General features: G+C 51.3%; 51 protein-coding genes and 2 pseudogenes (1 of these 53 running past the window's edge). 5 read left to right on the top strand and 48 right to left on the bottom strand.

The window, feature by feature from the left end:
- The coding region (locus tag OOJ59_RS24345) for a hypothetical protein (protein ID WP_231877188.1) at nt 1-90 on the top strand (90 nt) is incomplete at its 5' end.
- Nucleotides 91-389: 299 nt separating this feature from the next.
- On the opposite strand, the gene trbC is transcribed toward OOJ59_RS24345, so the two are convergent.
- On the bottom strand, nt 390-2690 hold the full coding sequence (gene trbC, locus OOJ59_RS24350; RefSeq protein ID WP_069325145.1) for an F-type conjugative transfer protein TrbC: 2301 nt from the start codon (nt 2688-2690) through the stop codon (nt 390-392).
- 108 nt (nt 2691-2798) lie between these two features.
- Here trbC and OOJ59_RS24355 point away from each other — a divergent pair, with 108 nt between their 5' ends.
- Nucleotides 2799-3929, top strand: coding sequence for an RNA-guided endonuclease InsQ/TnpB family protein (locus tag OOJ59_RS24355; RefSeq protein ID WP_145996428.1), 1131 nt, complete (start codon nt 2799-2801; stop codon nt 3927-3929).
- Between the two features lie 55 nt (nt 3930-3984).
- On the opposite strand, the gene OOJ59_RS24360 is transcribed toward OOJ59_RS24355, so the two are convergent.
- The 25 genes and pseudogenes from OOJ59_RS24360 to OOJ59_RS24480 all read right to left on the bottom strand — a co-directional run bounded on the left by OOJ59_RS24360 (nt 3985) and on the right by OOJ59_RS24480 (nt 32511).
- The gene (locus tag OOJ59_RS24360; RefSeq protein ID WP_099530116.1) at nt 3985-5184 is read right to left on the bottom strand and encodes a thioredoxin fold domain-containing protein; all 1200 of its coding nucleotides are present in this window, start codon (nt 5182-5184) and stop codon (nt 3985-3987) included.
- A gap of 52 nt (nt 5185-5236) precedes the next feature.
- Nucleotides 5237-6445, bottom strand: a complete 1209-nt coding sequence (locus OOJ59_RS24365; RefSeq protein ID WP_048227648.1) for a secretion/conjugation apparatus DotM-related subunit — start codon at nt 6443-6445, stop codon at nt 5237-5239.
- 302 nt (nt 6446-6747) lie between these two features.
- On the bottom strand, nt 6748-7380 hold the full coding sequence (excA, locus tag OOJ59_RS24370; RefSeq protein WP_087879562.1) for a plasmid IncI1-type surface exclusion protein ExcA: 633 nt from the start codon (nt 7378-7380) through the stop codon (nt 6748-6750).
- 61 nt (nt 7381-7441) lie between these two features.
- Entirely contained in the window at nt 7442-9601 is a 2160-nt protein-coding gene (locus OOJ59_RS24375) for a DotA/TraY family protein (RefSeq protein ID WP_099530113.1), read from the bottom strand.
- Between the two features lie 56 nt (nt 9602-9657).
- Nucleotides 9658-10200: a conjugal transfer protein TraX gene (traX, locus tag OOJ59_RS24380; RefSeq protein WP_145996427.1), complete on the bottom strand. Its 543-nt coding sequence runs from the start codon at nt 10198-10200 to the stop codon at nt 9658-9660.
- On the bottom strand, nt 10197-11399 hold the full coding sequence (gene traW, locus OOJ59_RS24385; protein WP_099530111.1) for a conjugal transfer protein TraW: 1203 nt from the start codon (nt 11397-11399) through the stop codon (nt 10197-10199). Before traW ends, traX begins: the two co-directional genes overlap by 4 nt.
- A 12-nt stretch (nt 11400-11411) precedes the next feature.
- Nucleotides 11412-11984 (bottom strand): conjugal transfer protein TraV, encoded by a 573-nt coding sequence (locus tag OOJ59_RS24390; RefSeq protein WP_161556285.1) that lies wholly within the window; start codon nt 11982-11984, stop codon nt 11412-11414.
- Nucleotides 11981-15034 carry a conjugal transfer protein gene (locus tag OOJ59_RS24395; protein WP_048227643.1) on the bottom strand — a complete coding sequence of 1018 codons (3054 nt, stop codon included), beginning with the start codon at nt 15032-15034 and terminating at the stop codon, nt 11981-11983. Before OOJ59_RS24395 ends, OOJ59_RS24390 begins: the two co-directional genes overlap by 4 nt.
- 71 nt (nt 15035-15105) lie before the next feature.
- Nucleotides 15106-15837, bottom strand: coding sequence for a hypothetical protein (locus tag OOJ59_RS24400; RefSeq protein WP_069325142.1), 732 nt, complete (start codon nt 15835-15837; stop codon nt 15106-15108).
- Nucleotides 15838-16020: 183 nt separating this feature from the next.
- Nucleotides 16021-16425 carry a DUF6750 family protein gene (locus tag OOJ59_RS24405; RefSeq protein ID WP_048227642.1) on the bottom strand — a complete coding sequence of 135 codons (405 nt, stop codon included), beginning with the start codon at nt 16423-16425 and terminating at the stop codon, nt 16021-16023.
- 34 nt (nt 16426-16459) lie between these two features.
- A complete protein-coding gene (traQ, locus tag OOJ59_RS24410; protein ID WP_048227641.1) occupies nt 16460-16984 on the bottom strand; it encodes a conjugal transfer protein TraQ in 525 nt (174 codons plus the stop codon).
- Nucleotides 16984-17757 carry a conjugal transfer protein TraP gene (gene traP, locus OOJ59_RS24415; RefSeq protein ID WP_129719564.1) on the bottom strand — a complete coding sequence of 258 codons (774 nt, stop codon included), beginning with the start codon at nt 17755-17757 and terminating at the stop codon, nt 16984-16986. The genes traQ and traP overlap by 1 nt, the downstream gene beginning before the upstream one ends.
- Nucleotides 17738-19054 carry a conjugal transfer protein TraO gene (gene traO / locus OOJ59_RS24420; RefSeq protein WP_099530109.1) on the bottom strand — a complete coding sequence of 439 codons (1317 nt, stop codon included), beginning with the start codon at nt 19052-19054 and terminating at the stop codon, nt 17738-17740. The genes traP and traO overlap by 20 nt, the downstream gene beginning before the upstream one ends.
- Nucleotides 19054-20037: a DotH/IcmK family type IV secretion protein gene (locus tag OOJ59_RS24425; protein ID WP_048227638.1), complete on the bottom strand. Its 984-nt coding sequence runs from the start codon at nt 20035-20037 to the stop codon at nt 19054-19056. Before OOJ59_RS24425 ends, traO begins: the two co-directional genes overlap by 1 nt.
- A 10-nt stretch (nt 20038-20047) precedes the next feature.
- Nucleotides 20048-20749 carry a DotI/IcmL/TraM family protein gene (locus tag OOJ59_RS24430; protein ID WP_048227637.1) on the bottom strand — a complete coding sequence of 234 codons (702 nt, stop codon included), beginning with the start codon at nt 20747-20749 and terminating at the stop codon, nt 20048-20050.
- A gap of 5 nt (nt 20750-20754) precedes the next feature.
- Nucleotides 20755-21105 carry a hypothetical protein gene (locus tag OOJ59_RS24435; RefSeq protein WP_048227636.1) on the bottom strand — a complete coding sequence of 117 codons (351 nt, stop codon included), beginning with the start codon at nt 21103-21105 and terminating at the stop codon, nt 20755-20757.
- Between the two features lie 1301 nt (nt 21106-22406).
- Nucleotides 22407-25622: pseudogene (locus tag OOJ59_RS24440) on the bottom strand (LPD7 domain-containing protein); the annotation flags it as partial.
- 71 nt (nt 25623-25693) lie between these two features.
- A complete protein-coding gene (locus OOJ59_RS24445; protein WP_048227635.1) occupies nt 25694-25981 on the bottom strand; it encodes a hypothetical protein in 288 nt (95 codons plus the stop codon).
- Nucleotides 25978-27138, bottom strand: a complete 1161-nt coding sequence (traJ, locus tag OOJ59_RS24450) for a plasmid transfer ATPase TraJ (protein ID WP_048227634.1) — start codon at nt 27136-27138, stop codon at nt 25978-25980. Before traJ ends, OOJ59_RS24445 begins: the two co-directional genes overlap by 4 nt.
- Nucleotides 27139-27149: 11 nt before the next feature.
- Nucleotides 27150-27956, bottom strand: coding sequence for a type IV secretory system conjugative DNA transfer family protein (locus OOJ59_RS24455; RefSeq protein ID WP_048227633.1), 807 nt, complete (start codon nt 27954-27956; stop codon nt 27150-27152).
- Nucleotides 27953-28426, bottom strand: coding sequence for a DotD/TraH family lipoprotein (locus tag OOJ59_RS24460; RefSeq protein ID WP_048227632.1), 474 nt, complete (start codon nt 28424-28426; stop codon nt 27953-27955). The genes OOJ59_RS24455 and OOJ59_RS24460 overlap by 4 nt, the downstream gene beginning before the upstream one ends.
- 132 nt (nt 28427-28558) lie before the next feature.
- A complete protein-coding gene (locus OOJ59_RS24465; protein ID WP_099530103.1) occupies nt 28559-29767 on the bottom strand; it encodes a conjugal transfer protein TraF in 1209 nt (402 codons plus the stop codon).
- 102 nt (nt 29768-29869) lie between these two features.
- A complete protein-coding gene (locus tag OOJ59_RS24470) occupies nt 29870-30706 on the bottom strand; it encodes a hypothetical protein (RefSeq protein WP_048227630.1) in 837 nt (278 codons plus the stop codon).
- A 145-nt stretch (nt 30707-30851) separates the two neighbouring features.
- Nucleotides 30852-31328: a hypothetical protein gene (locus OOJ59_RS24475; protein ID WP_145996426.1), complete on the bottom strand. Its 477-nt coding sequence runs from the start codon at nt 31326-31328 to the stop codon at nt 30852-30854.
- Nucleotides 31329-31347: 19 nt separating this feature from the next.
- A complete protein-coding gene (locus tag OOJ59_RS24480) occupies nt 31348-32511 on the bottom strand; it encodes a site-specific integrase (RefSeq protein WP_370450876.1) in 1164 nt (387 codons plus the stop codon).
- Between the two features lie 275 nt (nt 32512-32786).
- On the opposite strand from OOJ59_RS24480, the pseudogene OOJ59_RS24485 reads away from it, so the two are divergent.
- Nucleotides 32787-33173, top strand: a pseudogene (locus tag OOJ59_RS24485) (phage tail protein); the annotation flags it as partial.
- A gap of 925 nt (nt 33174-34098) precedes the next feature.
- Here the strand turns inward: OOJ59_RS24485 and OOJ59_RS24490 are convergent.
- The 16 genes from OOJ59_RS24490 to OOJ59_RS28295 all read right to left on the bottom strand — a co-directional run bounded on the left by OOJ59_RS24490 (nt 34099) and on the right by OOJ59_RS28295 (nt 48622).
- On the bottom strand, nt 34099-34605 hold the full coding sequence (locus OOJ59_RS24490) for a sugar O-acetyltransferase (protein WP_077223963.1): 507 nt from the start codon (nt 34603-34605) through the stop codon (nt 34099-34101).
- 54 nt (nt 34606-34659) lie between these two features.
- The gene (pilV, locus tag OOJ59_RS24495; RefSeq protein ID WP_376741063.1) at nt 34660-35961 is read right to left on the bottom strand and encodes a shufflon system plasmid conjugative transfer pilus tip adhesin PilV; all 1302 of its coding nucleotides are present in this window, start codon (nt 35959-35961) and stop codon (nt 34660-34662) included.
- On the bottom strand, nt 35943-36617 hold the full coding sequence (locus tag OOJ59_RS24500) for a prepilin peptidase (protein ID WP_053389052.1): 675 nt from the start codon (nt 36615-36617) through the stop codon (nt 35943-35945). Before OOJ59_RS24500 ends, pilV begins: the two co-directional genes overlap by 19 nt.
- On the bottom strand, nt 36602-37084 hold the full coding sequence (locus OOJ59_RS24505) for a lytic transglycosylase domain-containing protein (protein ID WP_069325157.1): 483 nt from the start codon (nt 37082-37084) through the stop codon (nt 36602-36604). The genes OOJ59_RS24500 and OOJ59_RS24505 overlap by 16 nt, the downstream gene beginning before the upstream one ends.
- Nucleotides 37085-37168: 84 nt before the next feature.
- On the bottom strand, nt 37169-37783 hold the full coding sequence (locus tag OOJ59_RS24510; protein ID WP_052463753.1) for a type 4 pilus major pilin: 615 nt from the start codon (nt 37781-37783) through the stop codon (nt 37169-37171).
- A gap of 13 nt (nt 37784-37796) precedes the next feature.
- Nucleotides 37797-38891, bottom strand: a complete 1095-nt coding sequence (locus tag OOJ59_RS24515; protein WP_040231337.1) for a type II secretion system F family protein — start codon at nt 38889-38891, stop codon at nt 37797-37799.
- Nucleotides 38884-40443, bottom strand: a complete 1560-nt coding sequence (locus tag OOJ59_RS24520) for a GspE/PulE family protein (protein ID WP_048227627.1) — start codon at nt 40441-40443, stop codon at nt 38884-38886. Before OOJ59_RS24520 ends, OOJ59_RS24515 begins: the two co-directional genes overlap by 8 nt.
- A 2-nt stretch (nt 40444-40445) precedes the next feature.
- Complete coding sequence (gene pilP / locus OOJ59_RS24525; RefSeq protein ID WP_053069306.1) at nt 40446-40946, bottom strand: type IV pilus biogenesis protein PilP; 501 nt, start codon at nt 40944-40946, stop codon at nt 40446-40448.
- Nucleotides 40930-42234 (bottom strand): type 4b pilus protein PilO2, encoded by a 1305-nt coding sequence (gene pilO2, locus OOJ59_RS24530; protein ID WP_048227626.1) that lies wholly within the window; start codon nt 42232-42234, stop codon nt 40930-40932. Before pilO2 ends, pilP begins: the two co-directional genes overlap by 17 nt.
- Before the next feature lies 1 nt (nt 42235).
- Nucleotides 42236-43912 carry a PilN family type IVB pilus formation outer membrane protein gene (gene pilN / locus OOJ59_RS24535; RefSeq protein WP_048227625.1) on the bottom strand — a complete coding sequence of 559 codons (1677 nt, stop codon included), beginning with the start codon at nt 43910-43912 and terminating at the stop codon, nt 42236-42238.
- A gap of 14 nt (nt 43913-43926) precedes the next feature.
- Nucleotides 43927-44367, bottom strand: coding sequence for a type IV pilus biogenesis protein PilM (gene pilM, locus OOJ59_RS24540; protein WP_234113460.1), 441 nt, complete (start codon nt 44365-44367; stop codon nt 43927-43929).
- Entirely contained in the window at nt 44364-45488 is a 1125-nt protein-coding gene (locus tag OOJ59_RS24545) for a TcpQ domain-containing protein (RefSeq protein WP_053069305.1), read from the bottom strand. The genes pilM and OOJ59_RS24545 overlap by 4 nt, the downstream gene beginning before the upstream one ends.
- A 22-nt stretch (nt 45489-45510) precedes the next feature.
- Nucleotides 45511-46191 (bottom strand): hypothetical protein, encoded by a 681-nt coding sequence (locus OOJ59_RS24550; protein WP_048227624.1) that lies wholly within the window; start codon nt 46189-46191, stop codon nt 45511-45513.
- A gap of 239 nt (nt 46192-46430) precedes the next feature.
- A complete protein-coding gene (locus OOJ59_RS24555; protein WP_048227623.1) occupies nt 46431-46940 on the bottom strand; it encodes a transcription termination/antitermination NusG family protein in 510 nt (169 codons plus the stop codon).
- A 283-nt stretch (nt 46941-47223) separates the two neighbouring features.
- Nucleotides 47224-47484 carry a helix-turn-helix transcriptional regulator gene (locus OOJ59_RS24560; protein ID WP_048227622.1) on the bottom strand — a complete coding sequence of 87 codons (261 nt, stop codon included), beginning with the start codon at nt 47482-47484 and terminating at the stop codon, nt 47224-47226.
- A 451-nt stretch (nt 47485-47935) separates the two neighbouring features.
- Entirely contained in the window at nt 47936-48622 is a 687-nt protein-coding gene (locus tag OOJ59_RS28295; RefSeq protein ID WP_282100814.1) for a helix-turn-helix transcriptional regulator, read from the bottom strand.
- 759 nt (nt 48623-49381) lie between these two features.
- On the opposite strand from OOJ59_RS28295, the gene repA reads away from it, so the two are divergent.
- Nucleotides 49382-50248: a plasmid replication initiator RepA gene (repA, locus tag OOJ59_RS24565; RefSeq protein ID WP_087879578.1), complete on the top strand. Its 867-nt coding sequence runs from the start codon at nt 49382-49384 to the stop codon at nt 50246-50248.
- Nucleotides 50249-51679: 1431 nt separating this feature from the next.
- Here the strand turns inward: repA and OOJ59_RS24570 are convergent.
- From OOJ59_RS24570 to OOJ59_RS24595, 6 genes are all read right to left on the bottom strand, one after another.
- Nucleotides 51680-51964, bottom strand: a complete 285-nt coding sequence (locus OOJ59_RS24570) for a hypothetical protein (protein ID WP_053389728.1) — start codon at nt 51962-51964, stop codon at nt 51680-51682.
- Between the two features lie 324 nt (nt 51965-52288).
- On the bottom strand, nt 52289-52735 hold the full coding sequence (locus tag OOJ59_RS24575; protein WP_238784824.1) for a thermonuclease family protein: 447 nt from the start codon (nt 52733-52735) through the stop codon (nt 52289-52291).
- A 181-nt stretch (nt 52736-52916) separates the two neighbouring features.
- Nucleotides 52917-53777 (bottom strand): broad-spectrum class A beta-lactamase TEM-1, encoded by an 861-nt coding sequence (locus OOJ59_RS24580; RefSeq protein ID WP_000027057.1) that lies wholly within the window; start codon nt 53775-53777, stop codon nt 52917-52919.
- 820 nt (nt 53778-54597) lie between these two features.
- Entirely contained in the window at nt 54598-55968 is a 1371-nt protein-coding gene (locus OOJ59_RS24585; protein ID WP_000971921.1) for an IS1182-like element ISCfr1 family transposase, read from the bottom strand.
- A gap of 114 nt (nt 55969-56082) precedes the next feature.
- Nucleotides 56083-57219, bottom strand: a complete 1137-nt coding sequence (locus OOJ59_RS24590) for a DUF3883 domain-containing protein (RefSeq protein ID WP_000080861.1) — start codon at nt 57217-57219, stop codon at nt 56083-56085.
- Between the two features lie 50 nt (nt 57220-57269).
- On the bottom strand, nt 57270-57497 hold the full coding sequence (locus tag OOJ59_RS24595; RefSeq protein WP_000248278.1) for a hypothetical protein: 228 nt from the start codon (nt 57495-57497) through the stop codon (nt 57270-57272).
- A 23-nt stretch (nt 57498-57520) separates the two neighbouring features.
- Between OOJ59_RS24595 and OOJ59_RS24600 the strand changes: the two genes are divergently transcribed.
- Nucleotides 57521-57671, top strand: the 5' portion of a protein-coding gene (locus OOJ59_RS24600; RefSeq protein WP_000951934.1) for a hypothetical protein. Its footprint extends 41 nt past the window's final position; 151 of the gene's 192 nt are visible here — the first part of the coding sequence; its start codon is at nt 57521-57523; its stop codon lies beyond the right edge, outside the window.

Genomic DNA, 57671 nt, shown 5'->3' on the forward strand with positions numbered 1-57671 from the left:
CTCTGTCATGTGCTCAACGTCATAGCTGACTGGCCGGTCAATCAGGTCAGCGAACTGTTACCCTGGCGAATAACCCTGCCAACTGAATAACCCGTTCCCGTCAATACGGTTCTCGCTGTACGCTTACGTTTAATCTGCAAACCGACGGTATAAAGCTTCTCGCCATCGGAGCAGGCGTACGCCTTCTGCTGGTTCGTGAGGAGGATGTTACGGATTTCAGTCAACTGCGCCACGGCATTGGCGTCTACAACAGGTTGGGGCGCTGCAGCGGCAACGGCTGAAAAACCAAAGAGTGCGGCAAAAATTAGTTTCTTCATTTCATTTCCTTTCGTGCTATATCATTTTGATTATCGGCAGTTGTTCCTAAAACCCGACAAATTTTTGAACTGTCACTCTGGCCATTCCATATCTGGCTGTGGTGAACTTGTCTGTTTTGGGGAGAAGAATGGCTCGTTTCTGTGCCGGGCAGGAGGAACATAGGCAGGTTGTGGAAGTGTCAGGTTCCTCAATATTGCATCCGGCGCCAGCTGAATTTCTTCAGCGTTTACTTCCGTCGATTCTGACTCAGGTTTATTGAGTGTGATGTACCGGATTGTTCGTTCCGCCATAGTGGTTGTTCTGATGATCTCCAGCGCTTCTGCCCAGAGGTTTTCTTCCCGTCCTCCGTGGTCCATGTCATATTCTGTCATCAGATTGTGTGCTTCCTGCCGATTGGCCAGCCGCTGCTGGAAGGTATCGATTATCTTCCAGGGTTCAGTTCTGGCCGCTTTACGCCGGCGCGAGGGTTTTTCTGTAAGTACACCAATGATTTTGCTGACGTTCTCCGCTGCCGGCAGACGGCGCTGTGCTGTTCGTGGGACAAGTTTGCGCAGTTGCTTAAGATTCGGTGGGTTAATCGTGATATATCTATTGATAATGACGGGGGCATTGCATGTTTTATCCTGAGGTTCGATGTAGAAAGATGCTCCTGGAACTGGATCACCTTGAAACACTGTGTAGTTCTCACCGGGTTGTAGCTTAATCAGGTCCTGCACATTGATTTTGTTCTCCATCTGGATATTGATGTGGTCACCATCGATCCAGGAAGTGCCAATGAGACCGTCTTGCCGCTGCAGGCTGACCATATTCGCCCGGGCTTCCTGCCCTGCAGCATTACTGATTGTTCTTGCCGTTTTATCATCACTCACGATTTTTCCGGCGACTTTGGTGCCTGCGTTCTGCATAAGGGTTGCGACGTTGGCCGCTGAGGTCTGATTTTCAATGCGCTCCTGGTCCTGACTCATCATTACAAGTGCAAACTCAAGAGAGCGTACCTGTGTAGCCTGAACGGCTATTCGCTCAGTGTAGTAGGCTCCCACCTCATCGAGATAATTCATGTAGGGGAATTTGCCTTTGTATTTGGTGATTTCAAGCGCTTCTGAGTCCAGTCCCTCCAGCTTGTGTCCAAGGTCCCGGGCCAGGATCATGCTCTGCTGGGTAACAAACATTCTCCCCAGTGCAGAGGTTGTGTGCTGCGACGTGTTCATGGCCGGGATCAACACCAGGAGTATGCGGTCGCTGTGAATACTGTCACGAATATCGATGTCGCCGGCATCCTCAGCGAAGATATTGCCGAACGTTTCTGTGAATGTGTTGAAGGTTTCCAGAAACTGGCCCGTCAGGTAGCTGTGCTGCTTGCGCGGCTCTTCTGTCCAGGCTGAAGGCTGCCGCACGGTGGCCATATCGAAACCCGGTACGTCTACCAGATAATTATAGAGCGGAGAGACAGCTTCTTCTGGCCACTGATCATCCACGGCACGGCAGTAAAGCCCGGCCAGTTTCTCCAGCGGCATAAACTCGCGGAGCAACTGCAATGACATGGTTTTGTTTTCACGGACACAGTAAAACTTTGTGCCAAAGACCAGCGCCTTGTTCATTGCAATAGCTCTGGACTGCCATTCTCCACCCTGTACGTTGGTCGGCAGCATTGATTGCATCGTCTCAGCCACAAAGGCCTCAGTGCTGTAGCAGAAGGGGTTCCACTGGTGAGACTGTGGCCGACTTTTATCTCCGTTCTGGATCATCTCACTGCGGGACATGCCGCTGTTCATGAAGTTGATGTACTCCACATCGTCCTCACGCCCAAAGCGGCGAGCCAGATAGTAGCAGGTACGTGCAGTGTCGTTCTGCGCCTTGCCGTCAACAAAGGTGAATCCCCGTCCCCAGCAAAATGAATTGAGCATCCACGCATAGATGGTTTCGGTTTTCCCGCCACCGGTCGAGGCAAAGAACATTACATGGCGGGTCAGATCGTCAAGGGTGAGCCACAGCTCGCGTCCGATATCATTCATTCGCTTATAGCCAATGTAGAATATCCCCTTACCTTTGCTTTCCTGCGTTGTTTCGTACTGAAACAGTGAGGGAAATGCTCTGAAAAAACTGCGTCGTACCTTCCTGTCTTCAGACGGATCTACTTTATTGAGGTGGACTGGCATTCGCATCGGCATGCGCCAGCGGTGGGTACCGAAGCTGATGCTGGCCACTATGGCCAGCAAAAGAAAGAGCGGTATGGCGAGTGGCCAGATAAAACTCGCCACCACACTTCCAGCCATAATTCCGGCATACAGCAGGTGGTCGCGCATAAGCTCAAGAACAGGGGAATTCCAGGCATTGCGCTTCATTAGCGCCTGATTTACGGGCGTATTATTCATCAGAATGCCTCCGGGAAACCCCGGCCTTTAGGCCGGGGAGGAAAGGAAGCGGTTTTCCGGCTAACTGCCTTTTGCATAATCAAATTGTCCTCTTTAGTATGTGAAACGATGAAACGCGCCTATAAATACCGGTTTTACCCGACACCAGAGCAGACTGAGCTTTTAGCTCAGACGTTTGGCTGTGTACGTTTTGTCTATAACAGCATCCTCCGCTGGCGCACGGATGCGTACTACGAGCGAAAGGAAAAGATCGGCTATATACAAGCCAGCGCGCGATTAACTGCACTGAAAAAAGAGCCAGAATTCGCCTGGCTGAATAACGTTTCCTGCGTACCCATGCAACAGGCGCTACGCCACCAACAAATGGCCTTTGCTAACTTCTTCGCCGGACGAGCCGCATATCCAGCCTTCAAAAGCAAACGCCACAAGCAGGCGGTTGAGTTCACTGCGAGCGCGTTTAAATATCGTGACGGCAAGTTGTACATGGCAAAGAGCAAGGCGCCGTTATATGTGCGCTGGAGCCGTCAGTTGCCGTCTGCGCCATCCACTGTCACTATCACCAAAGATGCCGCCGGACGATATTTCGTATCCTGTCTTTGCGAGTTTGAACCTGTATCACTGCCGATTACCGTTTCCACGGTCGGCATTGATGTTGGTTTAAAAGATTTGTTCGTCACCGACAGCGGATTCAAAACCAGCAATCCACGCCACACGGCTAAATATGCGAAGCGACTGGCTTTGCAGCAACGCATGTTAAGCAGGAAGAAAAAAGGCTCAAAGAATCGTGCCAAAGCCCGCTTAAAGGTCGCCAAACTCCACGCGAAAATGTCCGATTGCCGGATGGATAACCTGCATAAGTTGTCCCGCAAACTGATTAACGAAAACCAAGTTGTTTGCGTCGAATCCCTTAAGGTGAAAAACATGATCCGCAACCCAAAGCTGTCAAAAGCGATAGCTGACGCAAGCTGGAGCGAACTTGTTCGCCAGCTACAGTACAAAGGGGAATGGGCAGGGCGTAGCGTTGTCGCTATCGACCAGTATTTCCCTTCTTCCAGACGTTGTAGCTGTTGCGGCTTTACCATGAAAAACATGCCTCTTGATATTCGTCAGTGGCTCTGTCCTGAATGCGGGGCAGACCATGATCGTGATATCAACGCGGCCCGTAATATAAAAGCTGCCGGGCTGGCAGTGTTAGCCCATGGAGAGCCTGTAAATCCTGAACCGCATCACGCGGCTTAGGTTCGGCTCGTTGAAGTGGGAATCCCCGTTCTTCAGGGCTGGGAGCAGTCAAGGGTTACTCCTGGATGCTAAGGGAACTCACAAAACGGTCGACCTGTTCTTGTGTCATTGGATCGGTAATTTTCATGAAGTGAGCGATTTTATCAGGTGCGGCCAGCATGCCTGTTGCCAGACGAATGCCTGTGTCAGTCAGCACTGTCGGTGTACCTGAGAAACCAAATGCGCGGAAGCCTGTATCGTTTACGGCCACTACGGCTTGAGCCGACACGGAACAGTCTGAACTCACCTGTTGAGAGGTCGCCTGTCCAGGAACCTGCATGCCTGCGTCCGGGCGAAAAAGGTCGCTCCATGCTAAAGCACGGGCAGTCAGGTCTTTCTCGCACAATACCGGAACGATTTTATCTACGGCATCGCCACCGTCATTGACTACAGATACAGGGAAAATGACCACGTTGTAATTTTGTGCCAGCTGTTCGATTGCTGGTTCCATGCTTTTGCAAACCGCACAGGTTGGATCGAGGAATGCATACAGCGTACGTTCATGTCCGTTTGAGAGTGGGATGGTGAACAGACCCCGATCGGCGCTGCGCTTCAGTATGGCTACCATCTTCTGTCGGGCTGACTGTTCCGTCGCTTCTGTTGTTACTGGCGTAGGGGGAGTTACCGGTGTTGCTGCCGTCTGCAATGCTTCAGCAGGAGAGGCCGGTAAGGATTCATGGCTTTCCTTCATAATATTCTGCATATTGGCGGATTCAGCCTGTGCAACGTGGCTGACTGTATTGTCAGTCGGCGGGAGAACCGTCATTTTAGGTTGTCCCTGAATAGCGGCAGACTGTCGTGGCTGAACAGGGACAGGCTCTTCAGGTATTGTCAGTTCTGTGCTACTGAAATTAAGTGAGGTATGGTTGCTTGTACCCATGAACCATAACGAGGACGCAATCAACGCACCGCCAACAAACAGGGCAAGGGCTTTAATTCGCCGTTTTATCACCGCCTTACTCTGAGTTTTGAGTTGCAGTGCAATGGTGTTGAATACTTCTACCGCATCGTGCATCGGGTCATCAAGAAGTGTCACGGCTTCTTTTGAAAGCTCATAAAAGGCAATGAGTTTTTTATCATGAATGGCCATACGCTGTGGTTCGCGGAATATGAGCAGGGCCTGAGGATCGCCTTCTCCGCTTTGATGTAAAACCACAATTGTGTCGTAAATGAAATCGTTACAACGAAAGGTGGTGTAGGTGCTTTTCTGTGACATAAGGAGACTCCAGTAGACGGTATGTTAATTCGCGTTAGATATGTTCGGATTTTCAGAAGATGGGAGCGTCGTCGCCTCCCGGGCGAGTGATAACATCTTCCGTCAGTGACCAGTTGGTCCGGATGCGGCGCTTGCGGTCTCGGTCTGGCTGAGGTTCGTCCCAGATTAGCCCCAAGGACAGCATATCGATGCGCAGTCCCTCAATGGCTTCATCGACGCAGGCTTGCGGGCAGGGCAGGCCAAGTCGTATAGCCTCACTTTCGGTGCGGGCGACGGCGACGATACCTGCTCCTTCAATAAATCCTTTGGTGGTGTTTGCCCGGTGCAGGGCATAGAAGAGGGGACGATCCACTCCCTTGAGCCATAACCAGTTAGGCGGTGTCAGCCGTAAATCATGTGCGTACAGCCAGACCATGCCACTTCTGACGTAGCGGTGCTCATGCAACCACTTTTTCGCGCCTTCGCTCTGGATGACACGCTTAAAGGCAGTTCTGGCCAGCGCATAGACTGGTACTGAGAATTTCCCCTTATCACGGCGACTTTTGAGACGGCAGGAACGGTTCAGTTCATCCATCAGCGCTTTTGCTGCCGGGCGATCGTCCAGGAAAAACTGAAGGCCGAATATTGCGAACAGAGTTTTTTCATGCGGCGCAAGGCTTTTCCATCCATTCAGCGGACGTCCCAGCTGCGCCATGAAAACAGCCCGGCAGCGGGCAACATCGAGCTGCATGTTACTGATGAGTTGATGTTCTTCTACGAAACCTTCCGGGGTTTGTGCCGGACGTCTTTCCGGGCGACGTTTATCCAACAAGAGACGACTGGCATCTCCCTCACTAAGGATGGGGGAAATTGCAGGAGAAATAGCTTCCATGGCGAACGGCAATGTACTTATGTCGAGTACCCGCCGAGTTTGCCAGTTGCGGGCTGGATGGTGTAACCAGCTCCACAGGGAAGCGGTGGACAGGGGAATGAGGAATATCATCAAGATCCCTGTAGTTTGCTCCATCACGTTGATCCACTGATCGTACGTGATGTATTGGGCATTGTTGGCGGTGACGGCCAACAGGTTATAGCGCGGTGCGGCCCAGGTATGGAATGGTCCAAAGTCAGCCATACCCCACAGGATATGCAAAATGAAACATGACCAATACACAAACTCGGGCAAGTACAGCCAAGCGACAAGCAGAACCATAATGCCCAGGATGGCGAGGGCGCCGAGAAATTCAAGCGGGTCATTCGATCCCACGCGAGCGGATGTCATGGATAAACTCCCAAGATGAAGACTAACTAAATAAAAAAGGGCAACAACGCATGGACTTATCTAAAGTCTGTAGGCGTGTTTACTGATGAAAACGGAAGGTGAAAATATATTGATTGGTTAAAAATTAAATTATTGTGGATCTGATATGGATCCCCTTTATTTGAGTAATAATCAATAAGGAGTCAGATTGTGGTTTTAATTATCATTGTCTGTTTTAGAGTGAATTTTCAGGGCAATGATCTTCGTTAATAAAAATAGCCGGTAATTAAACCGGCTATTTATTGGAGGGGAGTAGATGTGTTTTAGGCAAGAACGGGAACTGGTAGTCCTGTCAGAGCTTCGATCTCGGCACGTTTTTTATTCACGACATCATTGAAGTTAAAGTTATAGCTGTATCCTTTATTGTTCATTGCGTGCAAATGGTTAGCAATACTGGATGCAGCGCCGGTATCAATAAGAATCATCGGCAACGATGTGAACTTTGTGAACAGGCGCAGCTTTGAGTCTTCAACCTCTGTACGGGTTAGGCTGTAAGCATCGAAACCAATGACATCCATAACGTTGCCAGGATAGATTCTGATGTACAAAAACGTTCCTTGCTGGAAGTCGAAACCCAGATAGGTACTTTGCCAGAAGAGCCAGCCTTCTGAGTTGATGTCCGGCTTGAAGTGCCCTGTATCCTTGATTTTCTCAATAACAGCAAGGATCTTTTTTTTGCGATTATTGGCTATAGCATAATTGATAGCAAATGGAGCGACTAACAGAAAGCAACTCGCTAATGCGTATAGATACGCCTCCGCGCGAACAAACTCATCCATTGAGATAGAAAGTGAGCAAAGCAAGAAGATCAGCACGAATGAGATAATGCCGAACTTCAAAAATAATGATTTTGCTACAGAGTATAAAACCCACCACTTAGGGAATCTATCTTTCATAGTCAACCCTCCTTATGTTTTGTTATCTATATTATAGCGACACTGTATAGATGTCCACTCATTAGCTTTTTATTCCATCATTATTATTTTCACCAGGACCATTCATTCCCTTAGTATTAACTCCAGGTGTATGCCGTATATTTCTCCCACCGGCTACAAACATATCTTTCACTGAGCCAGCCATACTTCCAAGGGTATTGGCTGCATCCCGACCACCAAGGAAGGAAATGACGTAGTCAGGTAAATAGGCCTGCAAAGCGAATATGCTAGATACAAGAGTTGTGCAAATCCGAGCATAAATCATTAAAAAACCGGCCATGCTGAATAACCCTGTCAACGAGTTTGCTTGAACATTGACCAGAGCTGCGCCAAAAAGTGCATGAAGGATAGTTCCGGTCGCAACAATAGCAACGGAAGCAAAGAAAAATCCAAAAACCATGAGTGAGGGACGAATCATGGTATCGATAAAGTAGATGTAACCATATGCTGCTCGACTACCTCGGTCCTGAGACGTACCCAGATGTGTGGCCCCCCACAGAGGCCCAGCTGCACAACCCACCAAAACACTTACTATCCAGTTACCAATACCAGTCATCCAGTAGATAAACGGAATAAATGGCAAGTAAATTGAAAGTGTAAATCCAGCGCTAAACATAAGTAATAACAAGAAGTAAACTGCTGGGGAAATGGCATCAAGCCCTTTATCTACAGCACTAATTGCACCTGTCATATTGACAACTTTTCCAAGAAGCGATGATTCCCCCCCTGCAACCACAGCACGTAGGATGGTGTAAGCTGTCAAAGTACCTTCAGCTGCAACAAGAGTGTAATCCCCAACATTTTTCATCTTAACTAAAGGGTTTACTTGTCCTGTTGTAGTACCAGTTCCACTATAATTTGTTGCAATATTGCTTGTTAAACTTACGAAAAATGGGGAAATGGAGTTCATGAGTATGCTATTTGGATCATTACCCTCTGATGCGTTTAACTCATTTTTCGATGTTGTTGTGCCTGCAGGAGGAACATAACTGGAGTTTTGCAACTGAGTTCGATAGGCACTCATTAACGCGCTGAAAAGATCACCGCTGCCAATTTCCCCTAAAGAGGACATCCCACTGGTCGCCGGCGCGCGACTGGCAACTTCAGTTAGGCGTTGGTTGGCCGTTGCGAAAGTTTGATACCAAGCGCCGAGAGCCGCCCAGCCGTATGTATCGAGGTAATTCCTGACAGCATCCTGAATGCCATTTTGCTCACTCTGTGCCGGCAGCGCACGCTGTACTGTTTGTTCATAGTTGCTGGCAGCGCGTTGAATGCGGGTTTCTATATCCGGGAGTGTGCCGTTTCCGGTCGTTCGCTTATTCATAAATCCTGTAACAAACTCGCTGGCAGCGCTATCCATATCCTGAATCATTGCTTCCATCGCTTTGTTTTGTGCGTCCACGACTTCACGTGTGTCGCTATTACTGAAGGGATTAAAGAAGCTCCCAGAGCCAGACGAGGAGCCTGATTTCTGTTGTTCCGGAATTGTTGCTGTGCCACACACTCCACTGCCATTAGTGACCCGGTAGGTATAATTCCCTCCAGACGAACTGGATATCTCCATCATTTTTGCTGTGGTGGAATTGGCAGTGCTGCTGTAATCGTCTAGTGCTGTATTGATGGCGTATTTACACAGCTGCATCTCAAAAATGCCACGTGCAGAAGTACGGGTTGAGGCCTGTGTGGGCTGCACAGTCAGGGAGTAGCCGCTGGCAATATCACTTGCTGCTTTGGACACCATCAGGTTGGCAGAACCTACCCCCATAATCGATGCGCCCCAGAGGATGATGAGTTGTGACATACTCCAGCCATTGGCTGTCGGAATAATCATCAAGAATCCTGAGACTGTACTCAGCGTACTGGTGATATCGCGATCTCCACTGAATACCTTGCCCTGATGCCCCGTTTTGTTGATGTACTTTAAGCCAATAATTACAAACCAGACGACGGCAAGGACGGCAATAATTCCGTTAAAGAGAGCAAACAGATTCCCGATCATCGTGGTATTACCGGCGGCGAGAGGGTCTAGCACCACGTCGCCGAAGATAGTGACCAGAGCCTGTCGGGAAAGGTCCTGGGCATTGGTCGCAGCAGAGACTATATCATCGTAAGTGACACCGGCGCGTGCCGGGATAGCAGGTATAAGCAGCCCTGCACAAAGCGCACGAATGAGATTTTTCACGGTAACTCCGGATAAAACATGAATGCCGGGATGGCGGTTGGGGCAGAAGAGGGCCGTTATTTTCCGAGAATGGAATCTCGTAAGGCATGTGTTTCCGTCCTGAAATGCTGAAAGGTGCCTCCTTCAGCAAGACTCACACGCCGGTTGCGTAACTGCCACAGTCGATAGGTTACGATTAGCGCTTTTGACCACGCCACGCCAGCGCCGGAAAACAGCACCACACAGGTGCTGATCTGGTGTGCAGTGATACTCCCACCGATGATGAATGTTGTCAGTGGTGCAAGCGGAACGAGTATAATCATAAGCCAGAACAGAAATCGCCAGCGCCGGCGCTGGCTAACATACCCCTTATCCAGCTGTTCGGTAGTACAGCCGGATTCCTCAACGGCTTTTTCCCAATCAGGAGAAGCAGGCAGTTTGTCGTCGGTGTTAAGCTCAGGAAAGGCATCACGCATTCGCTCCAGATTGCGTGATGTCATGTGTTGAGCTGATCGTAGAAACCACTTCGTTTCCTGCACAGGTAGAAAGATGCTAAGCAATCCGATGGTGATACGCCCGGTGAGGCTTTTTTTTCGTGAGACTATTTTTTCAGATGTCATTTGGCCGCTCCCTGGTTCATGGCTGATTCGAGTTGTTTTAGTCGTGGGGCATAGGACTGACGGGCAAAGGCAGCGAGCAACTGGCCGTCGATAACGTTCCCTTTGCGTATCAACTCTTTAATGTCATTAAGTTGCCAGTTCATCTGCGCCGTGGTTCGGATGAGTTCGCGCATAAGGTTATCTCCGTTCATTTGCTGCAGGTCAGAGAGATAGGCTGTATTGGCATATCGACGTCCGGCCTCAAAGGATTCAAATTCTCGCTGGCTCATGTAGCCTTTCGCTTTCGCCTCCGGTGAAGCCACATCATCAAAATACTGCGCTGCGGAAGGGGACTGCAGTGCTTCTTTCAGGGCATCACGGGTGGTTTCACTAGGCTTACTGTCGGCAATCAGCGAGAGCTGAGGTTCAGAGGCGGCATCGGTGATACCGTTGTACTCGTTGAGCAATCCTACATACGTCCGTCCGGTTACGGTGTTGACTTCACCTTTACCGGGCGTGCGACCGGCCGAAGGGCGCGATGTGTTTTTCATGTAGGCCATTGCGGCGTCGGTCTGTTCCTGTGTCCAGGACAGTGCTGGTGCCGTCCCTTCCGGTCCTGCTCCACCATAGATCGAGCGTACTTGGCTGTCACCACCGGGCATTTTGCTGACGGCTGGGCAGATCCCCGTCCCACCAAAACGCTCATATTCTGCTGCTGTGCAGTACGCTGCATGCACGTTCGCACCGTCATAAGCGTCGCGGGCCTGCTCTTCTGATGCAGTGGAAATCCTCTTACGCACCGCTGAGCTGGAAACGCCTTTGCCGGAAGAGAGTTTTGATGCAGTACTACCTGACGCACTTTTACTTTGTGCAGCAACGCCGGAGGCTGAATCACTGCAGACCGAATCCGGTACCGAAAAACTCTGTCGAGCTTCTTCCAGCCGCTGGGTTTCATTATTGAAAATCATTTGCTGACGGGTGGCCTGTCCATCCTGATTAATCAGCGCACCGAGCTTGTCAGCATTCTGTGTGATTGCTGTACCGGTGGCCTGCTGCATCTGTAGTATTTCGACCAGCGTTGCCTGGATGGTGGCCATCTCAGGCAGAACCTGAGTAGTTATCGGAACACTGGAGTTCACGTTGACTGTTAAAGCACTGGCAACTGTGGGAAGGCTGGACGCGATGGCAAGCGCCAGCGCGGGGAGATGGCGTTGTATCATGAAATTCTCCATTTAGTTGAGCGGGGTAAATACGTTGGGAAGGCGAGCTGACTGTGGGTCGGGGGCGAGGGCTACCAGAGGGAAGGTCTGAAAGCGTCTGCTGATACGTCCTTCCCGGCTGCGGGTGTCTATGATAGTCAACCCACGACGAGCGATCCGTGAGTGAGTTGAAGGGGTAATATCCAGTACCGGCCAGTCTCCTGGGCTGAGTTGTGGGGTCTCTGCCCCCTCCGGCCATAACCAGGTATCATCACTTAACACCGTCCTTATATCCTCAGGTAACAGCCACTGGACCACATGACGCGATTCTCGCACCTGTTCGCCTGGCTCTTTTACCTGCCATATGGCCGTAGTAACCAACTGGCGAGGACGATCTTTGATCGTAAGAAGAACGCCACAGGCTTCTTGTGGAGCCCGACGATCAGTAGCGTATACAGCACGAGAGTTCACTGCACTGTCTGTACGAAAGTGACGAGATGGTAGAACAAACTCCACGCCGTCAACATCGATCATCAGGCGTGAAAGTCTGACCTGTCCCTTTGCCGGGCGACGGCAGCGTGGCGTCAGGTGGATGGAACACATCACAGGTCATACCCCAGTTCGTTAATCATTTCGTCCGCCATCAGTTCGATGACACCCTTATCACCACGGACGCCACTGTTACGCTCTCTGTACTCAATGAGTTTTTTTGCAGACCCACGTGGGAACTTATCTGCCAGCAACTGACGGGCACGGGCAGTGCCGATCGTCGCGGAGAGATTTTTGCGTAGCGCACCGTCTTTTTTGTCTGAGTTAAGCGACCACAGCTCCAGCGGTCCGAGCGTAAACCGGACAATCCGCGCCAGCGTGCCCTGGGTCGTGCGCATCATACACAGCATCGGTACTCCACTACCGTCTGCAGCAGGACCGGCTGGCATACGCAGGAAAGCATGGAGATTGTGTTCGGGGATCTTAAAACTGTCCCGTAAAAGAGGGATGTCTTCCTGGCGGTAGCGCAGCAGCCAGAGGGTGTTGGCAGAATCGAGCAGGCTTTTCGGGTAGTCGGTAAGGAACTGGGTACTTAACACCGTGCGGATGCCAAACTTACGCTGTTCCCTGTCCTGCGTGTCCAGCGCTTCGAAGATGAAATCAATGCCCTTGACGTTGTGTAACTCGTCGTAGATTTTGGTTTTCATTTCGCTGTCGAGTTGGTTGATACGCCGCATAATGCCCGGGAGATAGGCTTCCGGCACCGTTTTCACTATCTCTTCCTGATACTGAGGAAGCGTAAAATCACCAGCTGTTATGTGGCCAGCAAAGAGGAACATTATGCCGGTTTTCAGTCTGCCTGCCGGAGTCTTATCGCCGGCGACGTTGTTTAAGTCTACGGCAATAATGCGTGTGTTCGGGTTCAGCGCGAAACGAGTCCGACTGGCCATCATCGGATAGTCCTGACGAGCCTGAATCATGCAACGCTCAATGTATTCCAGCAGTGGCTCCTGTGAACCGTCACGCTGTACTCTGCCAAAACTCTCCTGAATTGCCTCACTGCGTAGTAGCGCTGGCATATCAGCGAGTTCGGGTACTGCCTGATAGTGCGCCCGTTGAGCCGCGGATAACTGCCCGCGCTCATGGAGGAGATCACGTACTTCATACCATGGCGTCGCAGTCCACCATTCCTGATCGTGCTCATCTCTCAACCCGGATGACTCCAGTGCCTCATCCACTTCTGGCTCTACGTTTGACCGGAACATGTTTGGCTCAATACCGCTGCGCATGTCGAACGCCAGATCAATCAGGCGGTTCACTATCTGCCGGGTATCGGTCGGGTTAGGAGGCGTCCCTTTATCCGGTTCTATACAGAAGGCCATCAACATGGACGCGATAAATTGCTTCTCCGGCGTTACTGGCTTATGGGCACCGTACAGGATATCGAAAACATTGCGCGACTTAGACGGGTCGTTGCTGAGAATAATACCGACGGCTTCGTCCTTTCGCTCCTCCGGCAGACTGTCACGAATCAGCTGGATGAACCCCATAGCGCTGAACCCTTTATCGATATGCGCCACATAGGGAAGTGAAACTTGGGCGGAAGATACCTGTATTTCCGTCAGGGTATTAATCAGTACCGACTTACCAAGACCTGAGTCACCTGGTGCAAGTTCGGTGTGCTTGTTCTGTCGTGAAGAACCCAGCCCAACTTCCCAGGCGCAGCCGTCTTCAGTGTGCAGCATCAAATTACCTTCCCCGCGCCAGACGGAACCTGGTCGGTTGAAGGGCAGCATAGAAAGCGCATGGGATAGTGGCGGATAAAGCGGGACGGGGCCTGAACCTGCTGACGCTGCCAGCATGCTGTTTACCCATCCCCGACGTGGATCACCGAAGGTTGTGGTCGTGTTACAGACTCCCCATCCCTGCATAGCTGATTCAAGCAGCATCTGATTACGGGTGCATATTTCACGGGTACGCCCCCAGGTGGAAGCCACAATGGTCATCACACAAACTGGATCTCGTTCATCCGTTTCAGCCAACTGCGTAAAAGCGTCGTAAAGAGGACGAATGGAGGGAATAAATTGTCCAAATGATGAAATATTCTTTTTCCAGCCCAGCGCCTTCATCCCACCCGGCATTATATCGATCCGAATACGCCAGGGAACGGCACGTGGAACCAGTTTAACCAGTTCATTGAAGGGGCTGGGGTTCTGAGGAGGCAGAGTTATGGCTACCATGCCATGCCATAGTCCCTCTGCAAACACAAGATTACCTTCAGTTTTTGGTGTACAACCAAAAACCTGAAAATTCAGGAAGGGAGCAAGCAGAGCCGTGGCGTCATCATCCTGAAGCGTACCCGAGGGTGCGGCTTTCCCCGGCAGTGCCGGGCGCCATGCTGCCGATGTGCTGTTACGTGCTGTTTCACGTCTGATTTCGTTACAGAACTCAGGCACGTCTAGCAGGCGGACAAGTAAGCCGTCTCCGCCGCGTACGAGTGCTTTTTCAAGAGTAGAGATAAAGCTGTCATGCCTGATCTTCAGACCAGACATTTGCCAGCGCCAGGGCTCCTGTCCAAAGCGCGCGACCGGCGCTTTATCCTGGATAGCCCGAACGGTGGTATTGAAATCTGCTCTTTCCTGATGGCTCACCAGTGTCGGTGAACTCCAGACGGCAAGCCAGCATCGCTCACGGACAAGCCAAGGTGAAATTACGTTTACCTTTTCATTGAGCAGGTCATCCAACTGGATGCCGATGTGCTGAATTGAGCGTTTTTGTGGGGCGATCATGGTGCTGACTTCGTCACGCCCTTTTTCCGGATCTCGTTCAAAAATGAAGGCCAACTTATGGCCGGTATTTTTCCAGGTCGTACTGAGTGTGGATGTGAGGTGCGCGATCATTCCTTCAAACGCATCCGGATGGTCGGCTGAGGCGGTTTCTGATAGTTCACGCAATGCCCCGGAAATTTCAAATACAGAGAGGTAATAACCATGATGGGTTACGCCAATATAAGGTGCTTCCAGCCAGGGTCTGAGTTCCAGGTCGTGTTTGTCCAGTCCGATCACAGTGCGAATGTCGCAATAGTCGACAAAGTCAGCAGAGATGGTGAAACGGGAAAAGGTGTTCATAACGTCTTCAATGGCGAAGACAAGGCGGTTGATATTCATAGCAGTGAAGACTCCACCAGGATGGCGTGTATTGATGGGCTCGATGGCGCATCTGTGTGACGAGGTGCGCTTCAGTTTTGTGTGACAGTGGTGCCAGTGGGCAGCGCCGATACTATTTTTTTCTGCGGGATTTCTGACAGCACGTCACTGTCCGTTACTGAATCCGGTGTAAGGATCAACGCCACTCCATTCATTTTCTGTCGCATGTCATCGCGAATGACTGGCGGGAAGCGTTTAAGCGCATCGGCATAATCAGCAGGCCGCCACCCTCCGAAACGTTCTTCCAGAGGCAATCGATGCCGGGTCAATTCCGACAGCACCCGGCGACCCTCCCGAATTTTGTAAGGAATGTTGCTGAAGACGGCCTGCAGCGCTTTTCGGTTCAGGGCGACGACATTACGTGGATGCAGATCCGGTAACCAGACCATTACCCCCTGAGCAGCAGCAAACCCGTTGAGGGCATGCCAGGCGTGGCAGATAAAACAGAGATTAAACGGCTGCGTGAGCCGTTCGAACTCAGCATATTCAGTATCAGACAGTAAACCGGTATCGGTCAGAAGCGCGGTGGGAATCTGGCGCAGGGCAAGGCGGCGGGCTGCAAGTGATGCGTGCTGCATCCCGGTTTGTGCGGCTTTCAGTGCACGAGTATGTTTTTCGTATTCAGCCGGTACCTGTGGCGTGGGGCGGGACGCCAGCTGAGCCAGCGTATCTTTCGCTCTGACGAGTCTGGCCTTTGCATCATGTGCTTCTTCCGCAAGTCGGGTTAAGGGCAGGGATTCCGGTAACATAAACAGATGTTTCATATCAGCACCGCAGCAATAGCAGCGTCCCCCTGAAACGCTCACAGGGGCAGGAAGCTGGGGGGCTGTGGTATGGACAACATCAGGTACTGGAAGTGAATGTAGCCACCGAAGGTCAGGTGTCTTTTTCTTATTACTCATCGTTTTCTCCTGAAAGGGTCGGTAAACACCGACCCTTTCCTGTGCTTAGCTGATATTGACGGAGCTGGTACCAAGCTGTTTCTGGGTACGACTCATAACTTCAGGGACAACGGCCAGCAGACCGCCAATAGCCAGACCTGCACAGCAGCGGCCCACGGTGATCTGCGGGTTGGTACCAACTTTTTTGAAAGCCAGCAGGGAACCGATGAAGATGAATACTCCGATCGCCTGGGCAATTTCCAGGCCAGAAGTTTTACCACTTTTAGCACCGGCAGCGGCGCTGCTAAGCATGTCAGCAAGATCGCCTTCGGCGAAGGCCATGCCGGGTAACAGGAACGTGGCCAGGGCACACAACCCCTGAATCATTCGCTCACGGCACTTCATCATGGTCAGCTGACAGAAAATAACAACGGCATAAATACGCGCGGAAATAGCACGGAAAAGTGACATGGTGTCTCCTTGGGTTATAAAAAAACGAATGGTGTTAAAAAGCGAGTCCGAAGGTGGCGAGCGCGGCATCGATGAGCTGAGGTGAAAAGACCATCGCGGTTCCGGCCATCAGTTTTACGGTCGCGGCACGAATGCTTTCGCTTGAACTGAGCGCGGTATGCCCTTCAAGTTCTGAACGTCGAAACATATCTAGTGCTGCATAGACAAATCCCACACCTGCGAGCCGAACCAGGGAAAGCACGGCGTTAGCGGCCCCTGCAGCAACGCCGTAGGTGGCGGGCTGCACATAAGCGATTGCATCAAAGGATGTAGCGCCAAAACCAAGCTGAGCACCACTGGCATTAATTATGGAGGGAAGGGATACCAGTGCGGCGCAGGAAAAAAGGCCAATAGCGAACCTGCCCGGGGATAAGGGACCACGACTGGAACGTTGCCGGACCAGTAGGGCGATGAGGCCAAAAAAACCAATCATCTCAGACCAACTGAACAGTAAATCCAGTCCAGCGGTGAAGATGCCCGAAGCCAGGTTCTCTATTAGCGTAATGGCATCCAGTGCCATTAGCGCAGGGTTCCTCCTGTTGTCACCACAGAGCGTGTGGCGGGATCAATCTGACGAATAGTGACTTTACCCAGCGTATCCCCCTCCCGGACGGACCAGGTACTGCCCTGCCATTTAATCCAGGCCATTCCCGACTCCAGTGACATGATTTTCATGCCTGAAATAGCACTGGCTACCTGCCGTTTTTGGGACCTGGAAGCGGGTTTTGAGGTATCAGTGACGCTTGCCCGGGCTTCCAGTACTGCCAGCTTTTGTATCAGGTCATTAAGCTGGGCACGCGTTTCTACCGCGTATGCCTCATCCCTCTTGATAGCATCAGACAGACGGGTGACGCTGTCTTTCAGTGACGTCATAGAGTCATTTATCTTTCGATCACGGTCGTTCAGCTCGTCACGAATATCCGTCATCATGCTCGCCGTATCGCCCTGGAGCATCGGAGGTGCAATTTGTGTCGCTGGCTGCGCTACGGGGATCGAAGCCCTCGTGTGCTGGATAGTCTCAACTGCATTTTGCGGTGCACCGTCGAGCGTACTTTCAACCTCACTGAAGCTGCTTTCAGACGGTGTGTTATTTGTAAATGACAGTGACGGACCGAACAGATACCAGAGGCTGGCCACTGCCAGAAGAGTTATCCCGAGAAGCCACGGTAGAGAATAGCCAAACAGCAGCTCCCGTTTCCATAAAGGTGGTTTCTGACGGGGGTCTGGCGCGCCAAAATCATCCTCGTTTTCCAGCGTATCTTCTTCAGGTATGTCAATTTGCTGATTCATCATTGTTCCTCACGGGTACGGTGTCGCCATATTGACGACGGATTTCAGCCTGGCGGCGCGCTATAGCTTCCTGCAGGCGGGATTCAGTTTGCTGCTCTGCTGCAACAGGTGTTGGTGCTGATGTACTGGCAGCGGAGAGTGCGGCCTTCTTATTACTGATAATGTCGTCTGAAGTTACTGATTCAACGAAGAGAATGGAGATAACCTCTTTCTGCTTAACTGTTACCTGGCGGAACGGCTCGCGGGCCATCTCCTGTTTGATGACTTCCGCACCTGTCTGTGCTGTGCCACCGACCATTACGCCAGCTACTGTGCTGCCGTCAGGTTTCCCTACGCGTCCGGTGACTGTTCCGACGCTGGACTGCATGACTTGAGTATTAGCATCCTTGTACAGCCCCCCCAGATCTCCAAGACCACCTAATACAGCTGGTAGAACGATGTGTGTCCCCCATCGATGGTTGACATCGGAAGCTATTGAAGACATCAGGTTTTTCTCGCTCTGTGCGCTTGCTTTTACGTTCAGTTCCATTCCTTTCCAGCTCATACTGGTGAATTTGATATCGAGTCCATTTCCGGCAAGTTTTACTGAAGGGCTATGGAGTCTGGCGCCAGCCAGCGGCCCTGCAGGTATGACCGCAACCACCTCTGAGTTGGGGTTATCCGAATCCACGGCAGTCTCCATATAACCGGACGCACGAGTGAGTGCAGGGATGAAGACCTGTGCGCTTTCTGTTTTAGCTGTGGATTCTGCCTGGCGGCCAGCACCAGACTCTGGTGAAGTCCGCGTAACGCTGGCCAGTGCAGTGGCCAGAACCGGTGCGTCACCGCCCGCCTGCGCGGCACTGATTCTCGTGAGCAGTTTCTGGAGTTGAGCCTGGCGCTTCTCGTTTGCCTGCTCTTCTCCTGCCGTGTTTTCCGTGCGTCGTGACGATTTTCCCGACTGTGGAGATGGCGGATCTTGTGATGCCGGCTTTGTTACCGGCGGCTTATCAGGCGGGGGGTCCGTGACTTCAAGGCCTACCGGGAGGCTGGCGATAAAAGATGAATCAGTCCGTGCGGCTTCTTGCGCACCTAAGTCGTTTGAGGCTTTCAGTAGCTCACGGTATCGCGGGCTTTCTGTTGTGGTGGTTACGGCACTTGAGGCAGTGCCGTTAAGATTGACGGCAGAATCCTTTCCTGAAGGGTCATGTGCCAGCCATGACACTAACCAGTAACCGGCAGTTAGTAAAACCAGGGCTCCAAATCCGATTATTGAAATAAGTTTTTTGCCGTTATTTCCGGCATCCTGTTCTGCGCTCATTACTGAAGCTCCGGCGTGACGTGAACGGATTTCCCGTTCACTGAGAAGGTCAGTAACGGGGTGAGGGGGAGTTTCCAGAGATGTGTGCCGTCCGCTGAAGAGAGTGTCTGTTCAAACTCATCGCGAAGCATTGCCCGGGAACGGACCATCAGATCATCACCGCTTTGCCATATAACAGTGTCAGGAACGTTGCCCTGGAATTTGAGGCGGTGGGCATCTTCTGGTGGAGTGCCATCCAGAAAGGCCTGCAAAGTGGCACTATGGAGTGCGATTTTATCGACTGGCGCGCCTGGGGCCATGGTGCCGGGACCCAGGCGTGGGACGCGTAAATCCAGTCGGCTGTCGATCTCCTGGCTGGCTGTACGGGTGTCTGTCTCACCACTTGTCACGTTAATCATGACCGGTACATCGAGTCCTTTAAGATAGACGGATATGTTCCCTGCCGCCCACGGACGCAGTGGGGTGATAGTCAGCATGTTGCTACCAGCATTGAACTTCACATCAAAATTTTTCGGACTGGCATTAATTGGCGGATCCGACTGTGGCCACGGCGCACCACTGATGTCTGTCAGGGTAACGACGCTCTGGTTGTTCATGGCCGTACGTACCAACGGGATACTGGCTCCTGGTGAAAGATTAAGGGTTAACGAACTGATGCGCGGAACCACGCTTATCATTGGAGCATTTACCGACCGCTCGTTGTCTGTCAGTCGCAGACGCAGTTCGCGTATCTCATCCGCTGACAGAGGCGAGTCCATGCTTGCCGCTTCGTCTACCAGCGGTGAGCTTTGTCCTGGTGCCGGTAACTCCCCACTAATCCGGGTTGCGGGTACGTCCGTTGTATGTGGTTCAGCACCTTGCTGGGCTGGAGCTGCACTTGTTGCGCCAGGTGTCCTGGCGTTCTGCCAGCCAGTATTGTCAGCAGCGACTGCGAGAGCCGGACCACACAGCAGTAGCGCGGTCATGAGATAACGAAGTTTCATGGCGGGAGCCTCAGAGGTTGCGGGGGGCGTTGCGTGAGATCATCTGGCGGATTTCCATCCCGACAGGTTTCTGTCGTGGATCTACGCGCTGGATGGTGATTTCGAAAACAAAAGGTTGTTCGGGCTTGCTGGTTGTCTGACCAACCAGACGCAGACGTACCGGATATTGCATAGTCCAGAACCAGGTTCCATCAGACAAGCGTCCACGCCGGATGACGACACCAGCCCCAACGGAGCCGGTAAGGTTCATACGTTCACGCTTCAGGGCATCATAGATATTGGAGTTAGTGAGCGCCTGGATGTAACTGGCGTGCCCTTCTTCAGAGAATAGCGAGGCCGTAGAAGATACCTGCTCACGATAGTGAACGAAGTCCAGGTTAAAGGCCCGCATCAGCGCCTTGCTGCCAAAGGCGATTGCATCGTCCTGGCTCCATGCCGGTTCGGATGTGGGAGCCAGGCGAACCAGGCGTCCGCTGTCGGTGGCAAAGTAATCTCGTGGCTGTTGTATCAGAGCCCAGGTTAAACCGGCGTTGAGGATTATGCTGATAAGCAGGCCAGTCCCCAGTCGGAGATTACTTTTCATAAGCTCCGGTGCCATTTTCTGGCGTTTTTCTGCCGTGATCATCATTTTCACGGCGTCGTTCAGCGGATCCTCCGCAGGGGAGGTGGCCCGCCCCTTTGCAGGGGGGGCCGGTTGAGTCAGTTTTGTCATAGGTTTCAGGAGTTGAAGTTTTTCCAGGGATCGATGTTGTCTGGAATCTGTTCGTTGACCTTATCAAGGGCAGCTTCGCAGACCTTATTTTCCAGTTGAGAAATGATGTCATCGAGCCCGGGGAATTGCGGCAGGCTCACTTTGACGCTCTTGATACGGGACAGACAGGACTGCAGGGAGGATGAGACATTGCTTTCGCGCTGTTCCCAGGCTGTTGCGGCCGCCCTGGCTCGCTCATAACCAGCCTGACTACCCGCTTCAGCGGCACTTCCTGCTCGGCAGGTCGCCGCCGTAGCGGTGGTAGAAAAAAGCATGAAGCCGGACAGGAGTCCGGCTTTAAGCATGTGATATCGCATTCTCTCTCCTTATCGGCTTAGCGGCCGGGGCTGTGGGAGTGTTCCTGATGAAGCGCCTTTTCCTGTCTGCCCTCCGGCTTTCGTGCGTCATCCCATTGTTTCCAGGTCTGTTCAAAACCCAGACGCTGGAACAGGGTGTCTGCCTGTTTTTCCGGTGTGTAGAGTCGGGCAGGAAGTGGTGTATCTTCTTCCCGACCTTTCAGGTGGAACTTCATCAGCTGGGGAGCGGCACGGGTGGTGCCGTCGGGTTCGAAATTCACCGCCTGCCCGTAACCCGCAAAGCGGGGGCCGTCGTCGGTGATGGCATTGATAACCAACTGACTATTGTCGGTAGTTGGTGTGGCAAGTGCCGGATACAGTGTGCCATCCAGTCGCACCATACCCTGTAGGTGTTCCCCCGCTGACTGTACAAGCAGCAGGTCTAACTGGTTTGACTGTGTGTCCATGGAGGCCATAACGGGTATCAACCTGTCTGGGGCGTCTGTGGATGGTGGCAAAATGCTTGCTGCAGCTACCGGTGACTTCACCGGGTGCCTGTCTTCACCCAGATAAAACTGACGTTCTTCCAGGCGAGGTGGCAACTTCAGGTCTGTGGTGTACTCGGGCCAGGCCTGACGGATTTGCTGAGTGAGACGGCCAAACGTATCGACCGGAAAAACTTGCAGGGGTTGCCCCTGCTCTGGCCGATCGTGTGCCACGGCAAGGCCCGTCGAGGCGGATGTCAATGACCAGTTATTCTTTACGCGTTCATTTTCCTCTCCTGGTACATGCCAGCTGTCACGGGAGTTAAGCGTCAGTGTAACCACATCACCGGTTTTGTGGTTTTCGATAAGTTTTCTTAAATCCTGTCCCCAGTAGGTATGACTCCCTCCACGGTTCTGTAGCTCGATAAAGAAGCTCCCACCCTTTTTCTCTTTATTTTCGTAGGTCGCCTCGCCAAAGTTTTTCAATACCGCCGTGATGCTTTGCCCTGGCTTCAGTGCGGAGGGCGCTGGTTCAGCGGGCATTTCCGGGACCCGGATACTGTCGGCAGCCTTTGACGCGACAGCCTCAGTAATAGCCTCAGTAGAGGATGAAAACGCCGGCTGAGGCGCGCCGGGTTCTTGTGCCTGTGATACCGGGTTCGGTGATGCAGGGGGTGTTGGTGTGTCTGGCGCGTTAGAGGAAGCAGCTTCGGGTGCGGCTGTTGCCGATGACTGTGGTGGTGCGGCATCAGGTGATGGTGTCTGCCGATTCAGATCTGGCGTAGGTATATGCGTTGTGATTGAATCACTGGTCGTCCCCATCTGTTGCCGAAGTGCCTCAAGTTGAGCGCGCTGTGCAGGCAACTTCATGCGGATATCGAGGTCATTTTCGATAATGAGCCGCATAGCCTGCTCTTTAAACTCCATACTGCCGGTTAGCTCCACCACGCCGCCGTAAAAGCGGGATGCAACCGCCAGCGCGGCGAGTACCCTTCGTTTGTCCTGACTTGCACCGTTACACATTTCGAGGCGGTTGCCGAGATCGCGAAAGGCATCTTCTCCGTCGAGGCGGTAGAGCACCGTGTTGTCGCGCTGCTCTTCTGTTGACAAGGCTTTGATGATTTTATCCAGATCTTCCCGCTGCAGCGGTTCCGGTCTTCGCGGCCCATAGACAAGCCCATCCGCTTCATTCACCTCATTCTCTGCAGTTTTCGTCGGGTTTGGATTCAGTTCTGGCATGTCTGCATCTGCGTTGGCTGTCTGTGCCTGTTCCTGTTTTTTCCCGGTTAATGGTGCTCCGGGGGACTGTGGAGGGATTGGTAATTCAGACGAGACCGGCGCCGTGGGCTCAGCGTTTTTATCATGCAATGCAGCCTCAGGTTTTACAGCCTGTTCATCCGTTTCCTGCAGTTCCTGGGCTGTAAATTGTTCCTGTGCAGGCTTATGGGGTAAGTCGTCAGACTGACTGTGCATCCATTCACCAAACTGTGGGTCGTCCATTTGCGCGCGTATGTCTGCATAATCATCCAGGTCAGGTAACGGTGCATACGATCCTGCTTCGGCGACGCTCTGGCTACTCTGACCGATATCATCGGGAGATGTCACGAGCGTCCCATCCGGGTTGCTCTGCGTATCAGGAATTAAAACGTCAGATTCTATTGGGGGCATGGGGGATGGCTCATCGCGTACATCTGCAGGTTGAGGTTGTTCCGGCTCAGTCGGCGCGGGATTCTGTTCGTTGGCAGGAATTGCCGGCTCTGGTTTATTGGGTTCAGCAACGAATTTCTGGTCAGGGTTTATGTTTACAACAGCACTATCAATAATGCGACCCAGTTGCGCAGCGCTATCATCGTGATTCAGGTCAAGGCTTCTTATTGCCTCCGCATATAGTCGGTTTAAGGGGGTAATATTTGTTTTTCTATCAGGGGGACTATCAATAGTTTTAACGAATGTATGTGTAAGTAGAGCTGTCAACCTTTCAGCTTCTTCGGGCCGGTTTTGAGCCACTGTAAGATTTATTAGTTCAGAACGGATGGCTTCATAATGTATTGAAAGATTCTGTTCCTTTTGCAATATATTTGACAATCTTGATGCATCCTGAGCAACGTTACTTAATGCCTTGTCTATATATTGCGTCATTTCTGCTTTTATATTTCCACCTGCTGAGCGCAAACGAATATTATCAATTAAATCCGTATTGATAATAGCGACATAACTATTGTCTTTTAATGCATCAATTCCTGCTTCTTTCAGAATGCTCATCCCCTGAGGGCTGCTGGCGAAGTTAAGAAAGGTGTCATCTATCGCCTTGCTGTCAGCGAGTTTATTTCCAAGCTCGGAGCGAGAAATGCTCTCGTTTTCATTGAGTTGCTGATGCCCCGAATTTCCAGCTTCTCTGATTCGTGCCCGCAGTTCTTCTGTTAATGTGGAATTATCCCAACGGTCTAAAACAACAGACTCAGAAGGGATCTCTAATTCATATACGTGATAGTCCTTATGATTTATTTCCTCCATTACATAGTGCACGCCTAAAACAGACGTATCAGTATAAAAACCTCTCCCCACGAGGTTTTGACCTAATCCTATTTTTTCAGAATCAATGGCACTGAAGGCTGCAGGTGAACCATGAAACAAAGTTATCGTTTCACGCCCGGCTTTATGTGACGCCTGGTTTTCTGGAGGCTGCACTGGTGCCTCCGTCGCTGGTTTTTCTGCTGCAGTGGCCTCGGCCAACTCACTGACGGTATGTTCACGGGCGATGTCATTATCGGATATATGTGCGATATCCGGAGATTCATGATTATCCATAGCAGTTTCCTGAACAGGGGTGAAGACGAGACCGCCCTCTACAAAGGCGTTACGGGTTTGTGAGTTTGTGTTGAATGGGGTTTCTATCCCCATAGCGTGAAGCTGAACATTGATGAGATGCCTGGCGAGGTCTTTTCCTCTGCTGAGGATTAAATCGTTGAAGTCAGTAAGGTTTTGTTCAAGCTCCGTCGGTGTAAATGCTGGTGCTATTACCTCTCCGTTCGTCAGTTCGGCGGCCTTGGTGGCACTTAGGATGCCCTTATTCTCTGGCTCACCAGTCTGCGGGTTTTTTAATTGATGGTCGTTGTCAGCGCAGAAGATAAATTGACTGTCTGGCCAGACGGCACGGGCGTTCTGACCAACGGCAATCATGTTTCCCGCATCAATAGTCATCAGTACCGGCAGGCCTGATGCCTCATGTATGGAGGCTGCTGTGGCATATCCTTCAGCAAACAACAGCGGCTTGCCGTTCTGCGGGGTCCCGAGAGCAAACCAGTTACCTGTTTTCTCACTGTCTTTAAGGATCCGGGCGTCTTTCCCACCGGTAAGTGGAATACGCTGGTAAGAACGAATGTCGCCATGCGCGTTGCTGAAGGGGATAACAAGCTCTTGTTTTTCGTTGATTCTTATACCCGGAGCGGCCTCTACTCCCTTGCGGGTCAGATAGGTGTTTGTTGTAGCCTGCGGGTACCGGTCAACGTATCGGGCTGCATATTCCGCCTGACGGTTATACTGCAGCTCAAGAGCACGTGCATTGTCTTCACGGGTTTGCTGGGCATGAGCACGGAGATGTAGGCGCGCAAGCGGGTCCATCTCGCCACCACCTGAAAACACCCACTGCGTTGGTTTAGCGTCGGCGCTGCGATAATCGCGATACCATCCGGCAGGGCGCCCGTCCAGGTATGCTTTGTAAGCTCCGCTTTTGGAACCCTTCCTGTCCTGTTTCGTCGGTACACGCTGAAGGCTGCCATCCATCACGGGCAGCCCTTTAACCATCAGCCCTGCTTCTTCGAGTTTTTGTGCAAACTCTGTTACCGGGTCTTCTGCATTCATCGACAGTTCGTGTGGTCGGGGCATCCATCGTTCGAACTTGTTCAGGTCGGCACCTGGTCGGGCATACCAGAGCCGGTGTTCATTGTCCCATTCAAGTGCTTTCTGGCCATTATCCAAACGCGGATGGGCATTGATGGCGTCGTCCTTCTCTTCGTGAGGTACGGCAAGCCATATACGGTGACTTTTTTGCATGGTCACAATCCTGGAAGATATAGAGGGGGAAGCGCGTAAGCGCTGTGGAGAACTGGCGTGTCAGACTGGGCTCAGAGACCGGTCCAGTCTCGCGGCGTTTCGATGAAGTGTCGGTACCACCAGGGGCGACCGGAGGCAATCTTTCCCCTGAAGGTACTAATCACGCGCAGGCAGATGGCACGTACACTCCAGCCAAAGAAATTCAGTGCAACAAAGAATCCCAGAATGGCGGAACAGATATACAGCGTGTTCATGGATGGCCAGCGAAACCAGATCAGATACAGCAGCAGGAACGGCAGCGGAATACCAAAAAAGCTGACCGGCGGAGTGGCATAACGCCAGAATCCTTCTCGTTTCATTGCGTGAGTTCCTTACCTGACAGATAGAGCGCTGCTTCATCTCTGTCTATGTCCCCTGTTACGAAACCTTCCCGCACTTGATCGACAATACGCCGCTTTTCCATCCTTAGAATGGTGTCGATGTGCGCCGGCCACTTTTCTGAAGGAATATTCTGAAGCGCATCGCGTAAGTCATCGTCGAATACGATGTATTCCCGAAGGGCACGACGTTTGCCGTCAGTCGTTTTGACAAGTACCTGGACTGCGATGAAACGCAACATACCAAGCAGCTCCCACGCACGCGCATCTCGAATTTGAGGCGGGAACAAACCAAGTAATCGGTTCAGGGTTTCACCTGGCGACTTAGAGTGCAGAGTCCCGATAGTCATGTGCCCGCTTTCCCCGGCCTGAACAGCGGCTTCTGCTGTTTCAGTATCGCGGATCTCCCCGATACCGATGACCTCCGGGTTACGGCGCATGGCGGAGCGAAGCCCATCGGCAAAACTTGCCACGTCACGGCCTACCTGAGCCTGATGTGGTGGCAGAAGGTCATCGGGACGGCCAAGAATGTACTCAACCGGATCTTCGTAGGTCACTATCTTGCGGTCAGGTTGAGTGTTCTGACAGTGTCGATACAACGCCGCCTGAAGCGTTGATTTTCCGGAACCTGTTTCGCCGCAGATGAGACCCAGCCCTGTTTTTGGCAACATGGAGGCTGCCAGTACAGGCTCTATACCCATCTTCAGAAAGTCGGGAATGATATGTGGGATAACGCGCAGAGTGACGGATAATGCCTTTTCTTCCCGGGCAGAGGTTCCCTGAATAATGTGTGCGCGCAGTCGCACGCGTTCACCCCGCTTCAGGCCATGACGCCCGTGCATGTCTCCGTCGATCTGGATGGCTCTGTCCGACGGTTTACCTCCCTGCACTCTAGGGCGCACTTCTGGTCCCAGCAGGTCATCAAGCATATTGCCGAGCATGGTATTCGGCAGTACGGTGTCGGAGACTCTCTCACGCCGACCATAACGACTAACAGAAACTGGAGAGCCACCGACCAGGTCCACGTCACTTACAGCCTGTGCTGAGCACCAGGCAAAAAATGCCCTGAACTCGTCGGCGGTGAAGGCTCCACTGAATGGAAAAATCCCGAACTTATCTGGGATAAGAGATGTGTTCACTAGAAAACTCCTTACTGAATGGTAACAGACGGGCGCCAGCGGGACTTCTGGAGTTCAAACGACGCATGTGATTTGAGTCGGCGTACGCGATCGCCAGTAACGAGTTTCTGGCCACTGCCGGTTACAGTCTGTTGTTGTTCGGTAACTTCCGGTCGGGAAATCATGCCCCGACGCCAGAGCAGGGAGTAAAGCATCATGCCCCGATAATCACGGGTGAGCTGATTCATACTGGCTTCAAGGGTCAGGTCGGCATTTGCGCGACCTTCCTGCCAGCCTTTTTTCAGCGCGTCTTCCCATACCTTTCTCTGAGAGCTGTCTTCCGGCACGACCAGTCCTTCTGTGCCCGGGGTTGCCGTGGTGGCCAGCCCGCGAAGTAACCAACTGCGCCAACTGGGCGGGTTACTGACAAATCTCTCCGGTCGGATAATGGTCCAAACCTTTGAGGCGGTGCGGATTTGATTAGGAGTGATGTGTGCAACGTCCTGCGCTTCATCGATAACCGGCGGCAGCCAGCCCTCAGGGCTGATAAGCGGCCGGAAATCGTAAAGGGCATTGAGGGTGGACTCGCGGGCATTTAGCGCCTGGGTCAACTCCCACGCACGCTGAGATTTACCCCCCCGAAATCCCAGTGTTCTGCCGGCATCAGTAAGCATCTGCCAGCGAGTTTCGGAAATACTGTCTGGTCTTTGTCGCTCCGGATTGAGCCAGGCCTGCATATCCGGTGGAGGAACACTCGCATCAGTTGTTGGCGCAGGACGCTCGGTGGCACAACCGGTCAGGAGCAGCGCAGGGAAAAGTAATAAGAGAAAATATTTCATTTCTTACTTGTCTCCGGTTGCATGAAATTGAGCTGCAGCAGTCCTGGATACTGATTCAGGGTAGCTCGCCATGCTGTCTGCGCTTCAATCACGCGCAGCACGTTGCTGAACGTCATACCCCGAACGTGTAGCGTTACGGGTAAGGGCAGACGCACGCCGCTGTAGTTGAACTGCAGGCCGCGTGCACGCGCCAGTTCAGCCAGCAACTCCACAGCATCACCTTCCCAGTCGAAGGAAACGTCAGCACTGTTGGTACGTATGATTTCCATGGACGATGGTACAATTTTCGAACCGGACCAAAGACCGTTATTCCACATCTGATATTGCGTGTGACGGGCAACGGCGACGGATGATGCTGCGCCGTAGCGGTCAGGAGAAACAGAAGCTGGAGGCGTCGATGGCGGAATCCAGGGCTGGCAGCCGGCAAGAAGAGAGATAGCCAGCACGCCGGGAAGAATTAAGTAGTTCATAGTAGTTACCTTGCCGGGAGGGCGACTGAGGTTAAAGCCAGAAGATTCAGGGATACGGAGTTTTGCAGACGGTTGAGATATTGATCGGAAGTAAACGGCAGAGGAAGCCCATTGCGGGCTTCCCTATGATTATCAGAACGTGAACTGCAACTGCGCAACCGCGCCGTAGGTACGATCAGTTCCGGCTATACCGGTAAGGTCCAGGTGTACTACATCAAACGGTGAGAAGCCCAGACCTGCGGTGAAGGCGTTACCCTCGCTGGAGACCATGTTCTGGCGATAACCAGCACGAACCTGCATCCAGCTCCAGGCGTTCAACTCAGCCCCTACACTGGCGAACTGGCGTTTGTCATCTCGCTCAAAACGGCTGGCTTCGGTCAGATCCACATCGAGTGCGGTAGTCAGGACGTTGTTGCTCCAGGCGACGCCAGCAGTGGCTTGAGGTTTCACTTTGAACGTTTCTTTCTCGCCGTTCACTTCTTTAGTGTCAACACTGCGGGCAATGATGTTCTGTACCGCCAGACCTAGCATCCAGTTATCTCCGAGGTTTGTGGCCAGACCGATGTCGGCGTTAAATCCGGTTTTGGTGTTGTGGTAATCGTCTGAGTTCACGTCATTTTTGTCGAAGTCGTTTACCGTTGCGCTGTAATTGAAAAGATCGATTCGCTGATACTTGGGTGTAATGCCTAGTGACCAGCTGTGTCCTGCCGTTTCAAATTCATGCGCCATAGCCACACCTACGTCGGTGATGACGGCCGCCCGACCATAGGCTCGGGACGTTAGTGCATCTTTGTCTACCGCATCCGCCGGTATGGCCCCGCTTGCGATTTTGTCGAGATACTGCAGATCGTGGTCGCTGACCGTGCCATTTACGGAAACGGTGCCCCAGGATTTCACGACAACAGCAAATGGGAGTACTTTATTCGGGGTGGTGGCAATAACAGATGCCCCGACCTGCCCGTTTGCCTTCACATCTTTCAAATCTTCCAGCTTATTGCGTAACGCGGCAGCGCTTTCGCTAACACCGCTTTGGCTGTCGACAGCATTGTCAAAATTGTTCCACAGATCTTTCACGTCATCGGCAGTATCTATGGCCTTATCGGGGTCTGCCACCTGGACACCCACGGACGGCAGCACCAGACTGAAGTCATCATTCGCGCCAAACTTCGTCAGGAGTGCCGGGTTGGATAAGGCAGCAGTGCCGTAGTGTGCAGAGGCCACGCCGGTGCCCCCCATGGCATCGCTGCGGGCTTCCATGTAGGAGGTTGCTGCACCTGCATGAAAAGCCATCATGATGGCGGAAGAAATCAGTGTTTTTGCAATGTAAGTCTTTTTCATCATTAAATTTCCTGTAATCAAGTCTGGATTTTGAGCAAAAGAAGGTCTTGATGCGGCAGCATCAAAAATTTCTTTTTCTTTTTTAATTCAATATTTCTGCGTGGTTTAAAGCTGTTTGAATATAAGTGCAGGTAGCGTTATTCCTTGTTCAAGCGCTGTGGATAGTCCCTTGCTGACCGTGACGGTGCGCAGAGTGCCTGTTGCGGCATGTTCCATGAGGAGGCGTTCTTTCCAGTATTTTTGCTCTTTATTCAGAACGAGCGGAATAATGGATAACACCGGGAAATATGTCAGCAGTGATGAAGAAATTTTCTTCTTAATTAATATGCCGGTTTGTTCCTGATATTCATCCTCACCTGTATGTTCGGTTGTCCAGAAAATAACGCTGTCATTATTATTCTCATCTGAAGGAATTATTATCTTCCGTAAGGCATCTTCCGTTTGTGGCCATTGATGTCGAGCCAGGGTGGTGTCGACCGTTGGAACATTCCTGCCTAACAACCAGTCCGGTGAAACGAAAAACCACTGAGCGAGCGCCTGCAGGAGCGGAGTGGACAGATAGTCCATCGTTCGTTCCCTGTCCTGCAGTACGCTCACCCGAACATTCCATGACGAAAGCAACTCTGCGATATCAGTCGGGTCAAGCTCATGTGCCTGCATTAGCACCTCAAAGCGATCGATGATACTAAGCGCGGTATTGCTGAACGGCAGGAAAATATCTCGCAGAGAACCTTCTATAACCAGATTCAGTAGCTCCGATTGAGATATCCCAATCTTGCCGGATAACTCATCAATCAGCTGGCGGGTGCCGGGCCTCATTCGGAGTGACGTGGTCTGCATAGGCTTCTTTTCATTGCGTTGAAGCAGTTCTGCAATCCTGTTCCGATCAAGGTCGGGGAGCGCCAGAAGCGAGGTGAAAATTGCGGTAAGACTGTTTGCCACGTGGCCCCCTTAAGTAAAATTACATCTTGCGGTTCAGTGAGTTAAAGAATAATTAATCGTGACGCGCATGTATAACGAGTTAATTCGATCTTGTAGATCGACTGCGTTTGCGTGTGCGTTTTAATTGCGTTTGTGTATTGTCGTTTTAACTCGTTCTCCGGCGCGGTCGAATGAGCACAAGCACGCCGGTTTCCGGTACGGTAATCCAGCGCCATTCCTGTACCAGTGTTTGTAGCCGTATCCCGTTCCTGACGGCAGGAGGAATCGATACTGTGGTCCAGCGCCAGCGGTGTGTATCGTCCATTTTTCCCATCAGGAGGGTCATGCTTTTCATGTGTGCCGGGCGCATCAAATGGGATGTGAAGTACACGGGGGCGCTGTCCCTTTGTAACGCCAGTTGCAACGTGGCAAGAAAACTACGGTGAAAGCGCGCTGCACGATGAAGATTAAGATGACCAACCCGGTCAAATGTCGAAAGGTGCAGGGTAGTGTAATGCTTCTTTCGATGACGAACCGAGGCCGTGCGAAACCCTGTCCAGGGCGTCACGGCACTAACGACTGTCATTACCGGGCAATACAGCAGTAATGTCAGCGGTACTGCTGAAAGGATAATCAGATACACAGTCCCTCCAGGATAAAGGTTACGCCCGGGCCGAGAGAGCCTGGTCGGGGTTAAGCGGACAAATCATGATGTGGTCATTTGTCTTGATAGGGAGTTCCCCTGGTGCAGGGACTCGTTCGCCGCGCTGGGCAGCAAGTGCCAGAGTGCGTAGTAGCAGTTCGCTGGCGCGGGTCAGGGCAAGTTCGCGGGTCGGCGCCGACACCATCAAGTTTTCGAAGTCGCATATCATCACTCTTATGTCACCAGTACTTCCGCAATCCTGTTCTACCAGTGCGGGATAAGGTACGAAGTAGGGGGCAATCTTTTGAGTCTGGCGCCGTCGCGCGTCCAGCTTGCTGACTAGTTGGTAAGCTCTCAAATGGGTGTAGCGTTTAAGCATATTCATCGACCGATGACCCGAAATGGCAGCGACCTCCATAACGTTCAATGTACCGAGCTCGAAAAAGCGACTGATGGCCTCGTGCCGAAGATCATGAAAATGCAGATTTTCGATAGTGAGGGCCTTGAGGGCGAGCCGCCAGGCGCTTTTGAAACCGGATGACGTATATGAAAATACTTTACCTTTGAGCAGGGCCGGCATCATCTGAAGCAGATTGCGTGCCTTACGTGAGAGGGGGACGTCACGCGATGACCCATTCTTGGTGTCTGGCAGGTGTGCGACACCATGCTGCAGGTCAATATATTCCCATTTCAGGTTAAGGATTTCACCCTGACGCATGGCCGTCTCCAGCGCGAGATGAAAGATTATATACAGCATTAAGTTTCGCTCGCGGAAATACCGGGACAGTCTGCGCTCTTCAGTGGATGTCAGGCGGCGATCACGACCTTTTGATACTTTTGGTTTACGCACTAATTCGACCGGATTGCTACGGCAGGTTCCCCATTCCACACGTGCAATACCGAAAAGTGATGACAATAGCGCCAGCTCAAGTCTTACTGTATTACCGGTGATAGGGTTCCCCGTCCTGGGGTTGCGCTGGGTCAGTCTTTCATCACGGTAGGCGGCAATATCAACCGTGGTGATTTCGTCCATATTCCTGCTGGCCAGTGGGTGGCGCTTAATGACGTTGGTTCGGTAAAACTCCTGAAGGTGGCCCTTTTTATGAACAGATACTGATTCGTAATATTTATCGAGGCCACGACTGAGGGGCATTTTTCTAATACGCGCAACGGAAGACATCATTACTCCTAAAAAGGTGAAGAAAATAAAGCCTTAAGAGAAAAATGCAATAATTCTGTCAATCCGGTGCCTGGGCTAATTCTGGGGAAAAAAAAATACAGCGTTACACATGGTCAGTAAATTCAGGGAATAACTACGGCGATATTTGCCAGACTTCCTTGAATTCGAGCGGGTTAACGGCACAAGGTTGGGTCGCCACTGGATCTGATGCTTGTACAGAAGATAACCAAACTTGCACTATAGATAACGTTAGATGTTTTGCAGTCAGACTGAATTAATTAATCTGTCAATCCGGCGTGTGGGGCGGATCTGACAGCTACCCTGTTGGTAGCCCTATTCCGTGGCCTTCCACAACACCCCCACCAGGTTTCTTTTTAATGGCAGGGCAGAGCTTTTCATGCGGTTCTAACCCTAAACTGGCTATTGTTTATCCTGGATGTGTATTACCCGATCTACGCGGCACATTTATACGTGGTTGGGATAATGGGCGCGGCCTCGACAATGGACGAGCTATTCTCAGTTACCAAAAAGACCAAAGTAATATGATCCTTAATACTGGTGGTAGGCTCGAAGGCCATCATAACGGTATGGATCATTACTACTCAAATGGTAGTGAAGTACGCCCTAAGAACGTTGCGTTTAACTACATAGTCAAAGCCGGTTGAGGAAACTGTCAATCCGGTGTCTGGCGCAGGAACATAGGGAGTACAGTTTTAACGGGTTTAATCGGCAACGGGCAACAGATTCCGCTGCCCACAGGTTTTAGCCAAAACCAATGCACCTGGAGTGTCAGCAATAGCGAAAATCCACATGGATGGAAACCAAATTACTTCGCCGGTCAAGTTGCTGCCGTAGATGCAAACCGAGTGGTTACATGCGGCTACTATGATGAATATGTCTTTCACCCAGGCACTAACCGAACGGATTTAACAGGGAAATGCAGCTTCATAATTAGCTGCTCATAAACATGAACTCAACAGAGTCAGTGTGACTGTCAATCCGGCGTGTGGAATAGTGGTTTGAAAATCGGTTTTTTTTCTGTCGCTTCTCCAGTTGGTGTCAACAATATTACATGGGCCAGATATTGTGCTTTAGGGCATTACGGACAAGGTGGTGGATCGCAGATCTACCCAGTAGCCGGGCCGGATGGTGAAGGTAAGTACCTCTGGCAAACTAATACATTAGGCGGTGCTGTTATGATCAACTGTTTCTAACTGTCAATCCGGTGCCTGGCGTTCCCCCTCTCCATCTGATGGTATTTACACCTCTCTCGGAGCGTTTAAAGGCTTTTTTAGTAGCAGCAACACAACTGGAAAGCAGTTTAAAATATATGCCTGGGGAGGCAATCCCCCCCCCAAAAAAATCAACTTTGGTAACTCAGATAACTGTGCCAATACGTTTTCACTGACAGCTACAGTTGGCGGCCTTACTGTTGCACACTCAATCGATGGTAACTCTCAGTGGCAGAAATCTGGAAGTTTTTCATTTGATGTTCCTGATGGCCAATCGTTCTCGATTACATCAAATGGAATGATGGCTTATGGGTGCGATTACGGCAGTTTTAATGTGTTTCGTTTCCAGTAACCCATATCATATGTTGCGTTTAAAAACAGCAGGAGAACCTGCGTACAACGTATTTTCTGGTACATCCGAACGTACTACGCTGTTTGCCGCTATAACGCTGTTATTGCCAATTGTAACGCCCGGTAAAACGACGACGCCTGCTCCTAGCCATACCTTATGGCCAATACTGATTGGAGCCTGAGTAACGCCACTACATCTCAATTCAGGCGAAGTTTCATGGCTGGCTGTCGTCAGTGTGACATTCGGTCCAATCAGGGTATTGTCGCCTATCGAAATTGACGCATGATCGAGGAAGACACATCCAGTGTTGATGTAGACACCTTGACCGATCGTTATGCGACCATATTCATAAAAAAATGGGGGGGTTACTGCGCTTTCGCCAGTTATGACAACCCCTGATTTTTTGAGCAACTTGTTGCGTGATTTTCTTCGAAGATTTGTTGTGTTGAAGAGGTTTCTGGCAGTCGGTACTTTCAACCTGTTTCTTAATGTACTGAAGAGATACGTAAGCATTATTAGCGGCTTCCTTTGCTTGTGCTTGAGGATTTATCCAAGTTTATCATTCAGTTAATTTTTAGCACACCACGCTATTGCGCGCATACACGTTCCACCCGTAACACCACCTCCAGTAACAAGTTGCCAGGCATTATCTGATGGTGATGGCATTGAGGAATCTGGGGCGTTCCACCCGTTACCACCTGTCCAGTTTGAGAGAACCCAGCCACCCGAAATCAATTGTTTTCCGGCAGGACAGTAGGCTTTTGAGTAGACGTATTTGCCACAAGCATCATTTCCTTGAATCATTTCAAATGCTGATACCTTGCCGCTGGACGTCCACGCACCGGATTGACAGGAAAGTACGCCGCCATTGGCATCGCGGCTTATCTGCCCATTCGGGTAACAAGCGATGCCTGCAACATTGATCCGATCCAACTGCAAAACCCCACCTGCTGACAAGTTGCCTGTTGCTTTGACTGTGGCACCAGAAACCTCGTTAGTTGCCGTAATATTGCGTCCGGCGCTAATGTCGCTGTCGGCACGGACCGTTGCTCCTTTTACCTGTGCTCCGGCTGTAATGTTTTGGGTGAAACTACCGTTTGCACCGCTGACATTACTGGTAAAAATACCGTTTGACCCACTGACGTTTCCGCTAAATGTTCCAGTCTGGCCATTAATGGTGCCGACACTGTTCAGGTTGTTACCACCCATGTCGATAGCAGTGTGCATTTTATTCAGATCGGGACGCCCATTTACCTGAAAACGGTACAGCCTGTCGTTGTCCTCCTGCGCACCAGACAGCTCATCTGTTGAGAGGAGTACTGCAATATGTCCATTACCAGAGGTGGCACCGTAACTGCTCAGCAGGATTTTCCAAGAACGCAGGGCACCTGTGGCGGTTTTACCATCATCAATGTAGCCCCCGAAACCGGTTTTGATATCCCTTGATATCAGCCTCAATGCCTTGTCCGGGTATACACTGCCACCGCTGGATACTACCATGCCCTGTAGTAACTCCGTGTTTTGCCCATTCCTGACCAGATAAGTGTTCAAACGCTGACCCTGACTGTTTGTTTCGGTGAAACCGGACGGCAGGAAACCCGTGTTTTTAAGCATGGCCGTAGTTATCACTGTCGGCGCGGTGGTACTGGTTGCGCTTAACAAAGTGGCGTAGTTACGACCGACGTATCCCCGTGCAGCAGCTGCGTATGTACTGATATGGGAGGCTTCAACCTGCCAGTTTTTCTCCTGCTGCCAGTCTTTGTATTTAGTGAGTCCAAAGACGGTCATTGCCATCACAACTATGAGCGCCAGAGCAACATCAAGATTCGCCCAGCCACGATCGTGCTTTTTCATAAGATTGATATCCATACAGGTTGATACAGATTGGATAACTGGAAGAGACTCCCGCTAAGACACAACCAGGGGCCAAGGGGCCCCTCTTTTTTTCCGGACAAATGCCAGGTTAGCAGCCAGAGCATAAAGGCTGCAGCACCAAACAGAGTGGCCAGTGCTGCATCTTTCCCCCCCATCCAGGCCGTCAGACCTGTTATCAGCCATAAATCTCCCCGACCAAGACGCTGATCGCCCCGGTTTATCAGGATACTCAGCAACGTCATCAGGCCGCCCACCACAGCGATTTCCACCAATTGCGTATATACACCTGCAATCGAAACGTCTTTTGTTACTCCCCAAATAAGTCCTCCAAGTAACAGACGTGCTGTGAAAGTACGTGGCAAATATCCACTGACTGCGTCGGTGATACCGGACTGAAGCAGGAAGCCCATCATCATGATGGCAGCAGCCCGATCGGCAATTGGAGTCGGTGACAGGGCAGCGATCATACTGAACGTGGCGAAAAGCCAAATCCCAGCAGTTAGAAGCGAGTTCCGCTCCTTACTATGAGCAGTGGTATCTTCCAGAAAGTCGAGTACTCTCCACATCAGGCATCTGCCAATTAGCGCAAAACCCAGCAGTAACGGCAGGCTCCATGCTGTTGCCAGGCTGGTGACTATGATGGTTCGCATATTCGCTTTCCTTTCTCCTGCCGACAGACTCGAAGGCCTTTCAGTTCCAGATAGAACCCCCAGATACGGTTGGCATACTGTTCGCGAGTTTCGTGCCTGTCCTTACGAAATCCAGCGTTGTAAGACCCGAGGCAATTCCATGTCACACCACATACCTGAAAGTGGCTGGCCAGTATCCACGCCCCGATCTGAATATTCAGACAGGGTCGTTTCAGCAGGTCTTCTGCACTCTGGATGATGCCCATTCGGATGAGCTTTGGCACATGGGTTGAATTTATCTGCATCAACCCATAGTCCGTGCTGACCGGATTGCCCTTTTTATCCCTGTTAGTGTTTGTGACCCATGGTCGGAGCCAGGACTCCCCTTTGGCCATTGCCTTAAGCAGCAGTGGCTCTATCTGGTATCGGGCACCGGCACTATTAAAGCAGGCATCAAACGTATCAGGAGGGGAGTTCGAACTGGCCATCAATGGACCTGGGGAAAGGGAAAAAATGAGCAGCATCATTGCCAGGTAGCAGGAGAGAATGCGTTCCCTCCGCATATCGTCTCCTTAGCTGTTAAGCGTGAAGATCAGCTTGTTAGTACCGGTACTCCCATTGTCAGCTGTGCATTGTGCGCTGGCTTCTTCGGTTGTCACGATTCCATCACTGTGTGCCGTGGAGTTGACGGTAATGGCATCAGCAATTTTGGCTCGGCTGAGCTGTGTGGCGAGCGAGACGCAGGCATCCTGAGGAACCATTTCGTAGGTCAATGAGAATCCGTTTGAGAATCCAGACACGGTTACAGGTGACAGTGTCACTGCACCACCCCATCCATTGTAAAGTGTGGCAGTCCCTGAAGAGGCTGTACCCCGTACAGTCATACTTTTAGGCTGGACTTTCATCTGGATAAGCGCGCCCATCATTTTGGCTCCGGAAGTGAATGTGTAACCATCTCCCCCTTTCAGCAGGTTTTGTGTACTGGTGATGAGAGATTGAATATTCGATGATTCCTTACCCACGTTGACGTTATTTTTGAGGGCGAAGTATCCCGCCAGCACAAGGCCGATGACGACCAGGACGATCAGGGCAATACTCCCCTGTTCCAGAAACCCCCAGCCTCGATGGTGCAACACTGTCTTAACCGGTTTGTATGTCTGAGAAGTTGATTCGGAATTAAATTGCATGATTTTTCCTCGTTTAAAAAGCGCCCGACGAGCTGTTAAGGGCATTGATATCCATAACGACAAGGACCAGAAGCAAAAGCATCAGGATCATTGCCAGGAACATGAGACCGCGGATAACGACTGCACGTTTTGCTACTCGCTCCAGAGTTTGTTCAAGCCAGCGCTGGCCGTAGTTAATTATGATTTCATCATCGCCGTCCCCCTGTAGAAGGGAGAGAAAGTTGGCAGCTTCCTGCGACGGAAAGTCATAACCGCAATCTTTCAGGGCCAGCCCGAAATGTTTACCTTCACGAACGTGTTCGGTAATTGCTTCGATACGCACAGCAAGCCAGGGGGATGCCGTTTCCTGCAGAATCTCCAGCGCGTCTTTAGTTTTGACACCGGACTGCAGTAGTGCACCGATGTTCAACAGGAAAGTTGCACCCTGAATATCCTTATAAACCGACCATGGCATCAGACCGTCGAATGCACGGCGAAGTTTGTCGGGGCGGTGCCAGCGGGGGAGTGACCAGATAGTCCAGATAGTTGATGCGATAGTAGCGATGGCAGTTATTACGCCATATTCACTGAAATACAGCGAGATACCATAAAGAAAGCCGAGTGCACCGGTCCAGTTCTCTGGCGGGCTGATTTCTGTCAACGTGGGAAGTAACTCAGTATTCAGCACATAAATGGTGCTGGCCATCATGATGGCAAAGCCGATCGGATAGATGGCCATCTGCCATACTGCAGCACGAATACGCTTACCGGCGCTGGTCAGAGCACAGGCGTATCTTAGCGCGCGTGGTAGTGACTCACTGCGTATGCCTGCGCTTATGACGGACGCTTCTGCGGCCGGTAGCCATCGGGAGAGCGTACGCTCCAGCGTTTTTTCCCCGCTGTTTTCCCTTAAGGCATCAACACAGTCATCCGTCAGCTCAACGTAGGGATGCCAGTTCTGGCCGAAGTTTGTCCAAGCATTGCGCATTTTCTCCAGTGAAGGCTTAAGTTGTTGCTGGTTTTCAATCAGAAATCGCAGGGCATCATAGAACTGAACACGGTATCGACCGCTGAACGTCTTGCGAACCAGGGTATATCGGAGTCGTTTCAGGACGTGCATTTCACGCATCATCCACCTCCAGACGTTCATCTTCATCGAGCGGAATGATACGGTTGGCCATCAGCGGGTCGACCAGTCCTTCGTTGATTTTATGCAGGACGTGCCGGACACGGCTGATCCCCTGCATGTGATTTATCCAGTATTGGCGCGCCGCGACTTTGCCGTCTGTTTTCAGCAGCTTAAAAAGACGGTTATTGGTCTCGATAACCTCGGCAATGACGGTACGCCCCCTGATCCCCTGACCGACTTTACCGCGAACCTGACCGTTTATCTCCACCACTTGTGTACATGCTTCACATCCCTCTGGGTTGTGGAAATAGAGCTTATCGGTCGAACAGATACCTTCAATGTTGCAGTATTTCTCCAGCCAGTCCTTTTCCTCGAGAGTCAGGCTGGCGACCTTATCCTGCCAGGATATACGACATTCAGGACATAGCGTGGGCACCAGGCGCTGGCTGATAAGTCCAATCAATAACTGGGCATCACACAGCAGATTTTCGTTAATGCCGAGCGTAACCATGCGTTCCGGGATACCGAGTGCAGAGTTTGTGTGTAGCGTAGTCATCACCAGGTGTCCGGTCTGGGCGGCATAAATGGTGGCCAGCATCGAGATAAGGTCGCGCATTTCCTGCATCATGATTGAGTCAGGGTCCAGTCGCAAAGCTGACGAGATGGCTTTTCCCCAGGCGATATGTACTGCTTCTTCATCAGATTTGTCGCAGATGATCGGGGTCTGAACAGCACCCACGACCTGTCCCTCAAGCGGATCTTCAATGGTCAGAAGGTGTTGCCCGGGGTTGGTATCGAGGTATACCCGACAGGCGGTACGCAGCGTAGTGGACTTACCAGAACCGGTAGGTCCCGAGAGAATGATTTTCCCTTCAGGGCGGTCAATCATGCGTATCAGTAGCTTGATTTGTTCGGGCAAATACCCCAGTTGTAGAAAGTCAGGTACGTTATTGCCGTCATCCGGGATAAGGCGCATTACCGCAATCAGACCATCGCCAGTTGGACGGTGGCTGTAGCGGGCACCAAACAGGCCTATTTTCCGCATCATGGCTGGAGAGAGTCGTGCATCCTGCTCACGGTGTGGGTAGAAACTGGTTTCTGACACATCCGACATAGAGAGAATACAGGTGGCACAGAGGGACATTCCTTCCTCTCTCTGACGTTCATCCACCACATGTAAATAGCCGTGAACCCGCATTTTGACCTGGAAGAGCGAGTCTGAAATCAGGAAGTGAATATCTGAGGAGCCGAGCTTTCTGGCCACTGAGAAATAGTTCAGGATCCGTTGCTCACTGTGGCTGCTGTCGCCACCCAGATCTGCCAGCGTCAAACCAGCCTTATCGCTGGCCTGAGGTTGAGCAGCCTGGTTTTTTTTCGCCTCACGTAAGTCCGAGAGAGTAACAAAACGATGTTTGATCCCTGGATGCTTATTCATTAAATCCATCAGCGCGGCCTGTACACCTGGGTCGCCTCGCTGGTTGGTGTCGATAAGGATTTCTTTCTTTTCTCCGTCATCAAACAGCAGGAGGGATTCTGCAGTAATAGCGTTCATGGTTAGTCTCCGAAAGCAAGCAGAGTGCCATCGCTGAGTGTGACACCGGCAAGCGTAATACTCCTGACAGTGCTCTCCAGACCAGGAATACGGCTCCCCGGCGATACAACCAGTGACTGTCCTGATGGTAGTTGTAGTGTGGCGCGGAGTTTTTGGTCGCGACCGTTGATTTCCAGCACGACAGGACGATTATTTGCGGGAACTGTGCGTGCAGGTTGGCCGGGCAGTGAAGTCTCACCGACGATAGCTCCAGGAAGGGAAGGGGCGACGGTACCGGCACCGGCTTGGTTTTCCTCCAGCTGGCGCTGAAGTTGCGCCCCCTGCACTTCTGCCTGGAGGATGATGTTTCGGATATGCAGTTGCTCAAGCTGACCTTTTGTCACTTCGGCTGGTTGTGATACCTGCTGGTTAGTTGACTGAGAGGCCTGAACAGGTAATGGACTGAATACTGGCAGCAGGAGCCAGAGTGTCGCCTGTCGCAGAAAGTTACTTTGCTGACGCATAAATTTTACCTTCAGTGGTATAGCTGAACGCACTGCCATTCAGCTCGAAAGAGATTCGGGTTAGTCGGATACCAGTTTCATCCAGACCGTCGAATAACATGATGGAGGGGAGGGGAGCGGAGAAACTAAACACGTATTCCTGCCAGTCCTGCACGGGAGGCGGCTCTCCGTTCGCCCCTGGCAGGACTGGAGGTGCAGCTACATCAGTGATGTTGAGCATGACCTGCTGTCGCTGGAACCAGGAGAGGATACGGATGAACTGCGTTGAGCTGCTCGGCACGGCTTCATCTTTGAGTGGGCTGTCAGGGGGAGCCAGTGTAACCCTGGCTTCCCGCCCCCCCTCTTTCAGATTGAATACAGGTGTGACACCGAAAACTTCCCGGGCGCGGGCCAGGAATCCCTCTACTGTACCGCCCGGCATAATCTGGTACAGAAGTGTTATCCCATCAGGTGAACAGGTTCCGGATGTCAGCTTCCAGCTTTCCAGAACATACTTCGCCGGATCGGTCCGTCTCTGACAATCGTTGAGAAGATCCGTAGCCGTGACTTCGTGTGCCCAGGGGTGAGGCAGAGATTGAGGTTTTACCTGGGTGGCAAACATCGCGCGGGCCCTGGCCTGGATTTCCTCGGCGGTGAGCGTCGGCTCCTCTGGTGGTGTGGCAGCCTGCCACCAGGTAATGCCAAATGTACCCATCAGCAATATCGCGCTGGCTAAAAACCAGCGTTGTCTTTGCAGTCCATCAACATGTACACGGCATTGCTGTCGTCTACGCGCAGAGAGTCCGGTAAAGAGACTGTTGGCTTCAAGCGGGGTGTCCACTGTGGCCAGACACTTCCATCCTTCTGACGGCGGTTCATTCATGCTCAGGAACAGTGTCAGCAGCGTTTGCATTTTGTCTGCGCCCCCCGTTTTATCGGCGGTGACGGCAGGCAAACCATTGATGCTGGCCAGAAACACGAAATCAGTACTATTCAGTCGGTAAATACCATATCCGTTTCGTGTACTGGCACAAAAAGCGAGCGCCAGTGAGTAAAGCTGATGCCGGCGATGACGGGCTGGCAATCGGCCGCCCCCAACTACCTGTTGCTGCCTGTCCCGTCCATTTATTCGTTCACTGGAAGCATTAACACCGATACCTGCTGTACTGGCGGGCCGTGCTTTTCTCAGTTGAAATGACGGTAGCCGGAATTTCTGCCTTTCCTTTGGTGCCCAGTCCATTCCCGCCAGCCAGTAACGGCTGCGAGATTTTCCATCCCGGATTGTAAACAGGTAAGCCTCATCATTCATTTCAGCCTCCGGAGTTCTGCGGGAACGTCGGCGTGATCACTATGACCAAAGTGGTTCGCTCGTTTTTACCTGACTGACTTCCACCCAGGAGCGGATTCCCTGGCGTGAAGGTACCGGACTTATTGACGGAGGTATTGTTCTGATCAAAGCCGGTGAGGATCAGCGACTGCCCGGCCCGGAGGTTTGCCTTCTGGCTCAGGGAGCGCAGTTTGGTATATGGCATCTCTATATAGGAGTTGCCGTCTTTTGACGTGAAGTTACGAATAGTAGGTGGATCAGACAGATTGAAGTTCACCTGCAGCTGAACATTACCTGTTTCCTGAATTAACGGCAGGAGGGTCATGTTGAACCCGGTAGTGATCATCCCCGGAGTCAGAGTTGTGGTGGCGCCAACATCAGTGGTGGTTGTTGTAGCCGACTGTGCCACATAAACCGTCTGATCTGCCATCTGGATAGGCACGGGCGTCAGGTTTGTCACGGTGCTGGACTGAGAGGTGACGACGCTGACATCACCCTGTTCGGACAGTGCTTTTAGCAGCAGGCTGGAGCCAGCAAACTTCGCGGCATTACCGGTAGCGGTATCAAGAATGGATGCGCCGGCAGATATACCGCCAGAGAGATCCCCGGTAGCGTTATTAAGCGTTGCGCCAGCTGAATGCAGTGACTTGTAGACCAGATTCCAGTCAATCCGGAAATCTTCATTTCGTGAATTACCGACGCTCAGTACTTCAACATTCAGCGCTACCTGCCGGTTCATGATGAGATTCTGCTCGTTCACGTAACGGGCCACGGCAGCCTGTACTGAAGGTGTATCCGTCACAATCAGTGATGAGCTGGACGAGGACAGCCAGTAGCGGCCTTTATTTGGAGTCAGCATGGACTCAACAGCTTTGCGCAGATCAGCATACAGATCGTATTCCTGACCGGTAGTTGTGCTCTGGGAGGTGGTGGATTCCCCGGATGCGGAGTTATCCGTGCCACTGGTGGCCCCCATACTGCTGGTCGTTCCTGAACTGACGCTCGACGTGCTGGACGTTTTGGTATTCAGCATGGCCAACGAATAGGTCCGGGTTTCCATCAGGTAGAAAACGATGGTGCCATTATCCATTCGCCAGTAGAGACCGCTACGGCTGGCCATCAGATCCAGAAGCCCGCCCAGATCGCCCTGCCACATCAATCCGGTGAGATTCAGGGGCTGGCTGGTTCCGCCTGTTGCCGGAGAGGTTACGCCACCCAGGCTTGCCAGTGGTGTCCGCCCACTGTCATCAGGGGGGGGGAGTGAGCCACTCATCTGGCGTGTGACGCCGGTGCTGACGCTACTCTGGCTGATATCAATGGCATCAGGAGTAAATATGACTGGTGTGCCGCACAAAGCTGTGATGCGTTGTGCCAGTTCCTGCAGCGTAATGTTCTTTTTTGCCTGAGTTATGTTACAGGACGGAGCCTGGCGGTTTCTTTCCCGTACGGCGACAGGAATGGGGCTGGGGTTAATCCACTGCCGGTCCGTCCAGGTCAGTGGTTGTTGGTGTTGGGTTCGTGGCAGCTGCGCCTGCGCGCGGGCTACCGTGGCATCAGATTGAGCCTTCGTCTGCATTTTGTTGATTTCAGAGAAGGTACAGCCTGCGAGCATGGCAAAGCAGGACGCCATCAGCAGGCGCCGCAAAAGGGTTTTCTTCATGGGGAAAATCCGGATTAGTTGAGGTAAACCACGGCGCCTTCAGAAACGCCCTGTGGTGCCGTGAGTCCGGTTGCAAGACCGGAGAGCCAGATTAGCTGGCCACTTCTCATGGTGCCGATAAGTGCCGAACCGCGACTCTGTGCCCGTAATGCATCAACGAGCCCAGGTTGTTCCGGCATCCAGATCCACAATCTGCTCTGAAGTAACCGGTACTGGATTCGGCTGTCGGGCGTGAAGGGAAGACCCAGTTGATCGGTTGGAATGGCGGCCTCCTTCTGACCTGTCTTGTAACGCCAGTCATTAACACGATTAGCGATGGTCAGGAACTGGGATGCATAAAACTGGCCGCTCTGTGTTTGTATAGCTGTCCGACTGTTCTGATTGCGCTGGGAATCTATATCACCGGCGATAAGGAAAAATATCATACCGATGGCCAGTATGACCCAGCCCATCATCGACCTGCCGGAGTGTCTGTGACTGATACCACGCACTGCATGCGGGAAGCTTCTGCATAAAGCGGTTTCTGTGCGGTACGGTAAAGGTCGAACATTTGGCCGAGCATGGTTTCAAATGAACCGCGGAATGTCAGCGGAGCATCAAGCCGATAATCCGTCACGGCGACAGGCCATATAACCGTCCAGTGTGGTGAAGCGCCAGATTCACAGCGGGTGTCCTGTGCCCATTTCATCAGCATTTCCCGCAGAGTTGTACCAGCCGGTGCCGTCCAGGTTTTGCCCTGAATCACAGGTGCGATCGGTTGTCCTGTGACTGGCTGCGGTTTCACCGCTACCGGTGTCTGCGCCGATTTTGTCGTTACAGGGGCCGGAGATTTAACAGTTGCCTGCGCTACTGGTTGGGCTGAATCCGGGCCGCTGAATGGGTTTTTCGGTACGCCGGCTGCCTGGGCAGGAGTTGTTCGGTTTTCAGTGGACGACGCAGAGGTTTTTAACTGAGCAGATTGACCCTTTCGCTGCAGTGTGACGGCATGACGATTCCAGTCCACCTGCGCCTGGATTGATTGCTCTTCCAGCAAACGGTTGAGCACCCTAGTCCACTGGTCATTGGTGTATACCGAGACGATACGGGTATTCAGGACAGGGCGCAGTGCATTCTCGTAGTTGAGTGCCCAGCCAGTGGGAATGATACGTTTGACCCACTGTTCGAGTGTGAGGTTGCGCGCCGGTGATAATGACAGAACTTCAACGGGACCCGGTGTGCCGATAAATGTAAGTGTTGACAGTGATGGGTTCGCGACTGAACCAGGTGCGCTGGATTTACTTGTGGAGGAAGCCAGCATTGTTGGTTGAGGTAAAGGCGAGGTCTTCGATAACTGCGCTGCAGTTGCCGACTGTCGTACGGGAACAGGTGTAGCGGCCGGAGGCGCTATCCGTCGTTGTGTTTGTTTGATTATATCAGCGCTGTCGCTGATCTGACCGTCTACAAACACGAGTGCAGGGGTGTCTGGTGCGACATTACGGTTTTGAAATCCCGTGCAGCTGCTCAACAGTGACGGTATTAACAGGGGCAGGGCAATTTTATGCACGCTGACGTCCCGGGTGAATGGTCGAAACTTCATGGTTTGTTCCTTTTGTTATCGGTCAGTGAAGGTCTGGCCGCCAGAGATTACCGCTGCCGACATTTTCTCGATCTCCCCATGCTCCCCATGCGGTTTCCGGCAGGGTACTATGTCCGATATAGAGAGTGCGTAAAGTAGCTTTAGACAACGAAGTGTCCCGGCCTCGAACAACAGAGAAACGATCGAGATAGAAAGACTTTTCAACTTCTTCGTCCTCGTTTTTTTTCAGCAGGAGTTGAAATGTGACAGGTGAAATCATTGAGCCTGTTGCGGTAAATGCTTCTTCCATACGAGTGAGCTGCAGGATGTGATTCTTCCGAGTGCGCTGGCGCTCCATGATTTCGGTGACAACTTGTTCAGGCCAGGGGCAGAGGCAGTGTTTCCAACCAAGTCCTAGAAGTGAATTAAGTACTGCCCGGAATCGAAAAAGATCGCAGTTCCCGGTTGATACAGAGTTCGTCCAGAGCGTAGTCAGTACGGCATCAATGGAGCGTTTTTTTTCGGTTTCGAGTAACTGCCGGATAGTCATGAACTCGCTTCCCATTCCTTTGAATGTCGGTATTCTTCTTGCTCCGCTTAACCATTCAGTGATGAATCTACGTTTGCCACGCTCTGAGGTTATGTGATGGTTTTCGACTGCCGTACGTAAGGCAACGAGAATGCACCACAAGAGATGGCTGACCTGTTCCTGGGTGGATTGCATGGTTTGTCTCTCTTAGGTTCCGGTTTCTGGCAATGACGTCTGTACCTTCATTCCGCCAGAATGAAGGAAGCCTGAGTGCTGGCTGGTTAAAGGAACAGAGGTTGTTCATCGGGTAGGACCAGCCCAGACGTCATTGCCGGAAAACGGTGCAAAAAAAAGCCCCCATAGACGGGGGAAACTAAAAGGGATGGAGTGATAACTGGTTAAGGCCAGTTTAAGAGGCTACGGTAAATTACATTTCAAAACCCCCATGCATCAGCATGGGTGATCATATCGAACAACATCGCTGTCCTGGATATTGGGTGTTCCATTTTTTCTAGCTGTGTCAGGCGTTTGTACTGACTTTTTGTAAGCCAAATATTTGATGCAACTTCCAGTTCATCCCTTGCTGCAGGGTGATGGGTAGGGTCGGGATATTTTTTCATTAATGCTTCAACCACCCTTGTGTTCACTGGGGTGATTTGGCTACCGAACTTCACAAAATCGCAGAAGGCTGAGTGCGCCCTAATAGTATCTATCTTTTGAACATCAAAATTGGCTTTTAGGAAAAAATATCCAGGAAAAACTGCAGATACCCTTTTTCTGAAAACATGCGGTGCATCAGCACGACGTATTTTCGTTAAGGATAATGGCGTCCAGGGAGTAATTCTCCTGTCGTGTAGCCAGCCGAATAATTTCTCGCGATTTTTGCCCCCCGTAATATAGAGAGCAAGATACCATTGTTGGTTACATACAGTCTCAATATTCATTTTTGAACGCTTCGCGCAGAATTGATCCATGACGGGATAATTCAATGTTCAACGGGGACGAACATACTCAACCATGACGACTAACAGTCTTACTAACAAACACTTAAGTTTGCCTGCTGTATTGGGGGTCTCATAGCTCAGAATGCTCTTGTAGGGTAGACCCTCAAGTAAAATTGGCGGCAATACTTAAAGGTCTGCGCGTATAATTCTATCCCAGTAAACCAAAGTAAAGTGTAAATAGTCCAAGTCTTAAAAATGCACCCTTAAGGGGTGCATTTTTTGATTAATTTGTGATCATCAATGAAATCATAAAAAAATATGAGCGTGACAATATTACTGCCCGCATTGCATCGTTGCTTTTTAAGTTCAGAGCCTTAGTGCTTCGCTTAAGATGTGATCGGACCGTTTCAACAGAGATATTGCAAATGTCAGCAATGGATTCATATGTATTTCCGTGTGCATACAGAGTCACAATTTCTAACTGTTTTTTGGAAAGTTCAGGAAAAACGCTATGCAGGGCGTTAATAGTGTTCTCATTAATCATTGTGAAGTCCCCTGGCAAATCAGTACGTAATAAATTTACGCGTAAAATGCATCTCCCTTAATGGGGAGAAACCCCATTGAACATGTTGTGATATGTGGTATGGATTAGGGCGTTCTGTTTAGAGAACACATCAGCTACAAGGCATTGAAAGCCAAGTTTATTTGCTAAGGGGGATTGAGAATTCTTTGATAAGTTCTTGAGCATTGTAGATGAAGCTCCCGTGTAGATATGATATCGGCTACCACGGAGTTCTCACGCTCTGGTGGCAGCCCAGGCAGGGGTGAGAAACCGGCCTACACGGTACCGGCCAACCTTACGGTTGCCCTACCTGAACCGCCATTACACAGATGTGCTGGTTCAGTACACAAAAAAACACGCTATGCGTGTCTATGTGCACGTGTAGATACGGGTTCTCACGCCCGGTCACAGGATTTACTATGACTGTTGAAGACTACTGTTTGCTTAGTGATGAGTCAACTAGATACGCATCAGGATCAGCTCTGAATAATCGAAATCTCGGCTTTAAAAATCGAGGGGGGATATAGGCATCCCAGTTATTCTTCTTGCAAACTTCTATTAGCTCGGCCCCTGACGCGGTCCCGGTTTTCTGCAGACATCTGCTGATTCTGTGTTCTACCGCTTTTAAAGAAGTCCCTAATATCCGAGACATAATTTTCCTGCTGTATTTAAGAGATATTAAAAAAATGACTTCCCATTCAGCATTAGTAAATATCTCGGACGGTACCCTATATACCAACGATTTGGGAACGTCTCCCGACAGTAAGCTATCTGGTCCAAAAATATCAACAGGTCTTACCTGAAGCATAGTACCGGAACAGATCCCTTCATCGTCATAATAGGGCCGGGACTCGAAGTACAAAGCATGTATAGAGTTGCTCTCACCTATTGGATGCGTAACGATTGAAGAGAACTGGTCTTCATGCTCCATAACAAGTTCTTCCTGATTGTGTATTCGCTGTGAAAGGTAAGCTAAGGATGTAGGAAGTTGGTCTAATGTTTTACCTACAATAGGATAATCATAAGGGAGTTTTAATAACCTAAGAAAGGCTTGGTTTACTGCTACATACTGCAGGCTACCATTCTTGATTGTCATAGGTTCCCTGCTGTTGGAAATCAGGTTTAAGACCTGAGGAGCAAGTTGGAATTTTTTTTTGAAGAAATGATTTTAGACATCATCCGCTAATGGCCGTATCTATTTGAATTTTAGAGGTATATTCTGTGTGTGGATGTACTATATCATGTAAAACTACACTTAACTGAGTTTGATCAGCGATCATAATATTAGTTAATGATGCTTTTAAGTGTCTGATTGTATGCTACGATACAATAATTCGTAGGTGCTATCTGTAAACCAGGAGGAGTTATGGCACATCCGATACATTGCACGAAAGTCGCTGGTATCACGGAGTTCAAAAGGGATCCGTTAGGGACTGTCGAGTCAGCAGAGGGTGATGCTATTGCTATTCTGAATCGTAGCGCGCCGGCGTTTTATCTTGTACCACTAGAGCTTTTCGAGAGCTTAAAACGAGACGCAGAAGCGCATCGTTCCAGAAGTGAAGCTTAATCCTGGTGCTGGAGAGATCCTAAAAATTGATCCTGCATTGTTGTGGTGATAAAGTCGGTGAACTTATTGTTATAAATGAATTTATTAGGTTGTCACGCCTTAGAAGGTGACAGGTTCTGGCAGGTTAGTTAACTAAGCCCAGAAAAGCAAAAACCCCGATAATCTTAGATACTTGGCGGCATCGCGAGATTAACGGGGTCCTTAACAAATCATGCAGAAGTTGTTGCTTCTGTATGGGAGTATAACCCGTGCGCGAAAAAAGACAAGAGATTCCGTGCTTACTCCTTCTGTGCAACATAAGCGCAGGAAGTAGTGAGTAAGCAGAATTCTGAAGCTACTACACTTTACCGCCAGGTAAAAAATCCGAATCCAGTGTTCATTCCTGAAAAGGGAAAGAAAACTCTGCCATTCTGTGAAAAAATTCGCGAGAAAGCTGTTGGCTTCACTCAGCGTGCAGAGTTTCAGGCTCTGGTTGCTATGCTGATCGCCCGTGGTGAGCGCAAAAAGCGCCCTCCAGTGTTGCGCATACGGGCTCTGGAAGCAGCTGTTCAGGCAATGTGCCATTATTTTAATCCCCTGGCTAATCGCGTTGGTTCATCGCTTACTACCATGAGCATTCGCTGCGGGCTGGCCACGGAAAAAAAACGTCTGTCGATCACCCGCCTGACGGGGGCTCTGAAGTTTCTCGCTCAGCTCAATCTCATTACCTATAACACCGAATACGACAAAGAAATTGGCTGCAATATCCCCACAGACATAACTTTCACGCCTCTGATGTGGCAGGTACTGGGGGTGTCTGAGGAAGCCGTTGCTGCAGCCCGTCGCAGCCGTATCGAGTGGGAGAACAAGCAGCGTGAGAAGAAAGGGCTACCCCGCGCCGGTGCTGATGAACTTATCAGTGCGGCCTGGTCATTCGTGCGTGAACGCTTCCGACAGTATCATAAGTCACGTTATGAACACGGCATGAAACGGCACAGGGCGCGTAAGGATGCTCCCCGAACGCGTAAAGAGATTGAGCAACTGGTTCGTCTGCAGCTCCAGAAAGAAATCAGTAAGGGCCGCTTCTTCGGTACTCTTGATTCGGTGCGCGACGAGATAGAACGTCGGGTCACTGAGCGAATGAAGCTCTCGCGTGGCCATTATGCTCGACTCGGTGATGCCTTGCTCGTCACAACTTAACGCCTGCTAATACACAATCTATATGACCTGGTGCCCTGGTGCCGGTATACGCCTGCCTGCTTTCCAGCTTGTATTGCCGTTTTCACCTATTCGAGTCCCTGTTTTATGTCTCTGAATGACAAACTCGTCCGGTAGCTCTCAGAGTGAATAAACTTAAACAAAATCCGACCTTTGTTGGTCACACATTTCTGTGACCGATCGCCCAATGTTTCGCCGCTTTTCGTTGTTCTTCTACTTATCCACACAAACTACAAGAGGGTATTGCTTCAATCCACTGGAAGGATATCGTTCAAACCACTAAATGGTTTTTTTACAAACTACGATGATCCTTTTAAACACCCGATCTTCTTTCTTTTAAACTTCAGTTATTACTTACTTTTAAAAATAAAACCTATTCAGCACCTGTCCTGTGGACATGTGTATAACGCCCGCCCTTGCAGCGGACGCTGTCCGCGCCGGTTCGGTTCAGGCGCTTTGCGCCTTAAAGTAGCTCCCGCCAAAAATGGCGGGCAGGGTGCAAAACTTTATAAACTGCCAACATCTGGTAACTGACCTTCCAAATCTTCAACTCCTCACACAAACTCACCACTGAAAAGCGCCGCCACCCGGCCCAAAGGGCCGGAAGACATCGCTTTTAATGATGGATGTTGTAACTAGATTCTGAGCCGCTTTAATTTATACTGTCGACAGGTCCAGGATAACACGCCCGTAAGCGGTCCTAACGGCCCGCTAACGCGGAGATACGCCCCGACTGCGGCTAAGCCTTGTCGTGACCACTCCGACGGCGCACATAGCTTTCTGTACAGCCTGTTTGCGGATTATGGCTTAACAGGGGGAAGGGATGGATTGGTGGAACCTATCAGAACTGTAACCGGCTACGCCGGGCAACGGCGCCACTCACTTTCAGTGTAATATTTAACATCTGTTGGCGCCTTTATGCCGCCACGCGGCATAATTATTCTCCGTTTATACCGGTAGCCGCTGGAACTGCCGAAATTTCCGTTGAGCATAAATTTTAGCGTTCGACAGCATGTGTACAAAAGACCTCGTCAACAAGACAACAAAGTAATAGCTGTTTGTAGCGTAAATATTCAGGGGTGATATTTATGGGTTAGTGTTTTTTACGGGACAACTACAGTAATATGTGATACCGATGCAGTGGATATTATTAACGGTATCGACTATGTATCAAATAGCTGGATAAAAGTAATAGTTGAATAAGGTATCAATACCCGTAATCTTACGTTCAAACCACCAAAATGGGGGGTATCATGTGCAAACTAAACAAAGTTCCTCTCAGAGTACTGGATGATGAGGAAAAGAACTACGCGCTGAACGAGGGAAAGTTTGGGATAGGGTTTTGAGGGAGTACAACGTGTGGCATAGCTCAGGTGGCGAACAAGCGTCCGCCATCCCTAAAAGGTATGGGCTTCAGATGGATTGTTTTCTCGAATTCTTATACTTTGTAAAAATAACTTTGTTGAAAACAATATTAATAACCCAGCAGATAAGCACTCCTAAAAAAGCTGCACCATAGATGCGTTGGTTCGGATCTGTAATCCAGTTTAATGGCCACACCGCATCAATTTGCGAATTATTATTTGACACAATTAGTTGAATTTCAGATAAACATGCGTAAGAAAAGGAAAACGTTATTACATACAGGACTGCAAAATAAAATGGTTTAGGAAAGGTTCTGTCACTCTTCTTATTCATTTTAGAACTCCTGAGGAAATTGTTAATGATATATATTTAATTAGACTTGTTTCTACTGCACATATATAAATTTATAGGTTATGTTCTGATATGTCCATTAGTTTTAACTTAAGTGCATTTTATTTCCGTCAATATATATCTGCGTGTTGCTATGTATAACAGGAAAAGAAAGGAGAAGGACGCGCACTGGCACTGGCAGTCAAATCGGCCGCCTGGCATCGTGAGAACTCGTAGCACAGGATGCAGGCATTTTCACACAGGCACAGGTAATCGGTTTCCCCTGCTGTCGGCAACGTTCGGATTCAGGGCGTCATTGAGAGAGCCTTATCCCTGATGTTGCTTCCGCCAACGCCAGGGTTCTGTCTGGTCGGGGGCTGACCAGAGTCCGATTGCCAGACGTCTGGCTTCGTCTTCGAGGGCAGCGTAGTCAGGTTTGATGGGTTTTCCGTGATATCGGTACGCCCAGGCCAGTCCCTTACGGATCTGTTCGGCATTCACGTCCTTAGCGTCAAGCCACACCGTACCCAATAGCCGTCCATAACGATCCGTATCTCCTCCCGTGACGGTTACGGTTCGCTGCGCCACCATCGATGAAAGAGCCTGACGGGAGCGCTGGCCAAAGGGCTGGCTCTTTTCGGGTGCATCAATGCCGGCCAGACGAACACGGGTCACTCTGTTCCCTGTTTCAAGAATCTCAACGGTATCTCCATCCAGCACGCGCACAACCCTGCCGCTGACATCCGCGCTGGCAGAAAACGTCAGAACGATCATAACTATTGAACATAACAGGCGGATCATGCATATAGGGGTCTGACGCTCAGTGGAACGAAAACTCACGTTAAGGGATTTTGGTCATGAGATTATCAAAAAGGATCTTCACCTAGATCCTTTTAAATTAAAAATGAAGTTTTAAATCAATCTAAAGTATATATGAGTAAACTTGGTCTGACAGTTACCAATGCTTAATCAGTGAGGCACCTATCTCAGCGATCTGTCTATTTCGTTCATCCATAGTTGCCTGACTCCCCGTCGTGTAGATAACTACGATACGGGAGGGCTTACCATCTGGCCCCAGTGCTGCAATGATACCGCGAGACCCACGCTCACCGGCTCCAGATTTATCAGCAATAAACCAGCCAGCCGGAAGGGCCGAGCGCAGAAGTGGTCCTGCAACTTTATCCGCCTCCATCCAGTCTATTAATTGTTGCCGGGAAGCTAGAGTAAGTAGTTCGCCAGTTAATAGTTTGCGCAACGTTGTTGCCATTGCTGCAGGCATCGTGGTGTCACGCTCGTCGTTTGGTATGGCTTCATTCAGCTCCGGTTCCCAACGATCAAGGCGAGTTACATGATCCCCCATGTTGTGCAAAAAAGCGGTTAGCTCCTTCGGTCCTCCGATCGTTGTCAGAAGTAAGTTGGCAGCAGTGTTATCACTCATGGTTATGGCAGCACTGCATAATTCTCTTACTGTCATGCCATCCGTAAGATGCTTTTCTGTGACTGGTGAGTACTCAACCAAGTCATTCTGAGAATAGTGTATGCGGCGACCGAGTTGCTCTTGCCCGGCGTCAACACGGGATAATACCGCACCACATAGCAGAACTTTAAAAGTGCTCATCATTGGAAAACGTTCTTCGGGGCGAAAACTCTCAAGGATCTTACCGCTGTTGAGATCCAGTTCGATGTAACCCACTCGTGCACCCAACTGATCTTCAGCATCTTTTACTTTCACCAGCGTTTCTGGGTGAGCAAAAACAGGAAGGCAAAATGCCGCAAAAAAGGGAATAAGGGCGACACGAAAATGTTGAATACTCATACTCTTCCTTTTTCAATATTATTGAAGCATTTACCAGGGTTATTGTCTCATGAGCGGATACATATTTGAATGTATTTAGAAAAATAAACAAATAGGGGTTCCGCGCACATTTCCCCGAAAAGTGCCACCTGACGTCTAAGAAACCATTATTATCATGACATTAACCTATAAAAATAGGCGTATCACGAGGCCTGTGGGAGGAAAATAAAGTGTCATCCTAACTACAGGACCCTGCAACGTAGCAATTCCTGCAAAAATCCATTTAAAACAATGACTTATTTCAATTCTGCCATCTGCAAGCGTTTTGTGGGGATGGAGGCCGGAATCATTAAAGTATCATCCTAATTTTCGCTCAACCTTGGAAAATGCTGAGAATCGTAAAAATAAAGTTTCATCCTTTCCGCTACTAGTTCAAGGCTTTCTTCCGGCCGCCGGCAACAACGCTGCTTGGCTGAGGCGATCCACTTGCGCTACCGCTCACTGATCAGATCGAACTTGAACTCGACGAGCAGCCAACCATCAGGCCGAGCGTGATCGCCAAAAAAAACGGATCATGCGAAATCCTTCGTTGAGTTTGGCGCGGGTTTTAGCAAATCAGCTGGCCCGCGATCCGGTTGAGAGTGATCCGAAGCGGTCCTTGACGACCGGCACAAATCGGCCGATTCTGTTGAAAAAGTAGCTTTAGCGGCAGCCTGCCGATCAGGTGTGCCTGCTGTCGAAGTGGCTGCAAGCCACTTCAAGTTGCCTTCCGGCGTTTCACTGAGCGTCCTTGCTCAGGTTTAAGGGTTAATTTGAGGGTTTCTGCTCGTAGCAGGCATACCTATCCCGTCAGCGGTGGCCCTTGAGGCAAAAGCTTGGCCATGCGGCGCAGGTTCTGCACCATCGCAGCCAAGGTGAATTCGTCAGTGGCACCCGTTAGGCCACGCAGTCGTAAACGGTCGAGTTTCATGATCCGTTTGAGGTGGGCGAAAAGCATCTCCACCTTCTTTCGTTCGCAGCGAGAGACGAGGTACTCCGGTGTCTTGGCGATGCGTCGAGCCACGTCGCGGGCAGCCTCATGGATGCTGCGGACGATCTTCCGATTCGGCGTGTTGGGGCAGCATTTCGCTTTCAACGGGCAGGTGGCGCAGTCGGTTTGGCTGGAGCGGTAAATGACGGTTTTGGCCTTAGTTACCCGCGACCTTTGCTGGGTGAAGGCGCGCCATTCACTGCGTAGCGGTTTGCCGGCTGGGCAGCGATATTCATTGGCGTCCTGACTCCAGTGAAAGTCGTTACTGGAGAGGCTGTCGTCCTTGCGCTCGGTCTTGTCCCACACCGGCACATGCGGTTCGATGTCCTTTTCTTCGACCATCCAGGCCAGCATCGGGGCGGTGCCATAAGCGGTATCGCCGATAAGGCGTTCCGGTGTGAGATCGAACTGCGCCTCGACACGCTCGACCATCGTCCTAGTCGAATCGACTTCGGCGGTACGGTGCGCCGGGGTAGCTTCCACGTCCATGATCACACCGTGCTCAGTGTCGATCAGGTAATTCGTGGAGTAGGCAAAAAAGGCCGGGCCACCTGGCGCTGCTGTCCAACGGGACTGAGGATCAGTGAGCGAAATTTTCTTGGGAAGAGCCTCAGCCAGCGCCTCTTCATCAAGGGCTTCGAGGTACTCGCGCACTGCGCGGCTGCTGAGCTTTGGATCGTTCCAATCGACCTCATCTCCCGCCACCCCACGTTGCCGGCTGGCATCCGCCTTAATGATGCTGGCGTCGACGGCGAAACCTTCACCCTTGACTAGGCCGGCTGCCATGCAGCGCCGCAGCACCTCATTGAATAACCAGCGGAATAGATCGCTGTCACGAAAACGCCCATGGCGATTCTTCGAGAAGGTCGAGTGATTGGGGACTTCGTCTTCCAGACCCAACCGGCAGAACCAGCGATAGGCCAGGTTCAGGTGCACCTCTTCGCACAATCGCCGCTCGGAACGAATGCCATAGCAGTAGCCGACGACCAGCATGCGCACCATCAACTCCGGGTCAATCGAGGGACGCCCGATGGGGCTATAGAAATCTGCCAGGTAGGCACGTAGATCACTGAGATCCAAGCACTGGTCGATGCTGCGCAGGAGATGTTGGGCCGGGACGTGATCTTCCAGATTGAACGAGTAGAACAGGCGCTGCTGTCCTCCCGGTAACTGTCCCATCATGCTGTTCGCCCCCACGCTCGCTGACAAAGCAATTTTGCCAACGGCATGGGGAGGCCGCTACTTTTTCAACAGAATCGGCCGCACACAGCCATTCGGCTCAACAGAACCCTGCCTTTACCCCACCAAACTCCGGAAACTCGCCCGGTAGTCCGTCGGCTTGAGATGCACATGTTGGCTGAGGTCGCCGGGTAGCGTGAACAGGCGCGGACCGTCCCGAAACTGGAACACGCGATACAGATGGAATTGATCGCCCGCCTCCTTGGAGAATTCGAGTTCGTTGTGGCTGACCAAGAAAGACGAGCCTACCCCGCCATTGGTGGTTTTCACCTCGATGAAGCGCTCATGGGCGTCCTCTTCGAACGACAGGATGTCGAACCCCGCACCGTCTCCCTGGGTGTCGGACACCCAATCCAGCCGCTGAAAAAGCTCTGGGTGGCCGAGCTCGGTCAGGCGTTGCTGTTCGTAGCCAATCACCCACTGCTCCCCTGCCCGGCCCAGCTTGCGGTTGGCTTCATCGCGAGCGGCATAATCGAACTTTCGCGGTAGGCGTTGCCGTAGAGATGCCGGGGTACGCACAAGCACTTCACGGGCGGGTGGTTCTACCAAAGCCGCTCGGTAGGTTTTGTCACCCGGAAGTTTTACCTCCTCCAGGGCATCGACAAGAGCGCCGACCGTCTGCTGATGTTCCAGAACGTAGGCGTGTACGGATTTACGCAGCAGCAGTTGGCTGTTGCCGCGTGGCTTGTAGCCGTTGATATAGGGCAGGCCCAGGGCATCGAGTACGGCGCTAATGTTCTGGTGCTTGAGCTCGACTGAAGACTTGCTGCGACCGTTCAGCAGTTGGCGCAGTGCCTGGTTGTGCTCGGACTTGTGGTACGGCTCCCCAGCCGCCTCGGCACGCAGCATGTCGAAATAGTCTTCGACCGTGGCCAGGACCTCTTCTTCGGACCAGTCTTCGCCGATGCGAATGATGCGAAACCCGAGCCGCGTCAGCGCCGGAACGACGGTCGTCTCGCCACCGGAGAAGCTGTCAGCAGTGAGCGGGCCCTGCTCGGGAAATTGCTTGCCGAAGGCCACACCGGCGATGGCCTTGGAATCGCAATCGGTGCCGGTCTTCGGATCACGTACCAGGAAGTCGCGGGACTTGCCGTAGCCGTGGCGCGCCAGGAATTTCGTGCGGCCCAGTTGCACGAACTCATCGATGGCAGCCTGCACGGCGGCGGGGCTTCGAAGCTGGGAGAGTTGAGACACAGGGTCCTTCCTTACTGTCATGGTGTGCCGGGAACCGCCGAGCCACGAGATTATGAGTAGCCCCTGAACAGAAACGTCACGATAAAAGCCGTGAACGCCACCAGGCCCATTAAATCCCTTGCGTATTTGCAGCCCGTGCTGTCCAAACCTGTACCAGGTCCGATCAACACGCTCCAACCATTGAGGTACGAAAACACCGCCTGACCGAACAAAAAATGCGTGATAGCCGCCGCAGCCATGACGCCGGAATCGTCAGACAGGCTGTAGCTGTTGACCATTGCCCTGTACGCCTGCATCTGAAATGGCTATTGCCCTGATGGGAGCCGGCTTTTCAGCCACCGACACCAGCGATGCCGTCAATATTCTTTACCCGATAACCATGACCGTACAAGCTAACAAGGCCTGGCAAGCCAGCGGACTTAAAAAGTCTTTTTTTCTACCATCCCACAAAA

This window comes from Citrobacter sp. W9 (assembly GCF_026719375.1).
Taxonomy (GTDB): Bacteria; Pseudomonadota; Gammaproteobacteria; order Enterobacterales; family Enterobacteriaceae; genus Citrobacter; species Citrobacter werkmanii.

Excerpts from the sequence above, each read along its gene's own strand:
- OOJ59_RS24515 (WP_040231337.1), bottom strand. The coding sequence starts at position 38,891 with ATGCGTGAAATGCACGTCCTGAAACGACTCCGATATACCCTGGTTCGC.
- pilN (WP_048227625.1), bottom strand. The coding sequence starts at position 43,912 with ATGAAGAAAACCCTTTTGCGGCGCCTGCTGATGGCGTCCTGCTTTGCC.
- OOJ59_RS24365 (WP_048227648.1), bottom strand. The coding sequence starts at position 6,445 with ATGACATCCGCTCGCGTGGGATCGAATGACCCGCTTGAATTTCTCGGC.
- OOJ59_RS24545 (WP_053069305.1), bottom strand. The coding sequence starts at position 45,488 with ATGAAGTTTCGACCATTCACCCGGGACGTCAGCGTGCATAAAATTGCC.
- OOJ59_RS24555 (WP_048227623.1), bottom strand. The coding sequence starts at position 46,940 with ATGAATATTGAGACTGTATGTAACCAACAATGGTATCTTGCTCTCTAT.
- OOJ59_RS24500 (WP_053389052.1), bottom strand. The coding sequence starts at position 36,617 with ATGCGAACCATCATAGTCACCAGCCTGGCAACAGCATGGAGCCTGCCG.
- traW (WP_099530111.1), bottom strand. The coding sequence starts at position 11,399 with ATGATACAACGCCATCTCCCCGCGCTGGCGCTTGCCATCGCGTCCAGC.
- OOJ59_RS24520 (WP_048227627.1), bottom strand. The coding sequence starts at position 40,443 with ATGAACGCTATTACTGCAGAATCCCTCCTGCTGTTTGATGACGGAGAA.
- pilP (WP_053069306.1), bottom strand. The coding sequence starts at position 40,946 with ATGCGTCAGCAAAGTAACTTTCTGCGACAGGCGACACTCTGGCTCCTG.
- OOJ59_RS24550 (WP_048227624.1), bottom strand. The coding sequence starts at position 46,191 with ATGCAATCCACCCAGGAACAGGTCAGCCATCTCTTGTGGTGCATTCTC.
- OOJ59_RS24560 (WP_048227622.1), bottom strand. The coding sequence starts at position 47,484 with ATGATTAATGAGAACACTATTAACGCCCTGCATAGCGTTTTTCCTGAA.
- pilV (WP_376741063.1), bottom strand. The coding sequence starts at position 35,961 with ATGGATATCAATCTTATGAAAAAGCACGATCGTGGCTGGGCGAATCTT.
- OOJ59_RS24490 (WP_077223963.1), bottom strand. The coding sequence starts at position 34,605 with ATGCTTACGTATCTCTTCAGTACATTAAGAAACAGGTTGAAAGTACCG.
- OOJ59_RS24505 (WP_069325157.1), bottom strand. The coding sequence starts at position 37,084 with ATGGCCAGTTCGAACTCCCCTCCTGATACGTTTGATGCCTGCTTTAAT.
- OOJ59_RS24435 (WP_048227636.1), bottom strand. The coding sequence starts at position 21,105 with ATGCGATATCACATGCTTAAAGCCGGACTCCTGTCCGGCTTCATGCTT.
- traQ (WP_048227641.1), bottom strand. The coding sequence starts at position 16,984 with ATGGCACTGGATGCCATTACGCTAATAGAGAACCTGGCTTCGGGCATC.
- OOJ59_RS24425 (WP_048227638.1), bottom strand. The coding sequence starts at position 20,037 with ATGAAACTTCGTTATCTCATGACCGCGCTACTGCTGTGTGGTCCGGCT.
- OOJ59_RS24510 (WP_052463753.1), bottom strand. The coding sequence starts at position 37,783 with ATGCAATTTAATTCCGAATCAACTTCTCAGACATACAAACCGGTTAAG.
- OOJ59_RS24460 (WP_048227632.1), bottom strand. The coding sequence starts at position 28,426 with ATGAACTACTTAATTCTTCCCGGCGTGCTGGCTATCTCTCTTCTTGCC.
- OOJ59_RS24395 (WP_048227643.1), bottom strand. The coding sequence starts at position 15,034 with ATGAATATCAACCGCCTTGTCTTCGCCATTGAAGACGTTATGAACACC.
- pilO2 (WP_048227626.1), bottom strand. The coding sequence starts at position 42,234 with ATGAATGATGAGGCTTACCTGTTTACAATCCGGGATGGAAAATCTCGC.
- excA (WP_087879562.1), bottom strand. The coding sequence starts at position 7,380 with ATGAAAGATAGATTCCCTAAGTGGTGGGTTTTATACTCTGTAGCAAAA.
- OOJ59_RS24465 (WP_099530103.1), bottom strand. The coding sequence starts at position 29,767 with ATGATGAAAAAGACTTACATTGCAAAAACACTGATTTCTTCCGCCATC.
- pilM (WP_234113460.1), bottom strand. The coding sequence starts at position 44,367 with ATGATGGGCTGGGTCATACTGGCCATCGGTATGATATTTTTCCTTATC.
- OOJ59_RS24355 (WP_145996428.1), top strand. The coding sequence starts at position 2,799 with ATGAAACGCGCCTATAAATACCGGTTTTACCCGACACCAGAGCAGACT.
- OOJ59_RS24430 (WP_048227637.1), bottom strand. The coding sequence starts at position 20,749 with ATGACAAAACTGACTCAACCGGCCCCCCCTGCAAAGGGGCGGGCCACC.
- OOJ59_RS24575 (WP_238784824.1), bottom strand. The coding sequence starts at position 52,735 with ATGATCGTTCTGACGTTTTCTGCCAGCGCGGATGTCAGCGGCAGGGTT.
- OOJ59_RS24595 (WP_000248278.1), bottom strand. The coding sequence starts at position 57,497 with ATGGTCAACAGCTACAGCCTGTCTGACGATTCCGGCGTCATGGCTGCG.
- OOJ59_RS24400 (WP_069325142.1), bottom strand. The coding sequence starts at position 15,837 with ATGAAACATCTGTTTATGTTACCGGAATCCCTGCCCTTAACCCGACTT.
- OOJ59_RS24455 (WP_048227633.1), bottom strand. The coding sequence starts at position 27,956 with ATGAAATATTTTCTCTTATTACTTTTCCCTGCGCTGCTCCTGACCGGT.
- OOJ59_RS24585 (WP_000971921.1), bottom strand. The coding sequence starts at position 55,968 with ATGATGGGACAGTTACCGGGAGGACAGCAGCGCCTGTTCTACTCGTTC.
- OOJ59_RS24445 (WP_048227635.1), bottom strand. The coding sequence starts at position 25,981 with ATGAAACGAGAAGGATTCTGGCGTTATGCCACTCCGCCGGTCAGCTTT.
- OOJ59_RS24480 (WP_370450876.1), bottom strand. The coding sequence starts at position 32,511 with ATGATGTCTTCCGTTGCGCGTATTAGAAAAATGCCCCTCAGTCGTGGC.
- trbC (WP_069325145.1), bottom strand. The coding sequence starts at position 2,690 with ATGAATAATACGCCCGTAAATCAGGCGCTAATGAAGCGCAATGCCTGG.
- OOJ59_RS24580 (WP_000027057.1), bottom strand. The coding sequence starts at position 53,777 with ATGAGTATTCAACATTTTCGTGTCGCCCTTATTCCCTTTTTTGCGGCA.
- traX (WP_145996427.1), bottom strand. The coding sequence starts at position 10,200 with ATGACATCTGAAAAAATAGTCTCACGAAAAAAAAGCCTCACCGGGCGT.
- OOJ59_RS24405 (WP_048227642.1), bottom strand. The coding sequence starts at position 16,425 with ATGTCACTTTTCCGTGCTATTTCCGCGCGTATTTATGCCGTTGTTATT.
- traO (WP_099530109.1), bottom strand. The coding sequence starts at position 19,054 with ATGAGCGCAGAACAGGATGCCGGAAATAACGGCAAAAAACTTATTTCA.
- OOJ59_RS24570 (WP_053389728.1), bottom strand. The coding sequence starts at position 51,964 with ATGAATAAGAAGAGTGACAGAACCTTTCCTAAACCATTTTATTTTGCA.
- OOJ59_RS24360 (WP_099530116.1), bottom strand. The coding sequence starts at position 5,184 with ATGTCACAGAAAAGCACCTACACCACCTTTCGTTGTAACGATTTCATT.
- traP (WP_129719564.1), bottom strand. The coding sequence starts at position 17,757 with ATGATGAATCAGCAAATTGACATACCTGAAGAAGATACGCTGGAAAAC.